The sequence below is a fragment of the Novosphingobium organovorum genome, assembly GCF_022832435.1.
Lineage (GTDB): Bacteria > Pseudomonadota > Alphaproteobacteria > Sphingomonadales > Sphingomonadaceae > Novosphingobium > Novosphingobium organovorum.
Genome location: NZ_JALHLF010000026.1, coordinates 1 through 44,071 on the forward strand (window position 1 = coordinate 1; position 44,071 = coordinate 44,071).

At 68.4% G+C, this 44,071-nt stretch carries 40 protein-coding genes and 1 pseudogene; 29 read left to right on the top strand and 12 right to left on the bottom strand.

Features of this window, described 5'->3' with window-relative positions; translation table 11 throughout:
• The coding region (locus MTR62_RS08845) for an ATP-binding cassette domain-containing protein (RefSeq protein WP_244019234.1) at window positions 1–837 on the top strand (837 nt) is incomplete at its 5' end.
• Here the strand turns inward: MTR62_RS08845 and MTR62_RS08850 are convergent.
• Entirely contained in the window at window positions 834–3,059 is a 2,226-nt protein-coding gene (locus tag MTR62_RS08850; RefSeq protein WP_244019245.1) for a tetratricopeptide repeat protein, read from the bottom strand. The two genes, MTR62_RS08845 and MTR62_RS08850, sit on opposite strands and share 4 nt — an antisense overlap.
• Window positions 3,060–3,340: 281 nt before the next feature.
• On the opposite strand from MTR62_RS08850, the gene MTR62_RS08855 reads away from it, so the two are divergent.
• The 22 genes from MTR62_RS08855 (at window position 3,341) to MTR62_RS08960 (ending at window position 25,086) form a co-directional block, all read left to right on the top strand.
• A complete protein-coding gene (locus MTR62_RS08855; protein ID WP_268739749.1) occupies window positions 3,341–4,453 on the top strand; it encodes a hydrogenase small subunit in 1,113 nt (370 codons plus the stop codon).
• Between the two features lie 2 nt (window positions 4,454–4,455).
• Window positions 4,456–6,255 (top strand): nickel-dependent hydrogenase large subunit, encoded by a 1,800-nt coding sequence (locus tag MTR62_RS08860; RefSeq protein WP_244019247.1) that lies wholly within the window; start codon window positions 4,456–4,458, stop codon window positions 6,253–6,255.
• 17 nt (window positions 6,256–6,272) lie between these two features.
• Entirely contained in the window at window positions 6,273–6,860 is a 588-nt protein-coding gene (locus tag MTR62_RS08865; protein ID WP_244019248.1) for a HupE/UreJ family protein, read from the top strand.
• Window positions 6,861–6,885: 25 nt separating this feature from the next.
• The gene (gene cybH, locus MTR62_RS08870; RefSeq protein ID WP_244019251.1) at window positions 6,886–7,587 is read left to right on the top strand and encodes a Ni/Fe-hydrogenase, b-type cytochrome subunit; all 702 of its coding nucleotides are present in this window, start codon (window positions 6,886–6,888) and stop codon (window positions 7,585–7,587) included.
• A gap of 296 nt (window positions 7,588–7,883) precedes the next feature.
• Entirely contained in the window at window positions 7,884–8,600 is a 717-nt protein-coding gene (locus tag MTR62_RS08875) for a HyaD/HybD family hydrogenase maturation endopeptidase (protein ID WP_244019253.1), read from the top strand.
• The gene (locus MTR62_RS08880; protein WP_244019255.1) at window positions 8,600–8,917 is read left to right on the top strand and encodes a HypC/HybG/HupF family hydrogenase formation chaperone; all 318 of its coding nucleotides are present in this window, start codon (window positions 8,600–8,602) and stop codon (window positions 8,915–8,917) included. Before MTR62_RS08875 ends, MTR62_RS08880 begins: the two co-directional genes overlap by 1 nt.
• A complete protein-coding gene (locus MTR62_RS08885; RefSeq protein WP_244019257.1) occupies window positions 8,914–9,348 on the top strand; it encodes a thioredoxin domain-containing protein in 435 nt (144 codons plus the stop codon). The genes MTR62_RS08880 and MTR62_RS08885 overlap by 4 nt, the downstream gene beginning before the upstream one ends.
• A 13-nt stretch (window positions 9,349–9,361) precedes the next feature.
• The gene (locus tag MTR62_RS08890) at window positions 9,362–10,234 is read left to right on the top strand and encodes a hydrogenase expression/formation protein (protein WP_244019260.1); all 873 of its coding nucleotides are present in this window, start codon (window positions 9,362–9,364) and stop codon (window positions 10,232–10,234) included.
• Window positions 10,235–10,237: 3 nt separating this feature from the next.
• On the top strand, window positions 10,238–10,474 hold the full coding sequence (locus MTR62_RS08895) for a rubredoxin (RefSeq protein WP_244019262.1): 237 nt from the start codon (window positions 10,238–10,240) through the stop codon (window positions 10,472–10,474).
• Window positions 10,475–10,478: 4 nt separating this feature from the next.
• A complete protein-coding gene (gene hybE / locus MTR62_RS08900) occupies window positions 10,479–11,165 on the top strand; it encodes a [NiFe]-hydrogenase assembly chaperone HybE (RefSeq protein ID WP_244019264.1) in 687 nt (228 codons plus the stop codon).
• On the top strand, window positions 11,162–12,175 hold the full coding sequence (locus MTR62_RS08905; protein WP_244019266.1) for a hypothetical protein: 1,014 nt from the start codon (window positions 11,162–11,164) through the stop codon (window positions 12,173–12,175). Before hybE ends, MTR62_RS08905 begins: the two co-directional genes overlap by 4 nt.
• On the top strand, window positions 12,175–12,516 hold the full coding sequence (gene hypA / locus MTR62_RS08910; protein ID WP_244019275.1) for a hydrogenase maturation nickel metallochaperone HypA: 342 nt from the start codon (window positions 12,175–12,177) through the stop codon (window positions 12,514–12,516). Before MTR62_RS08905 ends, hypA begins: the two co-directional genes overlap by 1 nt.
• On the top strand, window positions 12,516–13,469 hold the full coding sequence (hypB, locus tag MTR62_RS08915) for a hydrogenase nickel incorporation protein HypB (protein ID WP_244019291.1): 954 nt from the start codon (window positions 12,516–12,518) through the stop codon (window positions 13,467–13,469). The genes hypA and hypB overlap by 1 nt, the downstream gene beginning before the upstream one ends.
• 15 nt (window positions 13,470–13,484) lie before the next feature.
• A complete protein-coding gene (locus MTR62_RS08920; protein ID WP_244019293.1) occupies window positions 13,485–13,748 on the top strand; it encodes a HypC/HybG/HupF family hydrogenase formation chaperone in 264 nt (87 codons plus the stop codon).
• The gene (hypD, locus tag MTR62_RS08925; protein ID WP_244019303.1) at window positions 13,745–14,923 is read left to right on the top strand and encodes a hydrogenase formation protein HypD; all 1,179 of its coding nucleotides are present in this window, start codon (window positions 13,745–13,747) and stop codon (window positions 14,921–14,923) included. The genes MTR62_RS08920 and hypD overlap by 4 nt, the downstream gene beginning before the upstream one ends.
• Before the next feature lie 5 nt (window positions 14,924–14,928).
• Window positions 14,929–15,981 carry a hydrogenase expression/formation protein HypE gene (gene hypE, locus MTR62_RS08930; protein ID WP_244019424.1) on the top strand — a complete coding sequence of 351 codons (1,053 nt, stop codon included), beginning with the start codon at window positions 14,929–14,931 and terminating at the stop codon, window positions 15,979–15,981.
• A complete protein-coding gene (locus MTR62_RS08935; RefSeq protein ID WP_244019305.1) occupies window positions 15,981–17,504 on the top strand; it encodes a sigma-54-dependent transcriptional regulator in 1,524 nt (507 codons plus the stop codon). The genes hypE and MTR62_RS08935 overlap by 1 nt, the downstream gene beginning before the upstream one ends.
• A 2-nt stretch (window positions 17,505–17,506) precedes the next feature.
• Window positions 17,507–18,925 (top strand): sensor histidine kinase, encoded by a 1,419-nt coding sequence (locus MTR62_RS08940; RefSeq protein WP_244019315.1) that lies wholly within the window; start codon window positions 17,507–17,509, stop codon window positions 18,923–18,925.
• The gene (locus MTR62_RS08945; RefSeq protein ID WP_244019317.1) at window positions 18,922–19,941 is read left to right on the top strand and encodes an NADH-quinone oxidoreductase subunit B family protein; all 1,020 of its coding nucleotides are present in this window, start codon (window positions 18,922–18,924) and stop codon (window positions 19,939–19,941) included. Before MTR62_RS08940 ends, MTR62_RS08945 begins: the two co-directional genes overlap by 4 nt.
• Complete coding sequence (locus MTR62_RS08950) at window positions 19,938–21,395, top strand: nickel-dependent hydrogenase large subunit (protein ID WP_244019319.1); 1,458 nt, start codon at window positions 19,938–19,940, stop codon at window positions 21,393–21,395. Before MTR62_RS08945 ends, MTR62_RS08950 begins: the two co-directional genes overlap by 4 nt.
• The gene (hypF, locus tag MTR62_RS08955) at window positions 21,395–23,809 is read left to right on the top strand and encodes a carbamoyltransferase HypF (RefSeq protein ID WP_244019334.1); all 2,415 of its coding nucleotides are present in this window, start codon (window positions 21,395–21,397) and stop codon (window positions 23,807–23,809) included. Before MTR62_RS08950 ends, hypF begins: the two co-directional genes overlap by 1 nt.
• A complete protein-coding gene (locus MTR62_RS08960) occupies window positions 23,803–25,086 on the top strand; it encodes a DUF3422 domain-containing protein (protein ID WP_244019336.1) in 1,284 nt (427 codons plus the stop codon). Before hypF ends, MTR62_RS08960 begins: the two co-directional genes overlap by 7 nt.
• Window positions 25,087–25,139: 53 nt before the next feature.
• Here MTR62_RS08960 and MTR62_RS08965 read toward each other — a convergent pair whose 3' ends face one another.
• Window positions 25,140–26,144 (bottom strand): alpha/beta hydrolase, encoded by a 1,005-nt coding sequence (locus MTR62_RS08965; RefSeq protein ID WP_244019338.1) that lies wholly within the window; start codon window positions 26,142–26,144, stop codon window positions 25,140–25,142.
• A 314-nt stretch (window positions 26,145–26,458) separates the two neighbouring features.
• Here MTR62_RS08965 and MTR62_RS08970 point away from each other — a divergent pair, with 314 nt between their 5' ends.
• Complete coding sequence (locus MTR62_RS08970) at window positions 26,459–27,553, top strand: LacI family DNA-binding transcriptional regulator (protein WP_244019340.1); 1,095 nt, start codon at window positions 26,459–26,461, stop codon at window positions 27,551–27,553.
• A 97-nt stretch (window positions 27,554–27,650) separates the two neighbouring features.
• Here MTR62_RS08970 and MTR62_RS08975 read toward each other — a convergent pair whose 3' ends face one another.
• The 5 genes from MTR62_RS08975 to MTR62_RS08995 form a co-directional block, all read right to left on the bottom strand.
• Window positions 27,651–28,535, bottom strand: a complete 885-nt coding sequence (locus tag MTR62_RS08975) for an aldose 1-epimerase (protein ID WP_244019342.1) — start codon at window positions 28,533–28,535, stop codon at window positions 27,651–27,653.
• The gene (locus tag MTR62_RS08980; RefSeq protein ID WP_244019344.1) at window positions 28,532–29,935 is read right to left on the bottom strand and encodes a sugar porter family MFS transporter; all 1,404 of its coding nucleotides are present in this window, start codon (window positions 29,933–29,935) and stop codon (window positions 28,532–28,534) included. The genes MTR62_RS08975 and MTR62_RS08980 overlap by 4 nt, the downstream gene beginning before the upstream one ends.
• Window positions 29,936–30,004: 69 nt before the next feature.
• Complete coding sequence (locus MTR62_RS08985; protein WP_244019346.1) at window positions 30,005–30,877, bottom strand: SMP-30/gluconolactonase/LRE family protein; 873 nt, start codon at window positions 30,875–30,877, stop codon at window positions 30,005–30,007.
• Window positions 30,878–30,909: 32 nt separating this feature from the next.
• On the bottom strand, window positions 30,910–31,695 hold the full coding sequence (locus MTR62_RS08990; RefSeq protein WP_244019348.1) for an SDR family NAD(P)-dependent oxidoreductase: 786 nt from the start codon (window positions 31,693–31,695) through the stop codon (window positions 30,910–30,912).
• 34 nt (window positions 31,696–31,729) lie between these two features.
• Window positions 31,730–32,851, bottom strand: a complete 1,122-nt coding sequence (locus MTR62_RS08995; RefSeq protein ID WP_244019350.1) for a fumarylacetoacetate hydrolase family protein — start codon at window positions 32,849–32,851, stop codon at window positions 31,730–31,732.
• Between the two features lie 333 nt (window positions 32,852–33,184).
• Here MTR62_RS08995 and MTR62_RS21610 point away from each other — a divergent pair.
• Window positions 33,185–34,916 (top strand): annotated as a pseudogene (locus MTR62_RS21610) (DUF5597 domain-containing protein).
• A gap of 260 nt (window positions 34,917–35,176) precedes the next feature.
• Here MTR62_RS21610 and MTR62_RS09010 read toward each other — a convergent pair.
• From MTR62_RS09010 to secB, 4 genes are all read right to left on the bottom strand, one after another.
• Window positions 35,177–35,806, bottom strand: a complete 630-nt coding sequence (locus MTR62_RS09010) for a trimeric intracellular cation channel family protein (RefSeq protein ID WP_244019371.1) — start codon at window positions 35,804–35,806, stop codon at window positions 35,177–35,179.
• A 307-nt stretch (window positions 35,807–36,113) separates the two neighbouring features.
• Window positions 36,114–37,148 carry a tryptophan--tRNA ligase gene (gene trpS / locus MTR62_RS09015; protein WP_244019388.1) on the bottom strand — a complete coding sequence of 345 codons (1,035 nt, stop codon included), beginning with the start codon at window positions 37,146–37,148 and terminating at the stop codon, window positions 36,114–36,116.
• A 262-nt stretch (window positions 37,149–37,410) separates the two neighbouring features.
• Window positions 37,411–39,012 (bottom strand): murein biosynthesis integral membrane protein MurJ, encoded by a 1,602-nt coding sequence (gene murJ, locus MTR62_RS09020; protein ID WP_244019399.1) that lies wholly within the window; start codon window positions 39,010–39,012, stop codon window positions 37,411–37,413.
• A gap of 154 nt (window positions 39,013–39,166) precedes the next feature.
• Window positions 39,167–39,682 carry a protein-export chaperone SecB gene (gene secB, locus MTR62_RS09025; protein WP_244019409.1) on the bottom strand — a complete coding sequence of 172 codons (516 nt, stop codon included), beginning with the start codon at window positions 39,680–39,682 and terminating at the stop codon, window positions 39,167–39,169.
• A gap of 509 nt (window positions 39,683–40,191) precedes the next feature.
• Here secB and MTR62_RS09030 point away from each other — a divergent pair.
• The 4 genes from MTR62_RS09030 (at window position 40,192) to MTR62_RS09045 (ending at window position 43,671) form a co-directional block, all read left to right on the top strand.
• Entirely contained in the window at window positions 40,192–40,884 is a 693-nt protein-coding gene (locus tag MTR62_RS09030) for a Tim44/TimA family putative adaptor protein (RefSeq protein ID WP_244019418.1), read from the top strand.
• Between the two features lie 260 nt (window positions 40,885–41,144).
• Window positions 41,145–42,377, top strand: coding sequence for a murein transglycosylase A (gene mltA / locus MTR62_RS09035; RefSeq protein WP_407672656.1), 1,233 nt, complete (start codon window positions 41,145–41,147; stop codon window positions 42,375–42,377).
• 5 nt (window positions 42,378–42,382) lie between these two features.
• Window positions 42,383–42,982 carry a Smr/MutS family protein gene (locus tag MTR62_RS09040; RefSeq protein WP_407672655.1) on the top strand — a complete coding sequence of 200 codons (600 nt, stop codon included), beginning with the start codon at window positions 42,383–42,385 and terminating at the stop codon, window positions 42,980–42,982.
• Window positions 42,983–43,140: 158 nt separating this feature from the next.
• Window positions 43,141–43,671 carry a hypothetical protein gene (locus MTR62_RS09045; RefSeq protein WP_244019420.1) on the top strand — a complete coding sequence of 177 codons (531 nt, stop codon included), beginning with the start codon at window positions 43,141–43,143 and terminating at the stop codon, window positions 43,669–43,671.
• 51 nt (window positions 43,672–43,722) lie between these two features.
• Here MTR62_RS09045 and MTR62_RS09050 read toward each other — a convergent pair.
• On the bottom strand, window positions 43,723–44,071 hold a 349-nt coding region (locus MTR62_RS09050; protein ID WP_244019422.1), incomplete at its 5' end, for a hypothetical protein.

The following is a 44,071-nucleotide window of genomic DNA, read 5'->3' on the forward strand; positions in this document are numbered from 1 at the left end:
GTGCGGCGCGAGGCGCAGGCGCGCAAGGAAGCCAAGCAGGGGCGCGACAAGGCGGGCCGGGCCTATGCGGCGGGAGGATCGCAGGCGACGATTCTGCTCGGGCGCCAGGCCGAACGGGCCCAGAACAGCGGCGCGCGGCTCGACCAGCTGGCCGAGCGCCAGCAGGGCGAAGCGTCGGAGCGGCTCGCCGCGGCGCGCGAGCAGGTCGAGGTGCTGGTGCCGATCGCGATTCGCCTGCCTTCGCCGGCGGTACCCTCGGGCGCGCGGGTGCTTGCCTGCGAGGAGCTCGTGTTCGAGCGCGAGGGGCGGCGTTTCGGCCCCTGGACACTGACGCTCACAGGCCCCGAGCGCGTGGCGCTGACCGGTGCGAACGGGGTGGGCAAGTCGACTTTGCTGCGGCTGCTGACCGGCGATCTGGCACCCACGGCGGGCCGCGTGCAGCGCGGCACAGGGCGGATCGCGTGGTTCGACCAGCATCTGGGGCAGCTGGACAGCCGGGGCGACATTCTTGCCAATTATCGCCGCGCCAACCCGCACGAGCCGGAGGAGACCGCGCGTGCGACGCTGGCGCGCTTCGGCTTTCGCGGGGAACGGGCGTTGCAGGCGGTCGACACGCTGTCGGGGGGCGAGCGGCTGCGCGCCGGGCTCGCCTGCCTTGCGGGCGGCGGCGAGCCGCCCTGGCTGCTGGTGCTCGACGAGCCGACCAACCATCTCGACATTGCGGGGCTCGAACTGCTCGAACAGGCGCTGGTGGGCTTTACCGGGGCGCTGCTGGTGGTGAGCCACGATGCGGCCTTCCTCGAGGCGATCGGGATAACGCGGCGTGTGGAGCTCTAATCCACGTCGAAGGCTTCGGGCGCGCGGCCTTCGACGTGGCGCGCGTGCATCGTGGCAAAGGCGCTTTCGACCCGGCGGGTATAGGCCTGGGTGTCGAACAGGGGACAGGTCAGCCGGTTGGCGGCCAACCGCGCGCGCAGTTCGGCAAGGCGTTCGGGGTGGCGCGCGAGGGCGAGCGCCACGGCTTCGTAGTCGGCCGCGCTGGTCGTGGCGAGTTCGGGCAGGCCCGCGGCGGTGACCAGGCTGGCCGCCACGCGCGCGGCGAACTGATCGCCGCAGCGGGTGAGCACGGGAAGCCCGGCCCACAGGGCATCGCTCGCGGTGGTGTGCGCGTTGACCGCGAAGGTATCGAGGAACAGGTCGGCGAGCGCGAGCCGGCCCAGATGTTCGCCGTGCGCGATTGCGGGGGCGAAGACCAGCCGGGCCGGATCGATCCCGCGCGCCCTGGCTTCCCGCGTGAGATTGACTTCGGCCCACGGGTTGGAACGCAGCAGCCACAGCACAGAGCCCTCGACCGCGCCGAGCAGCCGCATCCAGATGTCCCATTCGGCGGGCGAGATCTTGTAGGTGTGGTTGAAGCTGGCGAAGACGAACCCGGTTTCGGGCAGGCCATGCGCGGCGCGCCCGCCGCTGTCGGGTACGATGGTGCGGGTGTTGTCGTTGGCCTGGTAGCACCCCGCCAGCCGCACGATCTTCTCGCTGAAGGCGCGCTCGCCGCCTTGTGGCAAGGCGATGGCATCGGCGATGAAATAGTCCATGCAGGCGTGTCCCAGCGTGCCGGGGTAGCCCATGTAGCTGACCTGGACCGGCGCCAGCCGGTGCCCGAAGACGCGCGTGCGCGTGCCGCGCGTGTACCCCTTGAGATCGATCGCGATATCGAGGTTGTCCGCCCTGGCGCGCGCGGCGATGTCCTCGTCGGTCATCGCGCCGATCTCGACAAAGGCGTCGACCTCGCCCTTGAGCCGGGCGCGCCAGGCGTCTTCCTCGCGCTGCGGGCCATAGCTGTAGAGCCGGACCTCGAAGCGTTCGCGGTCATGCTCGCGAAACAGCCCGCTCATCAGATACAGGGTCGCGTGGTTATGAAAGTCGGCCGAGAAGTAGCCCAGGCGAATGCGCCCGTCGGGGGCCGGGGCGGGGGTTGGAAGCGTTGCGGGGGCAGGCGGAAACATCCGCCGCGCGCAGGCGCGCGAGCGCTCGAACTGGTGCAGCGCATCGTCGCAGAACGGCAGCGAGGCGAAGGGCTGCACCGCCGATACGTCGGACAGGCGCGTCAGCGCGTATTCGCCGCGCGCGTGCCAGTCGCACATGTGGGCTTCCTCGAACAGCGCCTGGAGCCGGGCCGAGGCGTCGTTGGGTTCGCGCAGCAGGGCGGCGCGGAAGGAGGCCACGGCGTCGGGCAGCCGCCCTTTGAGGATCAGCGCCTTGCCCCGGTTGACCATGGCCTTGGTGTTGCCGGGCGCAATCACCAGCGCCCGCTCGAAGAAGTCGAGCGCGGCATCGATCCGGTCGAGCGCGAGCAGTTCGCCGCCCAGGTTGTTGATCGCATCGCCATGGTCGGGGCGCAGGTGGATGGCCCATTCGTAGCAGGCGATGGCGTCCTCGCGCCGGCCCAGCTTCGCATTGAGATTGCCCAGGTTGTAGTAGGCATCGACATAGTCCGGATCGATCGCGAGGGCCTGCGCGAAGTAGTGCGCGGCCTCTTCGTCGCGCCCGGCCTGTTCGAGCAGGTTGGCGAGGTTGTAGCGCGCATCGGCATAGACCGGCGCGCGCGCGATGACCTCGCGGTAGGTCGCCTCGGCGGCGTCCTCGTCGCCCTCGCGGCGCAGCGCGATGGCCAGGTTGTTGTAGCTGGCATAGGCGTTGGGATCGGCGGCGATGGCGGCGCGAAAGGCGTCGCGCGCGCCCGGGTTGTCCCCGATCGCCAGCAGCGCGGCGCCATAGAGGTTCTGCACTCCGTGCGAATGGGGAAAGTCTCGTGCGAGCCGGGCGCCTTCCTGCGCGGCTTCCTGCATGCGCCCGTCGCGATAGGCGCTGACCAGCGCATCGAAGCGGTGCTGCGCCGGGGTTCCGGCCGGTTCGTCGAGCGCGCGCAGCGCGGCGCGCGCGCGCGTGTTGTTGGGGTGGCGTTGCAGGACGTCGTGATAGATCGCGCGGGCGGCATCGGCATCGCCGCGCTTGGCCGCGCCCTTGGCCTTGATAAGTAACGTTTCCAAGCCGCTCATGGCTGCGCAAGTCCTTCCCCAAGGCCTGTGACGCATCGAGCGATAGAGGAACGTGGTGGACGCGCCGTGTGCGCGCTCTTCCGCACAACTCCGTAGGGCCGTCACCGGAGGCCGTCGATCGGAGGGGTGCGATCTTGCTTTCCACCCTGGAAGGCCCGCTTCCACCACGGCGAGGGCGGGGCGGGAAAATCGGCTCTTTGCGGTCTTTGGCACGCCTCTTGCTAATAAGCCCGGACACAGGAATTCACCGAGTAACTCGAAGAACCGGGGAAGGCGGCCGAATGGCAACCGAAACATTTTATGACGTGATGCGGCGTCAGGGTATTACCCGCCGCAGTTTCAACAAGTTCTGCTCGCTTACGGCCGCAGCCCTGGGGCTCAGTCCGGCCCACGCCGACGAGATCCGCCACGCGATGGAGACCAAGCCGCGCCTTCCGGTGCTCTGGCTCCACGGCCTGGAATGCACCTGCTGCTCGGAAAGCTTCATCCGCTCGGCGCATCCGCTGGCCAAGGATGTCATCCTCTCGATGATCAGCCTCGACTACGACGATACGCTGATGGCCGCCGCCGGACACCAAGCCGAGGCGATCATCGCCGAGACGATCGAGAAGTACGATGGCAACTTCATCCTCGCGGTGGAAGGCAATCCGCCGCTCAACCAGGAAGGCATGAGCTGCATCATCGGCGGGCGCCCGTTCCTCGAACAGCTCAAGGAAGCGGCCGATCACTGCAAGGCGATCATCTCCTGGGGCTCGTGTGCCTCGTGGGGCTGCGTCCAGGCCGCAAGGCCCAACCCGACCCAGGCGACCCCGGTGCACAAGGTGCCGGGCCTTGCCGACAAGCCGATCATCAAGGTGCCCGGCTGCCCGCCGATCGCCGAAGTCATGACCGGCGTCATCAGCTACATCCTCACCTTCGACCGCTTCCCCGAACTCGACAACCAGGGGCGCCCGAAGATGTTCTATTCGCAGCGCATCCACGACAAGTGCTACCGTCGGCCGCACTTCGATGCCGGGCAGTTCGTCGAGCATTTCGACGATGAGGGCGCGCGCAAGGGCTACTGCCTCTACAAGGTGGGCTGCAAGGGCCCGACGACCTACAACGCCTGCTCGACGGTGCGCTGGAACGGTGGGCTGTCGTTCCCGATCCAGGCCGGCCACGGTTGCCTGGGCTGCTCGGAAGACGGCTTCTGGGACAAGGGTAGTTTCTACGACCGGCTGACCGACATCAACGGCTTCGGGATCGAGGCCAACGCCGACCAGATCGGCGGCGCGGCGGCCGGGTTGGTGGGAGCCGGCGTGATCGCCCACGCCGCGGCGAGCGCGGTCAAGCGCGCGCGTTCGAAGGACGCACCCTCCTCCGACACTTCCAAAAATACGCATGAGGACGCCTGAGCATGGTCACGCTCGCCACGCCTAACGGCTACACACTCGACAATTCGGGCAAGCGCGTCGTCGTCGATCCCGTCACCCGCATCGAAGGGCACATGCGCTGCGAGGTCAATCTCGACAGCAACAACGTGATCCGCAACGCGGTCTCCACCGGGACCATGTGGCGCGGGCTCGAGGTGATCGTGAAGGGCCGCGATCCGCGCGACGCCTGGGCTTTCGTCCAGCGCATCTGCGGGGTGTGCACCGGCACCCACGCGCTCACCTCGGTGCGCGCGGTGGAGAACGCGCTGGGCATCGCCATTCCCGAGAACGCGAACTCGATCCGCAACATCATGCAGCTCTCGCTGCAGGTCCACGATCACCTCGTCCACTTCTACCATCTCCACGCGCTCGACTGGGTCAACCCGGTCAACGCGCTCAAGGCCGACCCCAAGGCGACCAGCGAGTTGCAGCAGATGGTCTCGCCCAGCCACCCCAACTCCTCGCCGGGCTACTTCCGCGACATCCAGACGCGCCTGAAGAAGTTCGTCGAGAGCGGGCAGCTTGGCCCGTTCAAGAACGGCTACTGGACCAACCCGGCCTACAAGCTGCCGCCCGAGGCGGACCTCATGGCGGTGACGCACTACCTCGAGGCGCTGGACTTCCAGCGCGAGATCATGACCGTGCGCACGATCTTCGGCGGCAAGGACATCCACCCCAACTGGCTGGTGGGCGGCGTGCCGTGCGCGATCAACATCGATGGCGACATGGCCGCGGGCGCGCCGATCAACATGGTCTCGCTCGATTACGTGCGCAAGATCACCCAGAAGTGCATCGATTTCGTCAAGAACGTCTACGTTCCTGACGTCATCGCGATCGGCAAGTTCTACAAGACTTGGCTCTACGGTGCGGGCCTGTCGAACAAGGCGCTGATGGCCTATGGCGACATTCCCGACAGGGCCAACGACTACAGCCCGGCCAACCTGATGATGCCGCACGGCGCCATCGTCGACGGCAAGCTGACCGACATTCACCCGGTCGACCTCACCGATCCCGAACAGGTGCAGGAATTCGTGCCGCACTCGTGGTATTCCTACCCCGATGAAAGCAAGGGCCTGCACCCCTGGGACGGGATCACCGAGCCCAACTACGTGCTGGGTCCCAAGGCAAAGGGCACCTCGACCCGGATCGAGGAGCTGGACGAGGGCGCCAAGTATTCGTGGATCAAGGCGCCGCGCTGGCGCGGCCACGCGATGGAAGTGGGGCCGCTGGCGCGCTACATCATCGGCTACCAGCAGGGTCGCAAGGACATCAAGGAGCAGGTCGACGGGTGCCTTTCCGCGCTCGGCCTGCCGATGGAGGCGCTGTTCTCGACGCTGGGCCGCACCGCCGCGCGCGCGCTCGAGGCGCAGTGGGCCGCCGAAACGCAGCTCTACTTCGTCGACAAGCTGATCGCCAACATCAAGGCGGGCGACGTGGCGACCGCCAACACCGCCAAGTTCGATCCGGCGACCTGGCCGAGCGAGGTCAAGGGCGTGGGCTTCACCGAGGCGCCGCGCGGCGCGCTGGCGCACTGGATCCGCATCAAGGACGGCAAGATCGAGAACTACCAGTGCGTCGTGCCCACCACCTGGAACGGCACCCCGCGCGACAACGAGGGCAATATCGGCACTTTCGAAGCCTCGCTGCTCGACACCAAGGTCGAACGGGCCGAAGAGCCGGTGGAAATCCTGCGCACGCTGCACAGCTTCGATCCGTGCCTGGCCTGCTCGACCCACGTGATGGGCCCCGACGGGGAAGAGCTGACCAAGGTTCAGGTGCGTTGAGAAAAGGAATGATGACGATGTTCGAACGCCTTCCCACTTCCCCGCGCGCCGCCGCAACGGCCGGTGCGCTTGCGCTTGGCCTCGTGGCAAGCCCCGCGCTGGCCCATCCCGGCCACCTCGAGAGCGGCTTTTCGGCCGGGCTCGCGCATCCCTTCCTCGGGCTCGACCACCTCCTGGCGATGCTGGCGGTGGGCCTGTGGGCCGCGACCCGCAAGCCGAGCGAGGCCTGGCAGGCCCCGGCGGTGTTCATGGGCTGCCTGACGCTGGGCGGCGTGCTGGGCCTCCTCACCGGGCCGATCGCCATGGTCGAGCCGCTGATCGCGGGTTCGCTGCTGGTCTTCTCCGCGCTGCTGCTGGCCGCGCCGCTGGTGTCCAACCGTGTCGGCCTTGCGATGATCGGGCTTTTCGCGCTGGTCCACGGGCAGGCCCACGGCGCCGAGACGACGGGCGCGGTGGCGACTTTCTTCGCGGGTTTCCTGATCGCCTCGGGCGTGCTCCACGCGCTGGGCTGGAAGATGGGCTCGAGCCTGTTCGCTTCGGCGCCCGCACGCTGGATCGCAGGGCTGGGTATCGGCGGCGCGGGTCTCGCGCTCGCGCTGTCCTGATCGTCGGGAACGGGAGGAGTTCCTCATGGCCAGCAGTCCCGCTCCGGCCGAGCGCGTCCAGTCGGTCTACGTCTACGAGGCGCCGGTGCGCCTGTGGCACTGGATCAACGCGCTGGCGATCCTGGCGCTGTGCGTCACCGGCTACCTGATCGGCAAGCCGCTGCCCGCGATCGGCGGCGAGCCTTACGCGCACTTCCTGTTCGGCAAGATCCGCTTCGTCCACTTCGTCTCGGGGCAGATCCTGCTCGTCGGCTTTGCGCTGCGCGTCTACTGGGCCTTCGTGGGCAACGTTCACGCGCGCGAGCTGTTCTTCATTCCGGTCACCCGCGCACCGTTCTGGAAGGAAGTCTTCTACGAACTCAAGTGCTACATGCTCATGAAGAAGAGCGCGAAGACATATGCCGGGCACAATCCGCTGGCGCAGATCTCGATCCACCTGCTGTTCGTGTGGGGCATCGTCTTCATGCTGGTCACCGGCCTTGCGCTTTATGGCGAGGGTGAGGGGCCGGGCGTGATCCACACGCTGTTCACCAGCTGGGTGATCCCGCTGTTCGGCGAAAGCCAGGACGTGCACACCTGGCACCACCTGGGCATGTGGGTGATCGTCTCGTTCGTTATCGTGCACATCTACGCCGCGGTGCGCGACGACATCCTCAGCCGCCATTCGAGCATTTCCTCGATGGTGTCTGGCTGGAAGACCTTCGAAGGGGGGCGCCCCCGTCACTGAGCGGGAAGCCTGGCCTTTCGCGAAGCGCCGGCGCTTCGTTCTGCTGCTATGGAAAGATCGATTGCAGCAATCTCTTTCCATATTGGATACTTTCTTTTCAGTTTCGCGAACTCGATTTGACCGCAGGCTCGTGCGGCAAAGGATTTCAGCGCGTTGGTACGACTGGAAAGGAACTGGCACGTGCCTTGCTATCAAGGCTAGTGATGAAATCTGGCAAGAGACTTTCCAGTGTGTGCGCGGCGCTTACTGTGGCCGCCGCCGCTGGTCGGGTCCGGATGCCGGGAGAAAGCGAAAACATGGCTGCCATAGGTGACAAGACCCCGTCCGTGCTCGTGCTGGGCATCGGCAATCTGCTGTGGGCCGACGAAGGCTTCGGCGTGCGCGCGGTCGAACACCTCCACCGCCACTGGGAATTTCCCGAAAACGTGCGTCTGCTCGACGGCGGGACCCAGGGGCTCTACCTCATCCAGACCATCCGCGAGGCCGACGTGCTCGTGGTGTTCGACGCGGTCGACTACGGGCTCGAGCCGGGCACGATGAAGCGCGTCGAAGGCGACGAGGTGCCCAAGTTCCTGGGCGCCAAGAAGGTCTCGCTGCACCAGACCGGCTTTCAGGAAGTGCTGATGATGGCCGAAGTGCTGGGCGATCCGATCGTCCACCAGCTGCTCATCGGCGTCCAGCCGGTCGAACTGGAGGACTACGGCGGCTCGCTGCGCCCGCAAGTGCGTGACAAGATCGAGCCGGCCATCGCCCTCGCGCTCGAATACCTCGAAGGTTTCGGGATCAAGGCCGTGCGCCGCGCCCGTCCGCTGGCCGACGAGCAGGGGATCGGCTGTCTCGAGATGGTGCTCGAACGCTACGAAGCCGAACGCCCCGATGCGGCCAGCGCGCCGCGCCATGGCGACGAGCGCGTGCTGTCCACCGGCGGCTTCGTCCCGCCTGCCGATTTCGACGCCGAGATCGCCGAGCTGGTGGCGCAGGTTCCGGCCGCTGGCGCCGGGGAGTCGCGCTGATGTGCCTGGGTGTTCCCGTGCGCGTCCTTGCCATCGAGGGCCCGGGGCACGCGCTGTGCGAGGATCGCGGCACGCAGGTCCTGATCGACACCTTGCTGGTTGGCGAGGTGGCCGTGGGGGACTGGCTGATGACGTTCCTGGGCGCCGCGCGCGAGAAGATGGACGAAGAGGCGGCCCGCCGCTCGCTTGCCGCGCTCACCGCGCTCGAGGCGATCATGAACGGACAGGAGGCGGATATCGCCGCTGCGTTCCCCGACCTCGTCGACCGCGAACCGCAATTGCCCCCCCACCTGCGCGACGGAGCCGTGCTGTCATGACCCCCGAACCCGATTTCTCGCCGCTGCTCGATGGCATCATCGCGCGCCACCGCTATCCGGTCGTCACGCCCGAAGCGCTCGACGCCGAGGCTGCGGCCTATCCCCTGGTTCTCCTGTTCCTTTGCGGCGATCACCGGCGCCTGGCCGAAAGCAACGACGTTGCCGTGGTCCTGCCCGAACTCGACGCCGCGCTCGAAGGCCATGCCCGCGTGCTGGTCTGCGCGCGCGAGCACGAGCGCGAGATCCAGCGCCGCTACCGCTTCACCGCCTTTCCCGCGCTCGTCTTCCTGCGCGAGGGGGGCTATCTCGGCGCGATCGAGGGGATCCGCGACTGGTCGGACTACCTCGTCGAAATTCCCGAAATCCTCGGGCGCGAGCCGAGCGCTCCGCCCGCCTTCAAACTGCCCGCCGGTTGCGGCGAGAGCCGCTGAGGAGCGCCTGATCATGTCATCCTTCGAACCCCCGCGCATGCCCGCGCTCGTCGGCCCCGGCAGCCAGCCCGAAAGCTTCGACGGCACCACGCTTGACTACATGGTCATGCCCAGCGGCATGACGACCTTTTCCGCCGCCCACGTGCCCGAGGCCGAGCAGGCCGAGGGGCATGGACCTGCGCTGGAGGCGGTTGCCGCGATCCTCGCCGGGCTGCGCCGCGCCGAGGCGGGCGGCGAGGGTGGCCGGGTCGATCTCACCCATCTTTCGGGCGAGGACCTGATGTTCGTTGACCAGCTGCTGGGCGAAGGCGAAGTCTCGGTGGTCTGCGGCGCCGACGCGCAGGCGCAGGAATCGGTGCTTGCCGGTGTCTGGCGCGTGCGCGAATGCGATGCGATGGACCGTGTGGTGGCCGATTACGCCGAGATCGGGGCCTTCCCGCAGGCGCTGCTCGCGCGCACCTTCCTCAAGGCGCAGGACGCCGCCAGGCTGCCCGAGAGCGCCGGGCCCAACATCTTCAACGCGCCCGCGCTGGTGGTCGAGATCAACGAACACGTCCCCCATGCGCGCGACGCGGGGCAGGGGGCGCACAGCATCAACCTCTCGCTCCTGCCGCACACCGAGGAGGATCTGGTGTTCCTCAAGCAGGTGCTGGGCCAGGGCGATCTGGTCATCCTTTCGCGCGGGTACGGCAACTGCCGCATCCACGCCACCGGCACGCGCGATACCTGGTGGGTGCGTTACTATAATTCGCAGGACACCCTGATCCTCAACTCGATCGAGGTCAGCCCGATCCCCGAAGTCGCGCTTGCCGCGCGCGAGGACCTCGCCGACAGCGCCGAACGGCTGGCCGAAATCCTTGCCATTTACATCGAGGAAAGGGCCTGAGCGATGGCGCAGGCGCCCTCCAGCGACCACTTCTTTGCGGGCAGCTACGGCGGTGATGCCTCCAAGCTGACCGATGACGCGCGGCTCGAATGCAAGATCTGCTGGCACATCTACGACCCCAAGGACGGCTGCGACTACTGGCAGATCCCGCCGGGCACGCCGTTTTCCGCGCTGCCCGATCACTGGACCTGCCCCGAATGCGACGGCGCGCGCGCCGACTTCATGGTCGTGTCGGACTGAGCCGATGGACCAGGGCGCCGCGCTGGCCGACCTTCACGCCCGGATCGAGGCAACCTACCGCACCATTGCCGAAACGCGCATGGAGGGGGTGCCGATCCTCAACCGCCGGCTCGACGTGGCGCTGCGCGGGCTGCGGCGCTATGGCGAGAACCATGTCGGCGTGCTCGTCACACCCTGGTTCATGAACCTGCTGTTCGTGCCCTGCGCGGCGCCGGATACGGTGAGCGGAGGCGGCTTGCGGGTCGGCACCAGCCGGGTCTTCGTCCTGCCCTCGGGGCCTTACGAGGCGCTGGCTTCCTACGAAGCGGCGCTGGGCTGGCACTGGGGCTGCTCGCTGTTTTCACCGATGTTCGATTTTGCCGACATGGACAGCGCGATCGAGACCGCCGAGGTTTCGCTCGACCTTCTGTTCACCGCGCCCGACCAGGACCATCCCGGCCCGGCTGAGAACGACCGCGAGGATGTCAGGGCGGCGATGATCCGGGGCAAGGGCGAAGGTTCGGCGCAGGAGCGGCTCGATGCGATGGCACGGGCGGAAGCCGCCGCGCTGGTGGAGGCGCAGGCCGAGGTGACACCGTCCACCAAGGTACACTCGCCGGGTGAAGCCGAACCCTTGGTCGAGCGCCCGGCGAGCCTCGATCGCCGCGCGCTGTTCGGGTTTGGCCGCCGCGCGGCAGGAGAGCGCCGATGATCCGCCGTCCGGCCCTTGCGATCACCGTTCCTCCGCCGGAAAGCGGCGCGCGCTTGCGTATCGCCTATGCGCCGACAGGCGTTGCCGCGCGGTTGGTTCATGGGCAGATCGCGCAAGCCGTTCCCGCGACGATCGGGCGGCTGTTCGCGGTCTGCACGTCGGCGCAGGAGCTGGCCTCCTGGCTGGCGCTGTGCGCCGCGCAAGGGCACGCGGCAGAGCCGGTGCGGCTGGCCACGCTGCGCCACGCCGCGAGCCTGGAAGCGCTGCGCGAGACCGCGCTGCACGTCCTGCTCGTCTGGCCCTCGCTCTACGGTGAACCGGGCGGGCGCGCCGCCGCCGCCGCGATCATGGCCGCGACGCGCGGCGAGGGCGATGGCCCCGCAATCGCACGCACGCTGGCCGAAGCGGTGTTCGGCTGCGATCCGGATGAATGGCTAGCCCGGCACGAAGGCGGGCGCTGCGCCAGCCGGTGGGTCTTCGCGCGCGAAACACAGGCCGCGCACCTGCTCGACCGCGCGCTGGCGGACCGCGAAATGCCGATCCATCCCGCGCCGAGCGCCGATGGGCCGCTGGCGCGCATGGCCGGGTCTTCGTTCGTCGCCGATTTCGAACCGGGCAGTCTGGCCGCGCACCGTGCGGCGCGGCTGGTCGAACTGGCGCGGCTCGCGGCCTCGTTCGCGCGCGGCGCGCCGGAATTGCCCGAAACCCGCGTGTCGTCTGGGGCTGCGGGTGAGGCCTACGCGCAGGTGGCCTGCGCGCGCGGTACGCTTGTCCACACCGTGCGGCTGGGCGATGGGCGCATTGCCGACTATGGCGTGGTATCGCCCACCGACGCGGCTTTCGCGCCCACCGGCCATGGCCGGGCGTGGTTGCAGACGGTGGCCGATGGCACGCTCGATCGGCCGCGCCAGGCGCGCGAGGCGGCCTTGCGGCTGGTCCTGGCGGCGATCGATCCCTGTGTCGAGCACGCCTTCGTGTTCGAAACGGAACCGATGGAAGGAGCGCTGTAATGCATGAGATGGCCCTGTGCGAAAGCATCCGCCAGATCATCGAGGAGCAGGCCCAAGGGCAGGGCTTCACCCGCGTCGCGCGCGTCGCGCTCGACATCGGGGTGTTTTCCGGCGTCGAGGCGCAGGCGCTGCGCTTCGGCTTCGATGTGGTCATGAAGGGCTCGGTGGCGCAGGATGCCCGGCTCGAGATCCATGTCCAGCCCGCCACCGCCTGGTGCCTGCCCTGCGGGCACGAGGTCGGCCTTGCGCAGCGCTATGACGCCTGCCCCGACTGCGGCAGCTACCAGCTGCAGGTGACGGGCGGCGAGAACCTGAGTATTCGAGAATTGGAGGTCTACTGATGTGTACCGTTTGCGGCTGCGGCGAAGGCGAAACCCGCATCGAGGGCCATGGCCACCACCATCATCATGACCACGATCACGCGCACGGCCATGACCACGCGCACGACCATGACCATGACCATGACCATGACCATGACCATGACCATGACCATGACCACGCGCATGACCATCACCACCACCACGGCGCGCACGGCGATCTGCACTATGGGACCGGCCCGGCGGGAACCTCGGTTCCGGGCATGAGCCAGACCCGGCTGATCCAGCTCGAAGCGGACATCCTGGGCAAGAACAACCGCTACGCGGCGGTCAACCGCGCGCGCTTTGCGCAGCTGGGCATGTTCGTGCTCAACCTCGTCTCCTCGCCCGGTTCGGGCAAGACGAGCCTGCTGTGCAAGACGCTCGAAGCGCTCAAGGAGACGCTTTCGCTCGCGGTGATCGAAGGCGACCAGCAGACCAGTGCCGATGCCGATCGGATCCGCGCTACGGGTGTCCCTGCGATCCAGGTCAACACCGGCAAGGGCTGCCATCTCGACGCGCACATGATCGGCCACGCGCTCGAGGCGCTGGCGCCGCAGGCCGGCTCGGTCCTGCTGATCGAGAACGTGGGCAACCTCGTTTGCCCGGCCGGGTTCGATCTGGGCGAGGCGCACAAGGTGGCGATCCTCTCGGTCACCGAGGGCGAGGACAAGCCGCTCAAGTATCCCGACATGTTCGCCGCGTCCGATCTCGTCCTGCTCAACAAGGTCGATCTCCTGCCGCACCTCGATTTCGACATCGATCTGGCCGAGGCCAACGTGCGCCGCGTCAATCCCAGGGCGCGCGTGCTGCGTGTCTCGGCGCGCTCGGGCGAGGGGATGGCGGCCTGGATGCAGTGGCTCAAGGGCGGTGCGCTGATGGCGGGCGCCACCCGCGCGCCTGACAGCGAAGCGCCTGCGGCGCTCGCGGCGAAATAGGGGAGGGGCCGCGCCATGTGCCTTGCCATCCCCGCGCGCGTCACCGCGCTGCACGATGACGCGATGGCCACCGTCTCGCTGGGCGGGGTGGTCAAGACCATCTCGGTCGCGCTGCTCGATCGGGTAGCGGTGGGCGACTATGTCCTGCTCCACGTCGGCTATGCGCTCCACACGATCAGCGAGGCGGAGGCCGAGCGCACGCTGGCGATGATGGCCGAGGGCGGGCTGCTCGAGGCCGAGATCGCCGAAATGGCCGATGGGGCGGGAGAAGCGGCATGAAGTACGTCGAGGAATTTCGCGACCGCGCGCTGGCCGAGAGGCTGGCCGCGACGATCCGCGCCGAGGTCGACCCGGCGCGCGACTACAACTTCATGGAGTTCTGTGGCGGGCACACCCATGCGATCTTCCGCTATGGCGTGCAGGATCTGGTGCCCGCCAACGTCCACTTCGTCCACGGGCCGGGGTGTCCGGTGTGCATCCTGCCGATCCGTCGGCTCGACGATGCGATCGAGCTGGTCGAACGCCATGGCGTGATCCTGTGTTCCTATGGCGACATGCTGCGCGTGCCCGCCTCGAAGCGCCGCTCGCTGATGAGCGTGAAGGCTGAGGGCGGCGACGTGCGCATGGTCTATTCCACGCTCGACGCGCTCGACGTGGCGCGCAAGAACCCGGATCGCGAGGTCGTGTTCCTGGGCATCGGGTTCGAGACCACCACGCCGCCGACCGCCCTCGCCATCCGCCAGGCCGAGATCGAAGGGCTCACCAATTTCTCGGTCTTCTGCAACCACGTGCTGACCCCGGCGGCGATCCGCCACATCCTCGATGCGCCTGAAATCGATCCCGCGCAGGCGGTCCGCCTCGACGGGTTCCTCGGCCCCAGCCACGTCTCGGCGGTGATCGGCTCTGAGCCTTACGAGTTTCTCTCCGAAAGCTACGCCAAGCCGGTGGTGATCGCCGGGTTCGAGCCGCTCGACGTGCTCCATTCGGTGCTGATGCTGATCCGTCAGGTCAACGAAGGCCGCGTTGCGGTGGAGAACCAGTACGCGCGCGTCGTCACGCGCGAGGGCAATACCCGTGCGCAGGCACTGGTCGCGGAAATCTTCGAACGGCGGGCCGCCTTCGAATGGCGCGGGCTCGGTTCGGTGCCCGACAGCGCGCTGTCCATCCGCGAAAGCTACGGCGCGTTCGATGCCGAACGCCGGTTCGCGCTTTCGGCCAAGACCTCGCGCGAGGTCAAGTCGTGCGAATGCCCGGCGATCCTGCGCGGCGTGAAGAAGCCCAAGGATTGCAAGCTGTTCGGCACGGTGTGCACGCCCGATAATCCGATGGGCAGCTGCATGGTCAGCTCCGAAGGCGCTTGCGCCGCCTACTGGACCTACCGCCGCGCCGAGACGCTGGCGGAAATGGCGGCCGACCGGGCGTGCGTCGCGGCCGGGCTGGAGGACGCGGCGTGAGCGTGATGGAATCGATCGATCGCGAACCGGGCAGGCGCCCCACGATCCGCCCGGACGAGCGCGTGACGATGAGCCACGGCGGCGGGGGGCGGGCCACCGCCGAACTGATCCGCCGCATCTTCGCGCCGCACTTCGCCAACCCGCTGCTCGAACAGGGGCACGACGTCGCCCGGCTCGAACGGCCCGAGGGGCGCATCGTCGTCTCGACCGACGGGCATGTGATTTCGCCGCTGTTCTTTCCGGGCGGCGACATCGGTTCGCTCGCGGTGCACGGCACCTTGAACGATGTTGCCATGGGCGGGGCGCGGCCGATCGCGCTGACCGCCGGTTTCGTGATCGAGGAGGGCTTTGCGCTCGCGGATCTCGAACGCATCGCCGCCTCGATGGGCGCGGCCGCGCGGCGCGCGGGCGTGCCGATCGCGACGGGCGACACCAAGGTCGTCGAGCGGGGCAAGGGCGATGGGGTGTTCATCACCACCACCGGCATCGGGGTGGTGCCCGATGGTGTCGAGATCGGCCCCGACCGGCTTGCCGCAGGGCAGGCGGTGCTGCTTTCGGGGACGCTGGGCGATCATGGCGTGGCGATCCTGTCGCAGCGCCAGGGGCTCGAATTCGGCACCACGATCCGCTCGGACAGCGCGGCGCTGCACCGCATGGTGGCCGACATGGTGGCCGCCGCGCCGGGCCTTGCGCTGCTGCGCGATCCCACGCGCGGCGGGCTTTCGGCGACGCTCAACGAGCTGGTCGAGGGTACGCGGCTGGGCATCGCGATCGACGAGGCGGCGATCCCCGTGCGCGGCGAGGTGGCCTCGGCCTGCGAGCTGCTCGGGCTTGACCCGCTGCACATTGCCAACGAAGGCAAGCTGGTGTGTATTTGTGACGCCCGCGATGCCGAGCCGCTGCTGGCGGTCATGCGGCGCCACCCCGAGGGGCGCGAGGCCGTGCGCATCGGGTCGGTCACCGCCGAGCAGCCCGGTTTCGTCCGGATGACGACCGCGATCGGTGGCACGCGCATCGTGGACTGGCTTTCGGGCGAACAATTGCCCAGGATCTGCTGATGAGCGATCAGCCCGCCAACCTTCCCGTCGTTCTCGTCGTCGACGACGAAATCCGCTCGCTCGAATCGCTGCGGCGCATTCTCGATCACGATTTCGACGTTCTCACCGCGGCCAGCACCGCGGCGGCCGAACGGCATCTGGAGGAGCGGGCGGTGCAGGTGATCCTGTGCGACCAGCGCATGCCCGATCGCACCGGGGTCGATTTCCTGCGCGAGGTGAAGGCGCGCTGGCCCGAGGTCATCCGCATGATCATCTCGGGCTACACCGACGCGCACGACATCATCGACGGTATCAACGAAGCGGGCATCTTCCAGTACATCACCAAGCCCTGGCACCCCGACAACCTCCTCCTGACGCTCAAGGCGGCCTGCCGTCTCTACGATCTCCAGCGGCAGAACGAACTGCTCGCGGTCGAGCTCAAGATGTTGCCCGAACACGCCGACAAGGTGGTCGGCGCGCGGCGCGACACGCTGCGCCGTGCCTTCTCGTTCGAGGATGGCATCGTGCGCGCGCCGGGCAGCCCGATGGAGGACGTGTGCAAGCGGCTGGCCGACGTCGCGCCTTACGATCTGCCGGTGCTGCTGTTCGGGGCCTCGGGCACGGGCAAGGAACTGGCCGCGCGCGCGCTGCACTACGGCTCGCACCGCTGGGACAAGCCCTTCGTCGTCGAGAACTGCGGCGCGCTGCCCGACGAACTGCTCGAAAGCGAGCTGTTCGGCCACCGCAAGGGCGCGTTTACCGGCGCGATCGCCGATCACGTCGGCCTGTTCGAGCGCGCCGATGGCGGCACCGTGTTCCTCGACGAGATCGGCGAAGTCTCGCCCTCCTTCCAGGTCAAGCTGCTGCGGGTGTTGCAGGAGGGGGAGGTGCGTCCACTCGGCGCGGTCGCCACGCGCAAGGTCAACGTGCGCGTGATCGCGGCGACCAACCGCGATCTGGAGGAGGAAGTGCGCGCCAAGCGCTTTCGCGCCGACCTGTTTTACCGTCTGGCGGGGATGATCGTGCGCCTGCCCGCGCTGAGCGAGCGTCCGGGCGATCTGCCCGCGCTGGTCGAGGCGATCCTGGCGCAGGCGACGCGCGCGATGAACAAGCCGGTCAAGGGCGTCACGCCCGAGGCGCTGGCGCGGCTGGCGGCCTACGCCTGGCCGGGCAACGTGCGCGAATTGCAGAACGAGGTGCAGCGCATGGTGGTGCGCGGGACCGAGGGCGAATGGCTCGATGTTGGCGTGCTCTCGCGCCGGGTGCTGGGCCAGGTCGCGCCGCTTGTCGCCCCGCCCCTTGCGTCAACCCCGGCCCCGGCGCAGGCGCTCTCCGCCGCGCGCGGTGCGAACGCGGCGGGCACGCTTAAGGAGCGGGTCGAGGCGCTCGAGGCCGAGATCATTCGCGACGCGCTGATCCGCCACCGCTGGAACAAGAGCCAGGTCGCGCGCGAACTGGGCCTCTCGCGCGTGGGGCTGCGGGCCAAGCTCGACCGTTACGGGCTGGAGAACGTCCACCCCATCGCCCGGCGCGCGGCGAACTAGGCATGACCCGCCGCGAGACGCCTCGGATGGCGCCGGAAACCCAGACCGCGACGCCGACCCCGACCCCGCCGCCGTTGCTGGCGGGCGGGCTGGAAGGTCTGGCCGGATCGATGGGAGATGGCGCGGGCGAGGACCTGTGGATCGAGGTGATCCGCCAGATGGACTCGGTCTACGCCGATCTCGTCACCTCGCAGACCGCGCTCGAGGAACAGCACCGCGAACTGAGTGAGGCGCACGGCTTCATCGGCTCGGTGCTCGATGCAATGACCGACGTCGTGCTCGCCTGCGGGGCCGACGGGCGCCTCCAGCGGGTCAACGGCGCGCTCACCGCGATCGTGGGCGAAAGTGAACAGGCGCTGCTCGGCCGCGAGGTCGAGGCGCTGTTCGCGCCCGACGAGCGCGGCGCGGTGCGCGATGCGATGATCGAGGTGCGCAGCGGCGGCGTGGTCGACCAGCGCGAATGGAACCTGCTGATGGCCGATGGCACCCCCGCCACGGTCTCCACCAACATCGCCCCCCGGCGCGATGGCGCGGGCCTGATGTGTGGCTTTGTTTTCGTGGGCCGTCCGCTCGGCGATCTCCAGCGCGCCTACCGCGCGCTCGACAAGGCCCATTCCACGCTCCAGCGCACGCAGGAACAGCTCCTGATGAGCGAGAAGATGGCCGCGCTCGGCCGGCTCGTCGCGGGTGTGGCGCACGAACTCAACAACCCGATCAGCTTCGTGTTCGGCAACATGTACGCGCTCAAACGCTACGGCGATGCCATCGCGCGCTATCTCGAGGCAACCGGCGAGCACCACGGCGATCCCGCGCTCGACCGGCTGCGCGCCGAACTGCGCATCGACCGCATCCTCGCGGACATCGGCCCGCTGGTCGACGGGACGCTCGAAGGGGCCGAGAGGGTGCGCGACATCGTGCAGGACCTGAGGCGCTTTTCCTCCAACCAGGAGGAGACGCCCGAGCCTTTCAACCTCGCCCGGCTGGTGCGCACGGCGGCGGAATGGGTGGCCAAGGCGCAGCGGGTCAAGCCGCGCTTCACTTTCGATCTGCCCGATCCGCTCGATCTGGTGAGCCGCAAGGGGCAGCTGCACCAGATCGCCGTCAACCTCGTCCAGAACGCCTGCGACGCGCTGGCCGGGCAGGCGGACGGTGCGGTGCTGATCCGCGCCTGGCGCGAGGGCGCAACCTGCTTTTTGATGGTGGCGGACAACGGTCCGGGCATTCCGGCGGCGCGGCGCGACAAGATCTTCGAGCCGTTCTTCACCACCAAGCCGATCGGTTCAGGCACCGGGCTGGGGCTTTACGTGAGCTACAACATGGCCGCCAAGCTTGGCGGGGCGCTGCGTTTCGAGGACAATCCGGGGGGCGGCGCGCGTTTCGTGCTGACCCTGCCCGATCTGGTGGGCGAGGACGCGGCGTGACCCGCCCTTTGCGTCTCTTGTGGCTGCAATCGGGGGGGTGCGGCGGGTGCACGCTCTCGTTGCTGGGGGCTTCGGGGCCGGATCTGGTGACCGCGCTCGATCTCGCCGGGGTAGAGGTGGTCTGGCACCCGTCGCTGAGCGCGGCCACCGGGAGCGAGGCGCGCGCGCGGATCGAGGCGATCGCTGCGGGCGAGGCTCCGCTCGACATCTTCTGCCTCGAAGGTTCGGTCATGACCGGGCCGGACGGCACCGGCCTGTTCCATCGCATGGCGGGCACCGACGAGGCGATGATGCGGGTGATCGAACGCGTGGCGCGCCGCGCCGATTACGTGCTCGCGGTGGGCAGCTGCGCGGCGTTCGGCGGGATCACGGCGGCGGGCGGCAACGAGGTCGGCGCAGTCGGGCTGGCCTATGACGGCAGGCAGGCGGGCGGATTGCTCGGCCCCGATTTCCGTTCGGGCAAGGGGCTCCCGGTCATCAATATCGCGGGCTGCCCGATTCACCCTGACTGGTTCACCGAAACGGTGCTGCAGATCGCGGCGGGCGCGTTCGACGCGCGCGACATCGACGAATGGCAAAGGCCGCTGTCCTACACCACGCACCTCGTTCATCACGGCTGCGCGCGCAACGAATTCTACGAGTTCAAGGCGAGCGCGGAGAAGCTTTCCGACATGGGCTGCATGATGGAGCATCTGGGCTGCAAGGGCACGCAGGCGCGCGCCGACTGCAACATCCGGCCCTGGAACGGCTCGGGCTCGTGCCTCGATGGCAATTACCCCTGCATCGCCTGCACCGCGCCGGGGTTCGAGGAACCGGGCCACGAATTTGCCCTGACGCCCAAGATATCGGGCATTCCGGTGGGCCTGCCGACCGACATGCCCAAGGCCTGGTTCGTGGCGCTGGCCTCGCTGTCCAAGGCGGCGACCCCGGCGCGTCTGCGCGACAACGCGGCACGCGACCGGCTGGTCACGCTGCCGCAGGACAAAAGCCTGAAAGGGCGCAAAGGGCGGCCATGAGCGAGCCGGGCAATCGCCTTGTCATCGGCCCCTTCAACCGGGTCGAAGGGGACCTCGAAGTCCGGCTCGAGACGAGCGCGGAGACGGTCGTGCGCGCCGAGGTCTCCTCGCCGCTCTATCGCGGGTTCGAACGCATGCTGGTGGGCAAGGGGGTGCCCGATGCGCTGGTCTACGCGCCGCGCATCTGCGGGATCTGCTCGGTCTCGCAGTCGGTCGCGGCGGCCTATGCGCTGGCCGGGCTCGCGCCGGGGCGCGTTCCACCCGCCGGGCGCCATGCGGTGAACCTGATCCACGCGGTGGAGAACCTCGCCGATCACTTCACCCACTTCCACCTCTTCTTCATGCCCGACTTCGCGCGGCCGATCTACGCCGACGAGGCGTGGTATCCGCAAGTGGCCGAGCGCTTCACCGCGATCCGCGGCAGCGCCACGCGCGACGCGCTGCCCGCGCGCGCGGCGTGGATGGAGATCATGGGCGTGCTCGCGGGCAAGTGGCCGCACACGCTATCGATCCAGCCGGGGGGATCGACCCGCGCGATCAGCCGCGCCGAGAAAGTGCGCGTGCTTGCCCTCGTGCGCGGCTTCCGGCGCTATCTCGAAACGACCTTGCTGGGCGACGCGCTGGAAGCGGTGGCCGCGCTGGACAGCGGCGATGCGCTTCACGCCTGGTCGCAGGGGCGCAAGGGCGATTTCGCGCAGTTCCTGGCGATTTCGCGCGCGCTCGGGCTTTCGGCGCTGGGCCGCACGCGCGGCGCGCACATGAGTTTCGGGGCCTATCAGGACCGCGCGGGCGGGCATCTCTGCGCGCGCGGGACCTGGGTCGCGGGCGCCGCCCAACCACTTGAGACCGGGGCCATCGCCGAAGACGTCAGCCACGCCTGGTACGCCGAGGCGGGGGGTAAGCCACAAGGTCCCTTGCGCGATGCGCCCGCGCCCGATCTGCGCAACCAGGAGGCCTATTCGTGGTGCAAGGCGCCGCGTCTGGGCGGGCAGGTGGTCGAGGTGGGGGCGCTCTCGCGCCAGCTCGTCGCGGGCCATCCCTTGCTGAGCGACCTGGCCCTGCGCGGCGCCAACGTCGAGGCGCGGGTGGTGGCGCGGATGGTCGAACTGGCGCGGGTGGTCCCCGCGATGGAGCGCTGGATCGCCGCGATCGATCCCGACGAGCCGTTCATCGATCCTGCCGCGCTGCTCCCGGACGGTGAAGGCGCGGGCCTGACCGAGGCGGCGCGCGGATCGCTCGGCCACTGGCTGCGCGCGCGCGAGGGGCGCATCGAACACTACCAGATTATCGCGCCGACCACCTGGAACTTCAGCCCGCGCGACGCACGCGGTGTGCCGGGGCCGCTCGAGCAGGCGCTCGAAGGCACGCCGATCCGCGCCGGGGAGACCGAGCCGGTCGCGGTGCAGCACGTCGTGCGCTCGTTCGATCCGTGCATGGTCTGCACGGTCCACTGATGGGCACTGTGCCCAAGGTCGCCGCGCAGGCCGGTCCAGCGCCGCGCATGGGGCGGCTGATCCGCGTGCGCGGCCAGGTCCAGGCGGTGGGGTATCGCCCCTTCGTGTGGCAAGCCGCGCGCGCGCTCGGCCTCGCCGGGGCGGTCTGCAACGATGGCGAAGGGGTGCTGATCCGCGTGGCCGGGGCCTCGGAGGCAATCGCGCGGTTCGTCGCGCAGTTGCGGGGCGAGGCCCCGCCGCTGGCCAGGGTGCTTGCGGTGGAACTGCTGGATGCGCCGGTCCCGGTCCCCGAGGAGGACTTCGTGATCGCTGCGAGCGCGGGCGGCGCGGTGGCGACCGGGATCGTGCCGGACGCGGCGACCTGTCCCGAGTGCCTCGCCGAACTGCGCGATCCCGGCGACCGGCGGTTCGGTTACGCCTTTGGCAACTGCACCCATTGCGGCCCGCGCCTCTCGATCATCCGCCAGCTGCCCTATGACCGCGCGCACACCAGCATGGCGCCCTTCGCGCTGTGCCCCGACTGCGCGCGCGAATACGCCGATCCGGCCGACCGCCGTTTCCACGCCCAGCCGATCGCCTGCCCGGCCTGCGGTCCGCAGCTCACGCTCACCGGCGAAGGGGCGGATGCGGGCGATCCGCTGGCGAGGGCAATCGACTTGCTGCGGGGCGGGCGCATCGTCGCGGTCAAGGGGCTGGGCGGGTTTCACCTTGCCTGCCGGGCCGCCGACCCTGCGGCGGTGGCCCGGCTGCGCGCGCGCAAGGGGCGCGATGCCAAGCCTTTTGCGCTCATGGTCCCCTCGCTCGACCACGCGCGGGCGCTGGGGCCGCTCGGGGCCGAGGCCGAGGCGTGCCTTGTCAGTCCGGCCGCGCCGATCGTGCTGGTGCCGATGGGGCCGGGCGCCCACGCGCTGCCCGAGGGACTGGCGCCGGGGCAGGACCATCTGGGGCTGATGCTGCCCTATACCCCGCTCCACCACTTACTCATGGACGCGCTGGGCGAGCCGCTGGTGATGACCTCGGGCAACCGCAGCGAAGAGCCGCAAGTGATCGAGGATGGCGCGGCGCACGAGCGGCTGGCCGGGATTGCCGATGCCTGGCTCGGCCACGACCGCGCCATCGTCAATCGTATCGACGACAGCGTGATCGCCTTCGACGCGCTTGGCCCTGTCGTGCTGCGCCGCGCGCGCGGGATGGCGCCCGATCCCGTGGTGCTGCCCGAAAGCCTTGCGCACGGCCCGCGCGTGCTGGCGATGGGGGGCGAACTGAAGGCAACCTTCTGCCTGCTGCGGGGGCGTGAGGCGGTGCTGTCGCAGCACGTCGGCGATCTGGAGGACGCCGCCGCGCTCGCCGACTATCGCCGCCTGCTGGATCTCTATCGCGATCTCTACGCCTTCACGCCCGAGGCCATCGCGGTGGACGGGCATCCGGATTACCTCTCGACCCGGCTCGGTCGCGACATGGCGCAGGCGCTGGGCGTGCCGCTCGTCGTGGCCGACCACCACCACGCGCACATGGCCGCCTGCCTTGCCGAGAACGGCGTCGGGTTGGAAGGCGAAGCGCTGGGGTTGATCTGTGACGGCCTGGGGCTCGGCGCCGACGGCACCTTGTGGGGCGGCGAACTGCTGGGCGGCACTTGCGCTGCGAGCCGCCGGCTGGCCGGGCTTCCTGCCGTGGCGCTGCCGGGCGGGGCGGCGGCGATGAAGCAGCCCTGGCGCAACTTGCTGGCGCATCTGCTCCACGCCTTCGGGTCGGAGTGGGAGGCGGCGGTGCCCGCGCTGGCCGCGCGGCTTCCCCGAGGCGCGCCGCGACGGGTTCTGGCCCAGGCGATCGGGCAGGGGCTCAACGCGCCGCGCTGTTCGTCGGCCGGGCGGGTGTTCGATGCCCTGGCGGCTGCGCTCGGACTTTGCGGCGAGGCGCTATCCTACGAGGGGCAGGCGGCGATGGCGCTCGAAGCCTGCGCGCGGCCCTTCGTAGCGGCGGCGCAGGGCTATCCGATCGCGCTGGATGCTGGGGAGGGCGGGGTGCCACGGCTGGATTTCGCGCCGCTGTGGCGCGCGCTCGACGCGGATATCGGGCACGGGGTCGAGGCCGGGCTTGCCGCCGCGCGCTTTCATCTCGCCTTCGCCGATGCGCTCGTCGCGCTGGTTGACTGTGTCGCTGTCGCCAAGGGTGATTACCCACAAGGCCCGGTTGCGCTGAGCGGCGGGGTGTTCAACAACCGCATCCTGCGCGAACGCGTGGCGGCGGGAATAGCGGGGCTGGGCCGCGAGGCGCTGGTCCATCGCCGGGTGCCGGCGGGCGACGGCGGGCTGGCGCTGGGTCAGGCGGTGGCCACGCGCGCGCGGTTGGCTGCGCAGCTGGGCACGCAGGACGACGAACGAAGGACGATAGGGGCGAAGACGATAGCATGCTGAACGAACACGATCTGCGCCAGCGCATTGTCGGGGAGATGCACTTGCGGCGCTGGCCGCACGTCTGCGCGCCCTCGACCATCCTTCAGTTCGTGCGCGTGCTTGAACCCGAGCAGCGCGAGGCCGAACTGGCCGCCGTGGGCACCCTGCCGCCCGGTGGGCTGCCCGGCCGCAACGAAAATCCGCGCCACCGCGCCGGCACGCTGGGGCCGGGCATCGTGTTCGGCTGGGAGCGCCAGAGCGAGGCGAGCACGACGACGCTGTTCATCGACCGCCTGCTGGTCGACGAGCACGGCAATTTCGCGCCCGATCCCGCCGCGCGCGATGCGATTACCTGGGCGATGCGCCTGCCCGGCAAGATCCTGCGCGCGATCCGCGTCCTGATCGTGGCCGACGATGCCGCGGCGCGCGCGCTGATCCCGGCGATGGGCTACGATCCGCTCGACCTCGTGAGCTGCCACATCTCGTGCCAGGATGGCGATCAGGCCGCGCGCATCTGGTCGGATTTTCGTTTTCGCGATGAAAACTACGGCCAGATCCTCGTTGCCGCGAACGGGATGGAGGGGGGCGACCTCTCGCGCTCGGTCCAGCGCTTGCAGGAACTGGGCAACTACCGCAATCTGGCGCTGCTCGGCCTGCCGGTGGCGCAGGACGGGTGGAAGCTGCTCGACCGGGTCGAAAACGAGCTGGGCGTGCTCACCGGGCAGGTTGCCAATCCCGCGGTGCGCGACGACGATCTGCTGAGTGAGGTCACGCGCCTCTCGGCCGATCTCATCGCCCATGCAACCGAGACCGACTACCGCCTGAGCGCGACCGAGGCCTATGCGCGCATCGTGGAGGAGCGGCTCGAGGGGCTGCACATCCGGGCCTGCCCCGGCCACCCCTCGCTCGCCGACTTCACCCAGCGCCGCTTCCTGCCCGCGATGCGCACCTGCGCCGCGCATCGGCGCCGCCAGGAACAGCTCGCGGTGCGCACCGAGCGGCTCGTCGCGCTGCTGCGCACCCGCATCGAGACCCGGATCGAGAACCAGAACGGACGCCTGCTGGCGTCGATGGAACGCTCGAGCACGCGGCAGCTGCGCCTGCAGCAACTTGTCGAAGGGCTCTCGGTCGTGGCGCTCAGCTACTATGGCATCAGTCTCATCGCGCACATGCTCGAAGGGGTCGAGGCGGTGGTGCCCGGCTTCCATCCGGGGCCGGTGATCGCGGTGCTGACCCCGATTACGCTGGTGGGCATGTGGCTGGGCCTGCACCATCTCAAGTCGCGCATTCTGGACTGACCGGGGCGACAGTCCGGGTTCAAGGGGAGCAAACCCCTTGAACCCATTTGGTCTTATCCCGAGGACCCGCCAAAGATCGCGTGGCGGGCTCCGAACGCGTGGAACAGTTCGGGCCAGACGTGGGCGGGCGTGTCGTCGGGCAAGCGCACGCCAAAGCCGTGGCCGCCCTTGTCGAAGCCATGGAATTCGACCGGGCGCCCGGCGGCGAGCATCGCGTTGTACAGCGCGACGCTGTTCTGGATCGGCACGGTGGTATCATCGCTCGCGGCGGTGACGAACACCGGTGGGGTGTTCTGGTCCACCCGCTGTTCGACCGAGCCCTGCGCGATGGCCGCGGCGCTGGCGTTCGCGCCGAGCAGGTTGTCGCGCGATCCGGCGTGGACGTAAGGCTGGGTGAGCGTGACGACCGGGTAGATCAGGCCGGCGAGATCGGGGCGCGCGCTGAGCGCGTCGCTGGCGTCCACGGGATCGTAGACCTTCTCGGCAAAGCGGGTGGCGATGCTTCCGCCAAGGTGCCCGCCCGCCGAGAAGCCGAGCACGGCAACGCGTGCGGGATCGAGCCCAAAGTCCTTGGCGTGGGCACGCACCAGCCGCACGCCGCGCTGCGCGTCCTGCAGCGGCACGAGGCCGCGCCTGGCCCAGCCTTCGCCGGGCAGGCGGTACTTGAGGATGAAGCAGGTGACGCCGCGCGCGGTCAGCCAGCGGGCCTGCTCCTCGCCTTCGTTGTCCCAGGCGAGGAAGCCGTAACCGCCGCCGGGCAGCAGGATGACCGAGGACCCGTCGCGGTAGGCCGGTTTGCGCACTTCGAGCGTGGGCGCGGCAATTCCGGTGAACCAGCGATCGTCGAAGGCGGTGTCCTTGCTCTTCTGCGCGCTGGCGAACGAGGGCAGGGTCGCCGGAGCGCCCGGCGGCGAGCCGGGCCAGAGCGGGATCGAGGGGCCGGAATAGGACAGGGCCGTCGATCCGGCGAGCGCGGGACGCGCGGTGGTGGCGGCAAGGCCCGCAAGAGCCAGACCGCCGAGCAGCGTGCGGCGCGAGGGGAACGGGGTGAGGGACATCGTGCAGGGCTCCTTGGCGGGGGCGGCGGGGCTCGTTTCCTCCACTACGGTACTATCCGTGTGGACGGAGGGAAGCGCAATTTGTCGGGGTGATAATGGGGTGGGGCGTTGCGAGGCGAAGAATGGGGCAGGACGGCGGGCGCCCTTTGCCCCGGTGGGCGTGGGCGATTGCGCCATTCTGTGATCTGCCATCCTCTTCCTTCCTCTCGCATTTGTAAGGGTAAATTGGGGGAAGTGATTGCGCTACCATTTTTCTCGATCGGCAATCGAGGGTTAGTCTTTGGCCTTTTTGCAAGTCCTGCTAGAAGTGGCGAATGTCAGAAAGAGAGCGCAAACGCCGGACCTCGCGATCGCGGCAGACCGGGGCCCCGACCATTGCCGACGTGGCCGCGATGGCGGGCGTGTCGATGATGACCGTATCGCGTGTCATCAACGCCGAACCCAAAGTGCGCCAGTCCACCCGCGACGCGGTGAACGAGGCGATCGCCAAGCTCAACTACGCGCCCAACCGCGCGGCCCGCTCGCTGGCGGGTGCGGCGCAGATCCGCATCGGGCTGCTCTATTCCAACCCGTCCGAAGCCTTTCTCAGCGCCTTCATCGTGGGCAGCCTTGAGGAAGCCGGGCGGCTCGACGTGCAGATCATCGTGCGCAAGGTCGAGGAAGGCGAGGCGCTGGCCCCGGCGGTCGAACGGCTGATCTCCGGCGGGATCGACGGGGTGATCCTGCCCCCGCCGATCTGCGAATCGAACGAGGTCCACGAACTTCTGCGCGAGGCGGCGATTCCAACCGTAGCGGTGGCGACGTCGATGGAAGAGGATGACATCGCCACGATCCGCATCGACGATAGCAGCGCGGCGCGCGAGATGACCGCGCATCTTGCCGGGCTGGGGCACGAACGCATCGGTTTCATCGCCGGGCATCCCAACCTCGCGGCCAGTGCGCTGCGGCTTGAAGGCTACCGGCAGGGCCTCGCCGAGGCGGGGCTGGCCTTTGACGAGGCGCTCGTCGCGCAAGGGTATTTCACGTATCGTTCGGGGCTCGACGCGGCCGAGCGGCTGCTTTCGCTCGACGCCGCGCCGACCGCGATCTTTGCCAGCAACGACGACATGGCCGCCGCTGCGGTCGCCATCGCGCACCGTCGCGGGCTTGACGTGCCGGGCGACCTGACCGTCTGCGGGTTCGACGACGTGGCGATGGCAACGACGATCTGGCCCGAGCTGACCACGATCCACCAGCCGATCAGCGCAATGAGCCGTCAGGCGGTCGAACTGCTCGCAAACCTGCTGCGCACCAAGCGCACGGGCGAGCTGGGCAAGCACCACGTGCTGGTCGATTACCGGCTGGTGCGCCGCCAGTCCGACGCGGCGCCGCGCCGCCGCCCGGCAACCCGCGTCCCCGCGACGGCCTGACCGGGGGGCTGAGCGGTAGCTCTTGAACACAGAAAAAGGCCCCGGAAAGGGGCCTTTTTCGTCCGTGCGCATCCCGCCATGGCAAGCGCGATGGGCCTCAGGCCGAGCGGATGGTCATGTCCAGCGTCAGGCTTTCCCCCGGCGCCAGCGCGCGGGTGCCCGGTTGATCACGGGTCGGACGGTTCAGCGCGTCGGGCATCGTGGTCTGCGGTTCGGCGCAGAAGAAATCGCCGCCTGGCGGCACGAAGAGGTGGAGAAAGCGCGTGCCCGCGCTTTCGAGGAGGATCGCGCCGTCCTTGCGTTCGATCCGGAGCGTTCCGTCCCAGCCGAAATAGCAGTTATCGATCAGCGCGGGCCGATCGAGCGAGGCCGGGGCGCTCCAGTCGCCCAGCTGGTCAGCCGGGGCGGGGCGGGTGGGCAGCATTGCCTCATCGCCCAGCCACACGCCTTGGGCTGCGAAGGCGATCGCCTCCACCCCCCTGCGTGCGAACCAGGGGTGAAAGCCGATCCCGGCGGGCATCGTGCGGGTGTCGGTGTTGGTGAGCGCGAGGCGCGCGTGAAGCCCGTTGGCGGTGAGCGTGAAGGTCTGCCGGGCGGTGAAGGACCAGCCCCAGCGCGCATCGGCCCGATGCGCGTGGGTGAGGGTCAGGGCGTCCTCGCGGTGTTCGGCAAGGTCCCAGGTCTCCAGCCAGGCGGTGCCGTGGAGCGGATGCGCGATGGCCGGGTGGTTGGGGGCGAGCGCGTGGCTCTCCCCCTCCCAGGTAAAGAGCCCATGCGCGATGCGGTTGACGTAAGGGGCGAGCGGGAAGCACGCGCTTTCGAGCGGCTCGGTGCTGGCCTCGGGCATGGGGCGCAGCACATCGGCGCCCCGGCGGGTGAGCGCGCGCACCATGCCCCCGTGGCGCGGATCGACGCGCAGCGTCCATTCGCCTGCGGTGATCGCGATGGCCTGGGCGTTTCCGTCGACCGCGACAGCCGTCATCCTTGCATGTCTTCCAGTTCGCGCCCGCGCGTTTCGGTCACCGTCGCGCGCACGAACAGGAACGATACAAAGGCGGCGGTGGCGTAGAGCGTGTAGGTGATCGGCAGGCCGGGCCAGCTGACCATGCTGGGGAAGCTGACCGAGATCGCGGCGTTGGCGATCCACTGCGCGAAGCCGGCCACTGCCAGCGCGGACCCGCGGATCTGGTTGGGGAACATCTCGCCCAGCATGACCCACATGACCGGACCCCAGCTGATATTGAAGAACACCACGTAGGCGTTCGCGGCGAGCAGGGCGATCACGCCGAACGAGCCGGGCAGGTGCACTGCGCCGTCGGCGCCGGGCACCGCGGTCGAGAACGCCCAGGCGACGAGGCCGAGCGTGACCGTCATGCCCGCCGAGCCGATCAGCAGCAGTGGCTTGCGCCCGATCCGGTCGATCAGCGCGATCGCGCCCAGGCACGCCCCGATCGAGACCGCGCCCGAGATGATGTTGGTCTGCAGCGCGCTGTCCTCGGAAAAGCCGACCGCCTGCCACAGCGTCGCGCCATAGTAGAACACCACGTTGATGCCGACGAGCTGCTGGAACACCGCGATGCCGATACCCACCCACAGGATCGGACGGATCTTGCCGGTCGAACGGTCGATCAGGTCGGACAGCTTGGGACGGTGATGGTCGGCGGAGAGCGAGGCCCCGATTTCGGCGACCTTGCGCTGGGCGGTCGCCGCGCCGAACAGGCGGGTGAGCACGTCGCGCGCCTCCTCGGTGCGGCCCTGCGCGACGAGATAGCGCGGGCTTTCGGGAATGCCGAGCAGGGCAAGGAAATAGATCAGCGCCGGGATCGACTGGAGCCAGAACATCCAGCGCCAGGCCGGGAAGTCGAGCCACAGCGTCGCGGTCGATCCGCCCGCCCAGCGCGCGAGGACGAAGTTGGCGAGGAAAGCGCCGGTGAGACCCGAGATGATCATCACTTGCTGCACGCTCGACAGGCGGCCGCGCACATGGGCGGGGGTCATCTCGGAAATGTAGACCGGCGAGGTCACGCTCGCCGCGCCAACGCCCAGGCCGCCGATGATGCGCGCAATGATGAACACCATCGAGGAACCCGCAGCTCCTGCGAGAAGCGCCGAGCCCATGAACAGGATGGCGGCGAGCATCATCGTGCCGCGCCGCCCGATCCGGTCGGACAGCCGTCCGGCGATGAACGCGCCGAACGAGGAGCCCACGAGGATCGCGCCGACATTGACGCCGATCCCCAGGCTGCCGAGGTCGAAAGTGGCTTCAAGCCCGCTCTGGGTGCCGTTGATGACCCCCGAATCGTAGCCGAACATGAAGCCGCCGATCGTTGCCACGGCCACGACCAGCGCGACCAGGCGGGTATTGACTTCGACCCTGTCCATTCCAGTGTATCCTTTCCCATCGGATCGCCCGCGTTTCTCGTCGGTGGCGGTGCGATCCATCGCGGTTTGCTAGGTGTTGGCCTTTCGCACAGGCGCGGCGGGAACCGCGACGCGGAAGGTGAAGATGTCTCCGGCCATGGTCTGCTCGGCCAGCTCCTGCTCGCTGAGGCCCTGGCGGGCGCTGGTGGCAAAGGCGGTGCGCCCGTCTTCGCCGCCCAGCGTGATCTTGGTGATGTTGCTGACCGGGAAGCGCACTTCGTCGGTCAGGGTGCCGTCGGGGGCGAAGCGGCGCGCCGCGCCGCCGCTGAAGAAGCCCTGCCACACGCCGCCTTCGGCGTCGCAGATGGCGCCGTCGGGATAGCCCCAGTCGGCCCGCTCGGGGGTGTTGAAGTCGAGGAACGGGGTCCCCGTATCGGGCGTGCCGTCGGCGCCGATGGCAAAGCGCGTCACGGTGCGCGCCAGCGTGTCGACGTGGTAGACGAAGCCGCCGCAAGGCGAGATCGCCGGGCCGTTGGTGATGGTGATCGCGGGGATCGGCGTGCGCGTCACCGCGCCCTTGTCGAGCACGAAGACCGCGCCGCTTTCGCTTTCCTCAAGGTTGTCCATCGAGCCGAACCAGATGCGCCCTTCGGCGTCGATCGCGGCGTCGTTGAGGCGGTTGTCGGGCTGGTCCGCGTGGACCTGTGCGATGCGCGTGAAGCTGCCGTCAGCGGGATCGAAGCGGTGCGGGCCGGACTGCAGGCCAGCGATGAGGCCGTGGACCGCGCTGGGCAGGACCCAGCCGACATGTTCGGGCGCGGACCAGCGCGTCACGTCCTTCGTCGCGGGATCGACCCGGAAGATGGTGTTGTTCTTGATGTCGACGAACCACAGCGCGCCCTCGATCCAGGTCGGGCCTTCGCCCAGCTGCGCGCCAATGGTCAGGAAGTGTTCTGCCAGCATCTCTCTCACTCTCGCTCCGGACCCCGGACTGGTTAGCGCCAGCCGGCGTCGATCCAATAGTCGTGGCCGGTACACATACGGGCACCCTGCGAGCTAAGGAAGAGGACAAGTGCGGCCACGTCCGCGGGCTGGATACGGCCCGAAAGGCATTGTGCGGCAACGATTTCGGCTTCGCCTTCGGGCGTGTACCATTTTTCCTGGCGCGGCGTCTGGACATTGCCGGGGACGACTGTGTTGACGCGGATGTTGTCGCGTCCCAGATCGCGCGCCAGGCTGCGGGTGAGACCCGCGATGGCGGCCTTGGCGGTCTGGTAGAGGATGAGGTCGGGCAGCGCGAGGTGCCAGGAGATCGATCCGAAGTTGATGATCGAGCCGCCACCGGCCGCTTTCATCGCCGGGATCACCGCCTGGGCCGCAAAGAACTGGTGGCGCAGGTTCACGTTCATGCGCTCTTCCCAGAATGCGGGCGTGACGTCCTCGACCGCGTGGCGATCATCGTTGGCCGCGTTGTTGACCAGCACGTCCACCCCGCCGAGCGCGGCGATCATTTCGTCCAGCGTCGTCTTGAGCGCGTCGAGATCGGTCAGGTCGAGATGGCGGTAGAGCGGCGTGTGGCGCGCATCCGGGGCCAGTTCGCGGACCAGCCCGGCGCCCGCTTCGTCCTGGATGTCGACGAAGGCGACTTGCGCGCCCTGCGCGACGAACGCGCGCACGAGCCCTTCGCCGATGCCGCTCGCGCCGCCCGAGATGATGACCTTCCTGTCCTGGAGGTCGGGATAGATGGCGCTCGCGCCGTGGGGGGAAACGCTGCTCAGCATCGTGTCGTGATCGCCCTCGTGGTCTTGTGTGGGGTTACTGTGCAAGAAGCCCGCGCGCGGCGAGATTGCGGAAAAGGTGCGAGAGCCCGAAGGTCCAGGCCGGGGCCTCAGCGCTCGTCGTCACGGTGTTGGCCAGCGTGCCCAGGCGTGCGCTGGAGATGGTTACCGTGTCGCCCACCTTGTGGGTGAAGCCGCGGCCCGGCTCGTCGCGGTCCTGGGTCGGCGCGAACAGCGTGCCGCAGAACAGCACGAGGCCGTCGGGGTACTGGTGTTCGCTCATCGCCTGGCGCAGCAGGTCCTCGGGGTCGCGGCTGATCTCGCGCATGGTCGAATGGCCTTCGAGCACGTAGCCGTCGGTGCCCTCGATGGTCATCGTGACATCGGCGCTGCGCACGTCCTCGATCGTGTAGCCGTCATCGAACAGGCGGATGAACGGGCCGATCGAGCAGGAGGCGTTGTTGTCCTTGGCCTTGCCCAAGAGCAGCGCCGAGCGGCCTTCGAAGTCGCGCAGGTTGACATCGTTGCCCAGCGTCGCGCCCACCGCCTTGCCGTCGGGGCCGGCGACCATGACGACTTCGGGTTCGGGGTTGTTCCAGCCCGAGTCCGAGCGCACGCCGATCTCGGCGCCCTGGCCCACGGTGGCGAGCACCGGGCACTTGGTGAAGACTTCGGCGTCGGGGCCGATCGCCACTTCGAGGTATTGCGACCACAGGCCTTCCTCGATCAGCGTGCCCTTGAGCGCGTCGGCTTCGGGCGAGCCGGGCACGGTCGAGCGGATCGAACCGCCAAGCACGTCCTCGATCTTGCCGCGCAGCGAGGCGGCGAGCGAATGGTCGCCCCGCGCGCGTTCCTCGATCACGCGTTCGAGCGCGGAGACGGCGAAGGTCACGCCGCAGGCCTTGACGCACTGCAGGTCGATCGGGCTGAGCAGGGTGGCGGTGTCGAGCACGTCGATCCCCCCCAGCAGCGTTCCGCCCTCGGTCAGGCCGGACGCGACGAGATCGGCGCTGGTGGGGGCCATTGCGGACATGTCGAAAACCTGGCCGCTGCGGATCTGGATCGGGGTGGGGCCGGCGCCGGTGTCGATCCGGCCGATGAAGGTGCCGCTACGCCAGTCTTCGGGCAGGCCCTGGTACGGGGCCGTCGCAATAGTCATCCGGTGATTTCCTCTCCACAAGTATTAGCGTTATCTATGAACGCGACAAAGGCGTCAAGATGCGTCGTTCGCCGATGGCGCGATGGGCGATGAAAGTTGCGGATATCGGCGCATGGATGCCGTGTTAAAGCGACGCTGAAAGAAAATTGGCGCGCTCACATTCATCTTGGCTTCGGGCCGCGCAAGGGGAAGGGTGGAGCGCGCAAATTCCGCCCCGATTCGCACGATCGCGCGCGCCGCTGTGATACGGACGTGTTCCGGCGGGCGGGGCGGGCTATGGTCCGGCAACCGGGCGCGGCCGCGCCGGGGCGAGACAGGGGAGAGCGAGGAATGATGGCAGGGATCGGGAATTGGGTGCGCGCTGGCCTGGCCGTCTGGCCCTCCGTGCTGGGGCTGGCGGGCCTTGCCAGTCCGGCCTGGGGGGGCACCGCGCTGCCGCGGATCGAAACCCACGGCGCCCGCCACGCGCTGATCGTCGACGGCGCGCCTTTCCTCATCCTTGGCGCGCAGGCCAACAATTCGAGCAATTACCCCTCGCAGCTCGATGCCGTCTGGCCGGTGCTCGACGCGATCCACGCCAACACCCTCGAAATTCCGGTCGCCTGGGAGCAGATCGAGCCGGTCGAGGGGCGTTTCGATTTCTCTTATGTCCAGACGCTGCTCGAGGCCGCGCGCGCGCACGACAAGCGGCTGGTGCTCTTGTGGTTCGGCACCTGGAAGAACACCAGCCCGAGCTATACTCCCGCCTGGGTCAAGCTGAACAACGCGCGCTTCCCGCGCATGAAGGCGCCCGACGGTTCGGACCATTACGCGCTCACGCCCTTGGCGCCGGCCACGCTGGCGGCCGATCGCGCCGCCTTCGTTCAGCTGATGACGTACTTGCGCGATCACGATCCGCAGAACACCGTGATTCTGATGCAGGTCGAGAACGAGACCGGCTCGTACCGCGTCCCGCGCGACTATTCGGCCAGCGCCGATGCGCTGTTCGCGCAGCCGATCCCGGCCGAGCTGGCCCGCCGCACGGGCAAGTCGGGGACCTGGCAGGAGGCTTATGGCAAGCAGGCGCCGCGCGCGTTCCAGACCTGGTATCTCGCCCGCTTCGTCAACGCGGTGGCGGCAGCGGGCAAGGCGGTCAAGAACCTGCCGATGTACGTCAACGCCTCGCTCGCCGGGCCCTCCAACGTGCCCGACCCGACCGGGGTGGCGAGCGGCGGGCCGCAGTGGGACGTGCTCGACATCTGGAAGGCGGCGGCTCCCGCGATCGATTTCGCCGGGCCCGACATCTACGATCCCAAGAGCGCCAACGCCGAAGCCTATCTTGAACGCTACGATCGCCCCGACAACGCACTGATGGTGCCCNCCCGACATCTACGATCCCAAGAGCGCCAACGCCGAAGCCTATCTTGAACGCTACGATCGCCCCGACAACGCACTGATGGTGCCCGAGATTGGCAATTCACGCAATTTTGCGCGGTTCTTCTGGCCGACCATCGGGCGCGGCGGGATCGGCTTCGCGCCCTTCGGCATGGATGACACCGGCTTCTTCAACTACCCGCTCGGGGCGAGCAAGCTCGATCCCGCAACGCTCGCTGCCTTCGCGTTACCCTATGCGACGCTTGGACCCATCGCACGCGACTGGGCGCGGATCGCCTGGACCCGTCCGACCTGGGGCGTGGCCAAGCCTGATGATGGCCAGCCGGTCGAAACGGTTCTGGGGCAATGGAAGGTCACCGCCGACTGGGGGCTGTGGCAATTCGGCGAAAAAGGCTGGAACTGGCTGCCCTCGCACCCGCCCGCCTTTGCCGATGAACCGGTTGGAGGCGTGGCGATCGCGCAGCTTTCGGACAGCGAGTACCTCGTCATGGGCGATCACGTGCGGGTGAACTTTCAGCCTGCGAACGGGCAGACCAACGGCGTGATCGTGGCGGTAGAGGAAGGTCGGTTCGAGCAGGGCCAGTGGGTCATGACGCGGCGCTGGAACGGGGATCAGACCGATTACGGTCTCAACTTCGTCGACCGACCGCAGTTGCTCAAAGTGACTACGGGTTTCTACGTCGATAAGTGAAACAGGGTGTCGCACGATTGGCCTGCTCCCCTCTTCCTCCTCCAAAAGAGGGAAGCAGGCCAGCTCTTTCCATGGCGAGATCGAAGAGATTGCGCAAGGACTTAGTGTGCTTTTGAGCGTTCTTTTGCGATTACTCGAAAGGGTAGGGCACGAGGGCTGGAAAGCCTGCTTCAGGTGTCTTTCAACTTGGGGGAAACTCTCTCAAGGAGGCCTCTTGCGAAGGCGGCGGGAACCCTGTCGGTAACCCCCGCAAGACGGGGTCAGCCGCGGTGGCGCGGCAGGCGCAAGCCCCAGTGGATCGCTGCAGCGCGCAGGGTAAAGCCGCAGGCGCTTCCCGCCACGCCCGCCAGTGCGGTGCCCGTCCCCAGGAGAACAAGGCCCGTGAACACGCCCGAGGCCAGCAGCGCGGCGGTGATGTAAAGCTCGTTGCGCAGCAGGATCGAGGGGACGCCCGCCACCACGTCGCGGATGACACCGCCCATGCAGGCGCTGATGACCCCCATGGCCACCGCAGGAAGCGGGGCGACGTCCAGATCCAGCGCCTTGCCCGTGCCGACGACGGCAAAGGCGGCGAGCCCGGCGGCATCGAACCACTCCAGCGCGCGCTCGGGCCAGATGCGCGTGGGCAGCAGCCAGGCGCAGACGCCCACCAGCACGCACAGCACGAGCGGTGCGGGGGAATGCATCCAGCCGACCGGGGCCCCGCTCAGCACGTCGCGCAAGGTGCCCCCGCCAATCCCGGCGACCGTGGCAAAGAAGATCGCGGCAATGACGTCGAGCCGCCGCCGCGCGGCCACCAGCGCGCCGGAAACGGCAAACACCGCGATCCCGGTGAAGTTGAGGGTGTCGAGGATCGGTCCGACAAGGACGAGAGGTGCAGCGCTGGCCATCCCGCGCGCCCTAGCCGGGAAGCGGGTGCGTGGCAAAGGGCATTGCCTTCGTGTGGCGCGCTGGTCGAGGTCGCGCTTGTGCCCAGCCCGTCCGGCCCTCCCGCTAGCGGGAGGGCGACGCGTCAATTCCCCCTCCCGCTGGCGGGAGGGGTGGCGCGACTTGCAGAGCCGCAGGCGATGCTCGTCGCAGCGGAGTGGGCCAGAGCATCGTCCGCTTATCGGCCTTAAAATAATAGAAACCCCCGATCATCCGGCCGGAGGTTTCCAATTTCACGCTTAAAGGCGAATCCGCTTCATCGCGTGCGGGTTATCCGCGTACCAGCCCCAGCGCGTCGTAGGCGGCGTGGAGCGTGGGGGTGGCGAGTTCGCGCGCGCGCGCGGCGCCCTTGGCGAGGATCGCGTCGAGCGCGCCGTAGTCCTTGCGCAGTTCGTTGAAGCGTTCGTTGATCGGCGCCAGCTTCTCGACCAGCACTTCACCGAGCGCGGGCTTGAACTTGCCGAAACCCTCGCCGCCGAACTCGGCGAGGATCGCCTCGACGCTCTGGCCGGTCATCGCCGAATAGATGCCCACCAGGTTGGCCGCCTCGGCGCGGCCTTCGAGCCCGGCCTTTTCACTGGGCAGCGGTTCGGCGTCGCTCTTGGCCTTCTTGACCTTCTTCATGATCGTGTCGGCATCGTCGGTCAGGTTGATGCGCGCCATGTCCGAGGGGTCCGACTTGCTCATCTTCGAGCCGCCGTCGCGCAGCGACATGATGCGCGCGGCCTCGGGCGGGATGATCGGGTCGGGCAGCGTGAACACCGGGGCGTCTTCACCGTTTTCGTCCTTGGGGGCAAAATCGTTGTTGAACTTCTGCGCGATGTCGCGGGCAAGTTCGAGGTGCTGCTTCTGGTCCTCGCCTACGGGGACATGGGTGGCCTGGTAGAGCAGCACGTCGGCGGCCTGGAGCACGGGGTAGGTGAACAGCGCCACCGAGGCCCCTTCGCGGTTCTTGCCCGACTTGTCCTTGAACTGGGTCATGCGGCTGAGCCAGCCCATGCGCGCGGTGCCGTTGAGCAGCCATTGCAGCTCGGCGTGCTGGGGCACCTGGGTCTGGTTGAACAGGATCGAGCGGTCCGGATCGATGCCGCAGGCGACGAGGGCGGCGGTCATCTCGCGGGTGTTGGCTGAAAGCGTCTTGGGATCGTGCGGCATGGAAATCGCGTGCAGATCGGCGAGGAAGTAGAGGCTCTGCCCGCCTTGCGCCGCGACATCGTCCTGCATCTTCACCCAGTTCTTGATGGCGCCCAGATAGTTGCCGAGGTGCAGGTTACCGGTGGGCTGGATGCCCGATACGATACGCATGGGTGCGTCCTTCATGAATGTTCGCAGGAAACGTCGGGTGTAAAAGCCCCGCGCGGGGCCGGACGGCGCACGCGGGAAGGGATCAGCGAAGGCGCAGACGCCATCGCCCGGCCGCAAGGGCCGGGATCGCCGGCGCGAGGCGCGGGCACTGATGTCCGGGAGGCAAGAGAGCCTGCATGCGCCAAGCCCTTAGCCGCAAACACGCAGCGAGGAAAGGGCGCGGTTTCATCGAAACCGCCGGGCTTTCCTGCGCCGTGCACCGTCACTTCGCGGCGCGGCGGCGGCGAAGCTGCGCGATGAGATCCCTGTCGAGCGCGCCGAACAGATAGGCGGCCACGAAAAACACCACCATCCCCGAGGCGCACAGCAGGCCGAGCGACCACACCTTTTCGATCAGGTTGCCCGCGTAGCGCTGCGTGAACAGCGGCACCATCAGCCACAACACGCCGCCCATCACCGCGCTCGCCGCGATCTGGCGCGCGATGCGCGAGGCCAGCTTGAGGGTGAAGTGGAACCAGCCGCGCATCTGCAGCAAGGCGTAGAGCGTGAGCACGTTGAGGGTCGAGGTGAACGCGGTCGCCCCGGCGAGGCCGACGATGCCGAAGCGGGGCACCACCGCAATGTTGATCGCGATGTTGATGACCAGCACGCCGCAGGCGATCCACACCGGGGTGCGGGTGTCCTCGCGGCTGAAGAAGGCGGGCTGGAACACCTTGACCAGCACGTAGGAGGGCAGCCCGAAGACCAGCGCGGTGACGATCGCGGCCATGGTCTCGCCGTTCGCGCTGGTCATCTTGCCGCCCACGAAGAAGGCGGTGACGAAGGCGGGCGCGCAGATCGAGAGCGCGACGGCGGCGGGAATGGTGAGCAGGCAGGCGATCTCGACCGCGTTGGCCTGCAGGCGCTGCGCACCGGCATCGTCCCTGGCCTGGATATGGCGCGAGAGCATCGGCAGGATCGCGGTGCCAAGCGCAATGCCCACGATCCCGAGCGGCATCTGGTTGAGGCGGTCGGCGTACTTGAGCAGGGTCAGCGAGCCCTGGGCGAGCGAGGTGGCGAAGAACGTGTCGACGAACTGGCTGATCTGGTAGACCCCCGCGCCGAAGGTGGCGGGCAGGATCAGCATGCCCAGCTTGCGCACGTCGGGGGTGAAGCGCGGCGCGGTGAGCCTGAGCCGCACGCCTGCACGGCGCGTCGCCCAGGCCATGTAGAGCAGCTGCACGACACCCGCAGCGGCGACCGCGGTGGCCACCGACCAGGCCACCGTCACGTCGCTCCCGCCCGCTTCGCGCAGGAAATGGCCGACCAGGATGCCGGTGATGAGCACCAGATTGAGCAGCACCGGCACGAAGGCGCCCGGCGCGAATTTCGAATGCGCGTTGAGCAGCCCGGAAAGCATCGCGACGAGGCTGACGAGCCCGAGGTAGGGGAAAGTCATGCGGCTGAGCGAGACGGTCAGCTCGAACTTGCCGGGGACGTCGCGGTATTCGTGCGCGAGCAGGCCCACGATCAGCGGCATGGCGAGCATGGCGAACGCGGAGAAGCCGAGCAGCACCCACACGAAGACCGAAAGCGTGTCGCTGGCGAAACGGTCGGCCGCTTCCTCGCCGCGCGTGGCGCTTTCATCGTCGGGATCGCCGTCCGCGGCGAGCTTGCGCGTGTACATCGGCACGAAGGCGACCGAGAAGGCGCCCTCGGCGAAGAGGCGGCGGAAGGTGTTGGGCAGCACGAAGGCGAGCTGGAACGCGTCGGCGGCAAGGCCGGCCCCCAGCACGCGGGCCATCAGGATGTCGCGCGCGAAGCCGAAGACGCGGCTGAACGCGGTCAGCCCCCCGATCGTGCCGACGTTGCGGACCAGACTCATGCCCTGCTGCGCTTTCCCGTGCCGGTATGCGAAAACCGCAGCGCCGGACCGGCTGGCCTTGCGCTGCGGGGAAGGAATAGGGGCCTGACCCGATCGCGCGCGCTGGCGCAAGGGCGCTGCGGGGCGATCGGGTTCAGTTCAGCGTTGTGCGGGCTCAGGCGTTGCCCATCGGCGGATCGCCAGCGGTCGCGCCCTGCTGCTGCTGGGCCTGAAGCTGCTGGATGTAGAGGCCGTTGAAGTCGATCGGCTCGAGCATCAGCGGGCTGAACCCGGCGTCGCGCACGGCATCGGCGATCACGCGGCGGGCGAAGGGGAACAGGATGCGCGGCGCTTCGGCGAAGAGGAAGGCGTGCGCCTGACCATCGTCGAGGTTGCGCATGCCCACCAGCGCGCAATACGACAGGTCGACGACGAAGGCGGTGCCCGCATCCGACTTGGAGGCGCAGGTGATCTTCAGTTCGACTTCGTGCACATCGCCTTCGATGGCCTGTGCGCCGATGTTGAACTGCACGTCGATCGAGGGCTGGTCCTGCCACTGGAAGCTGTGCGGCGCGTTGGGGTTCTCGACCGAGAGGTCCTTGACGTACTGCGAGATGATACCCGCGCTGGGGCCTTCCTCGGCGCCGTTGCCCAGGTTGAGATCGGAGATGACGTTGCCTTCGTCGGCCATGGTATTCTTTCCCGCTAATTCAACAAAACTGCACCACTGGAACGCAGACGGCGCCTGGAGGGCAGGCGGCCACGCGTGTCGAAAGCCGGTCCGCCGCAACGCCCGCAGGCACCGCAGCGATCACGGCGATTCTGCGGCGCTAGAGCATTTTTCGGCGGCGAGGAACAGGCAAAAAGCGCGCTCGCGCGGGTGAAGCGGACCCTGTGCCGGCGCGGCCTGGCCGGTCGGTGGCGCGCCAAAGCCGCACAATGGGAGCAAATCGTCGAAAAAATGCCCCGATCCGGCTGCTCACGCGTTGTTCATTTGTCAACTGTACCTATCTGGGTCTATGCTGGCTCCGGTCAGAGATGGTCATGTAACAAGACATGGACATGGAAAGCAGACTCAGACGGGCGCAACCAGCCGATGGCGTGCTGGCCCCTGGCCTGCCGTTGGATCGGCGGCACTAGGTCGGTCGGTGGCTCAGGCCGGGTGGTTCGCCCGCCACAAGAAGGAATGGAAACACGAACGTGACACCGGAAATCGTCATCCTTGCCATGATCGCAGCGTTTCTCGGCTTGCGGCTCTATTCCGTGCTCGGCCGCCGCGCCGAACACGAGGAAGAGCCGATTGCCGGTCGTTTCGAGGGTCAGCAGGGGCAGCCCGGTGCGTCGCGTCCGCATGCCCACAAGCGTCCCGAGACCAAGCCCGAGGAAGCGGCCCCGCGCGCGCTGCCCGAACAGCGGCTGCGCGAAATGCCGGTCTCCTCGCCCGCGGCCGAACGCGGCCTCGCCGCCATTGCCTCGGCCGATCGCCGCTTCGATGCCTTCGCCTTCCTCGAAGGGGCACGCGGCGCGTACCGTCTCGTGCTCGAATCGTTCTGGAAGGGCGACAAGGCCGAACTGCGCGCGCTGTGCGACGCGGACGTTTACGACAGCTTTGCCTCGGCGATCGACGCGCGGCTCGCGGCGGGCGAAACGCTCGACAACCGCCTGGTGCGCATCGATGACCTCAAGATCGTGAGCGCCGGGCTCGATGCGGGCACCGCGCGGATCACCGTGCGCTTCGTCTCGGACATCGCGGCGATCACCCGCAACGCGCAAGGCGAAGTCGTCGCCGGGTCGCTCGACGATGCGATCGAGGCGGTCGACGTGTGGACCTTTGCCCGCTCGTTGCGTTCGTCCGACCCCGACTGGGTGCTCGAGGAAACCGACGCCGGTTGATCTTTTTCGCGCAATTGCGCAAGCGAACGGGCAGGAAGCGTTGACGCTTCGCTGCCCGTTTCGTTTGCCGGTCCCCCGGTTCGACCCGCAGGCTTCCGGCCCGGCTCGCCAGTTTGCGGCCGCGTCCGTCGGCTTCAGGGGCCAGCACCGACAGGCGGCGTTCGGCTTCTTGCCTGGTTCGTTATTTTTTGGCCGGAGATTTCATCGTGGCTCGAGACAGTCTGGTTGCGCGCGGCCCCGGTTCCGCTTCTGGCCGCGGGTTGGGTGAGGGCGGTCTTGCCCGCGCGGCCGGGGCGCTGCGCCTTGGCGTCATCGGCGCGCTGGCGTTGCTGCTCGCCGCCTGTGCGGTAGTGCCGCAAGGGCGTCCCGGTGCAGGAGGCGCTGGCCCGGCGCCCGGCGCGCCAGCGGGCCCGGCCAACGCGCTTGCGGCGGGGATTCGTCCCGGTCCTGCCTTTGCTACGCTGCCGGTGGGGGCGATGGACGCGCGCGCGGCGCTTTCGGGCTTTGCCGAAAGCTGCCCCAAGCTTCTCGCGCGCGACGATGCCAGCGGGCTGACCCGCGCGGCGGACTGGCGGCGCCCCTGCGTCGCAGCGGCCTCCTGGTCCCCGGACCTCGCGAACGCGTTCTTCGCCGAATTCTTCGAAACCGCACGGGTGGGCGATGCGGCGGCCTTCGCCACTGGCTATTACGAACCCGAGATCGCCGGTTCGCCGGTGCACCTGCCCGGCTACGACGTGCCGATCTACGGCATGCCCGCCGATCTGGTGCGCGCGCGCGAGGGCGATGCCACGCCGCTTGCGGGTGGGCGTATGCCGCTCGGCCGCTACGATCACGATGGCGTTTTCGTGCCCTATTACGATCGTGGCGCGATCGAGGATGGCGCGCTTGAGGGACGGGCTCCGGTGATCGCCTGGGCGCACGATCCGGTCGAGGTGTTCTTTCTTCAGGTCCAGGGTTCGGGGATGCTGCGCGCGCCCGACGGCAGCGTGGTGCGGATCGGTTATGCCGGGCAGAACGGACTGCCCTACACCGGCATCGGCAAGCTCATGCGCGAGCGCGGGCTGATCGGCGATGGACCCGGCCAGTACCCCGGTTCGATGCAGGGCATCATGCAGTACATCCGCGACAACCCCGAGGCGGGCGCGGCGCTGATGCGCGAGAACCGCTCCTTCGTGTTCTTCCGCGTGCTGACCGGCGATGGTCCGCTTGGCGCGCTGGGCGTTCCCGTGCGCGGGCACGCCTCGGTGGCGGCCGATCCGCGCTTCGTGCCGCTTGGCGCGCCGGTGTGGCTCGCCTTTGCCGACCATCCCGAAGCGAACGGGTTGTGGGTTGCGCAGGACACCGGCGGGGCGATCAAGGGCGCCAACCGCTTCGACACGTTCTGGGGTGCGGGCGACCGGGCGCGGCTGACGGCGGGCGGCATGTCGGGCCACGGCGAGGCGCTGGTGCTGCTGCCCAAGGGTACGCTGGCGCGCCTCGCGGGCGAGCGCTGAAGACCATGGGGCGGCGGCTGAGCGAGGAGGAAAAGCGGGTCTGGGACCAGCTTTCGCGCACGATAACCCCGCTGGCGCCCAAGGGGCGGCGCCCGATCGGCGCGCCTGGCGCGGCTGTGCCTTCCGCACCGGCAACCGCCGGTAAGGGAGAGGTCAAGCCGGAGGCGGTGGCAGCCACGGGCAAGAAAGTGCGCGGCCGCGTGCCGCCTGCGCTACCGCCCAAGCCCGCGGCGGCTCCGGCGCCCAAGGGTCCCGACCAGCTCCACCTCGACGGATCGTGGGAGAAGCGCATCGCCAAGGGTACGCTGGTGCCCGATTTCAGCCTCGACCTGCACGGTTCGAATCTCGACCTCGCCTGGCGGCGGCTGATGGACGGGCTGGCGCAGGGCAAGGCGATGGGCGCGCGGGTGATCCTGGTGGTGACCGGCCGCCCGCGCCCGGTCGACGCGATGGACCGGGGCGAAAGCCGCGGCGCGATCCGCGCCAAGATCAAGGACTGGCTTACCGTAAGCGAACACGCGCACGACATCGTCGCCATTCGCGGCGCGCACCGTCGCCACGGCGGGGCGGGGGCGCTCTACATCGTGCTTAAACGGCGGCGTTAAATCGCGTTCAAGGCCGACCTGTTTGCTCTTGATTCAAGAGGTTTATCCCCGCACGTTGGCGTTCGTTTAGAAGGCGGAAGGGGTGTTGCGTGAACGGGAGAAAAGGCGCGGCGGCGCTTGGAGTTCTGGCTCTGACGGCGTCTTGTTCGAGTGCGCCGATGCGCGCTGCGCACGGTGTGCGGCCGTCGCCTTTGCAGGGGATGTCCTATGACTGTGATGCGGCGCAGAACCATTATTCCGAGATCGTTCTTCCGGTGCCCGATGGCCCCTTCGCGGTGACCGGAAAGGTGGCCATGCGCCATATGATCGCGGATGAGGACTACGTGACCAACGCACGTATCGTGATATCGTCGCGGGCCAACGGCACCAGGCGTGCAGCGCCCGGTGCCTTTGGCATCCACTTGCTGGCGGTTCCCGCCAGGGCGGCGAAGCTGACCGATCTGCCGCCCGATCAGACGGTGGAACTTGCCCAATGGGAGATGGCGCAAGGCGCGCAAAGCGACGCATGGCGGGTGGACAGCGCGCAAGGTGGACTGCCCTTCGCCATGCGCTTCGATGGTGCGCGGGTTGCCACGCAATTGGGTGCCGTCGTTCGCAGCGATGCGCTGGTGCCCGAGGCGCCGGTCGTGCGGATCAGCTGCTCGACCGGGGAGTACCTCTTTACCGACCTTGTGGTGAAGCCGCTATAGATGGGTTGAAATAAAAAGACCGCCTTTTACGCAGGCGGTCTTTTGAATAGATCAACTGAAGCGCTGGCTCAGGTCTGAGGCAACTTCGTCATTTCTTGCAAGGGCGAAAGTAAACGGACCCTTGCGGCGGAGCGACTGGCAAATCCAGATGCCCTTGTCTTCACAATAGTTGCGAAGGTCGGCGAAGTTTTCATCGAGATAGGTGAAGCGGGAAAATTCCGAAATAGTGCTGTTCATGCCGCAGGATATAGCGGTTTCATTCAAAAAATTCAACCCGGCTGCGGGTGAGACCTTTTGGAAGCCGCCGCGTCCGGTGCGGAAGCCGGGTGGCCGGGAACGCGGGGGGCGGCGTTCAGGCGGGGCGCGCGCCGGCGGGCAGCGTCTTGGGTTTGCGGCGCGG

What these genes read in the sequence shown, in the direction of transcription:
- MTR62_RS08850 (WP_244019245.1), bottom strand. Translation starts at nt 3,059, where the DNA reads ATGAGCGGCTTGGAAACGTTACTTATCAAGGCCAAGGGCGCGGCCAAG.
- MTR62_RS08855 (WP_268739749.1), top strand. Translation starts at nt 3,341, where the DNA reads ATGGCAACCGAAACATTTTATGACGTGATGCGGCGTCAGGGTATTACC.
- MTR62_RS08860 (WP_244019247.1), top strand. Translation starts at nt 4,456, where the DNA reads ATGGTCACGCTCGCCACGCCTAACGGCTACACACTCGACAATTCGGGC.
- MTR62_RS08865 (WP_244019248.1), top strand. Translation starts at nt 6,273, where the DNA reads ATGTTCGAACGCCTTCCCACTTCCCCGCGCGCCGCCGCAACGGCCGGT.
- cybH (WP_244019251.1), top strand. Translation starts at nt 6,886, where the DNA reads ATGGCCAGCAGTCCCGCTCCGGCCGAGCGCGTCCAGTCGGTCTACGTC.
- MTR62_RS08875 (WP_244019253.1), top strand. Translation starts at nt 7,884, where the DNA reads ATGGCTGCCATAGGTGACAAGACCCCGTCCGTGCTCGTGCTGGGCATC.
- MTR62_RS08880 (WP_244019255.1), top strand. Translation starts at nt 8,600, where the DNA reads ATGTGCCTGGGTGTTCCCGTGCGCGTCCTTGCCATCGAGGGCCCGGGG.
- MTR62_RS08885 (WP_244019257.1), top strand. Translation starts at nt 8,914, where the DNA reads ATGACCCCCGAACCCGATTTCTCGCCGCTGCTCGATGGCATCATCGCG.
- MTR62_RS08890 (WP_244019260.1), top strand. Translation starts at nt 9,362, where the DNA reads ATGTCATCCTTCGAACCCCCGCGCATGCCCGCGCTCGTCGGCCCCGGC.
- MTR62_RS08895 (WP_244019262.1), top strand. Translation starts at nt 10,238, where the DNA reads ATGGCGCAGGCGCCCTCCAGCGACCACTTCTTTGCGGGCAGCTACGGC.
- hybE (WP_244019264.1), top strand. Translation starts at nt 10,479, where the DNA reads ATGGACCAGGGCGCCGCGCTGGCCGACCTTCACGCCCGGATCGAGGCA.
- MTR62_RS08905 (WP_244019266.1), top strand. Translation starts at nt 11,162, where the DNA reads ATGATCCGCCGTCCGGCCCTTGCGATCACCGTTCCTCCGCCGGAAAGC.
- hypA (WP_244019275.1), top strand. Translation starts at nt 12,175, where the DNA reads ATGCATGAGATGGCCCTGTGCGAAAGCATCCGCCAGATCATCGAGGAG.
- hypB (WP_244019291.1), top strand. Translation starts at nt 12,516, where the DNA reads ATGTGTACCGTTTGCGGCTGCGGCGAAGGCGAAACCCGCATCGAGGGC.
- MTR62_RS08920 (WP_244019293.1), top strand. Translation starts at nt 13,485, where the DNA reads ATGTGCCTTGCCATCCCCGCGCGCGTCACCGCGCTGCACGATGACGCG.
- hypD (WP_244019303.1), top strand. Translation starts at nt 13,745, where the DNA reads ATGAAGTACGTCGAGGAATTTCGCGACCGCGCGCTGGCCGAGAGGCTG.
- hypE (WP_244019424.1), top strand. Translation starts at nt 14,929, where the DNA reads ATGGAATCGATCGATCGCGAACCGGGCAGGCGCCCCACGATCCGCCCG.
- MTR62_RS08935 (WP_244019305.1), top strand. Translation starts at nt 15,981, where the DNA reads ATGAGCGATCAGCCCGCCAACCTTCCCGTCGTTCTCGTCGTCGACGAC.
- MTR62_RS08940 (WP_244019315.1), top strand. Translation starts at nt 17,507, where the DNA reads ATGACCCGCCGCGAGACGCCTCGGATGGCGCCGGAAACCCAGACCGCG.
- MTR62_RS08950 (WP_244019319.1), top strand. Translation starts at nt 19,938, where the DNA reads ATGAGCGAGCCGGGCAATCGCCTTGTCATCGGCCCCTTCAACCGGGTC.
- hypF (WP_244019334.1), top strand. Translation starts at nt 21,395, where the DNA reads ATGGGCACTGTGCCCAAGGTCGCCGCGCAGGCCGGTCCAGCGCCGCGC.
- MTR62_RS08960 (WP_244019336.1), top strand. Translation starts at nt 23,803, where the DNA reads ATGCTGAACGAACACGATCTGCGCCAGCGCATTGTCGGGGAGATGCAC.
- MTR62_RS08965 (WP_244019338.1), bottom strand. Translation starts at nt 26,144, where the DNA reads ATGTCCCTCACCCCGTTCCCCTCGCGCCGCACGCTGCTCGGCGGTCTG.
- MTR62_RS08970 (WP_244019340.1), top strand. Translation starts at nt 26,459, where the DNA reads ATGTCAGAAAGAGAGCGCAAACGCCGGACCTCGCGATCGCGGCAGACC.
- MTR62_RS08975 (WP_244019342.1), bottom strand. Translation starts at nt 28,535, where the DNA reads ATGACGGCTGTCGCGGTCGACGGAAACGCCCAGGCCATCGCGATCACC.
- MTR62_RS08980 (WP_244019344.1), bottom strand. Translation starts at nt 29,935, where the DNA reads ATGGACAGGGTCGAAGTCAATACCCGCCTGGTCGCGCTGGTCGTGGCC.
- MTR62_RS08985 (WP_244019346.1), bottom strand. Translation starts at nt 30,877, where the DNA reads ATGCTGGCAGAACACTTCCTGACCATTGGCGCGCAGCTGGGCGAAGGC.
- MTR62_RS08990 (WP_244019348.1), bottom strand. Translation starts at nt 31,695, where the DNA reads ATGCTGAGCAGCGTTTCCCCCCACGGCGCGAGCGCCATCTATCCCGAC.
- MTR62_RS08995 (WP_244019350.1), bottom strand. Translation starts at nt 32,851, where the DNA reads ATGACTATTGCGACGGCCCCGTACCAGGGCCTGCCCGAAGACTGGCGT.
- MTR62_RS09010 (WP_244019371.1), bottom strand. Translation starts at nt 35,806, where the DNA reads ATGGCCAGCGCTGCACCTCTCGTCCTTGTCGGACCGATCCTCGACACC.
- trpS (WP_244019388.1), bottom strand. Translation starts at nt 37,148, where the DNA reads ATGCGTATCGTATCGGGCATCCAGCCCACCGGTAACCTGCACCTCGGC.
- murJ (WP_244019399.1), bottom strand. Translation starts at nt 39,012, where the DNA reads ATGAGTCTGGTCCGCAACGTCGGCACGATCGGGGGGCTGACCGCGTTC.
- secB (WP_244019409.1), bottom strand. Translation starts at nt 39,682, where the DNA reads ATGGCCGACGAAGGCAACGTCATCTCCGATCTCAACCTGGGCAACGGC.
- MTR62_RS09040 (WP_407672655.1), top strand. Translation starts at nt 42,383, where the DNA reads ATGGGGCGGCGGCTGAGCGAGGAGGAAAAGCGGGTCTGGGACCAGCTT.
- MTR62_RS09045 (WP_244019420.1), top strand. Translation starts at nt 43,141, where the DNA reads ATGCGCGCTGCGCACGGTGTGCGGCCGTCGCCTTTGCAGGGGATGTCC.